Annotated in this window: 46 protein-coding genes, 1 other RNA gene and 1 pseudogene (2 of these 48 cut by a window edge); 29 read left to right on the top strand and 19 right to left on the bottom strand. The window is 67.3% G+C overall.

Annotated elements, in window-relative coordinates:
• The 3 genes from C9F13_RS02765 to C9F13_RS02755 all read left to right on the top strand — a co-directional run.
• Positions 1-997 carry the 3' portion of a BaiN/RdsA family NAD(P)/FAD-dependent oxidoreductase gene (locus C9F13_RS02765; protein ID WP_108444702.1) on the top strand. The gene continues 179 nt to the left of window position 1, outside the view, so the window shows 997 of its 1176 coding nt (coding positions 180-1176); its start codon lies off the left edge, out of view; it ends in the stop codon at positions 995-997.
• Between the two features lie 230 nt (positions 998-1227).
• Positions 1228-3219, top strand: a complete 1992-nt coding sequence (locus C9F13_RS02760) for a hypothetical protein (RefSeq protein ID WP_108444701.1) — start codon at positions 1228-1230, stop codon at positions 3217-3219.
• A gap of 334 nt (positions 3220-3553) precedes the next feature.
• Positions 3554-4801 carry an ATP-grasp domain-containing protein gene (locus tag C9F13_RS02755; protein ID WP_108444700.1) on the top strand — a complete coding sequence of 416 codons (1248 nt, stop codon included), beginning with the start codon at positions 3554-3556 and terminating at the stop codon, positions 4799-4801.
• 133 nt (positions 4802-4934) lie between these two features.
• Here C9F13_RS02755 and C9F13_RS02750 read toward each other — a convergent pair whose 3' ends face one another.
• The 5 genes from C9F13_RS02750 to C9F13_RS02730 all read right to left on the bottom strand — a co-directional run bounded on the left by C9F13_RS02750 (position 4935) and on the right by C9F13_RS02730 (position 7609).
• Positions 4935-5390, bottom strand: coding sequence for a CopD family protein (locus C9F13_RS02750; RefSeq protein WP_108444699.1), 456 nt, complete (start codon positions 5388-5390; stop codon positions 4935-4937).
• A 108-nt stretch (positions 5391-5498) separates the two neighbouring features.
• Positions 5499-5777, bottom strand: coding sequence for a YqjK family protein (locus C9F13_RS02745; RefSeq protein ID WP_245888687.1), 279 nt, complete (start codon positions 5775-5777; stop codon positions 5499-5501).
• Positions 5764-6159 carry a phage holin family protein gene (locus C9F13_RS02740; RefSeq protein ID WP_108444697.1) on the bottom strand — a complete coding sequence of 132 codons (396 nt, stop codon included), beginning with the start codon at positions 6157-6159 and terminating at the stop codon, positions 5764-5766. Before C9F13_RS02740 ends, C9F13_RS02745 begins: the two co-directional genes overlap by 14 nt.
• Positions 6159-6491 carry an ElaB/YgaM/YqjD family protein gene (locus tag C9F13_RS02735; protein ID WP_108444696.1) on the bottom strand — a complete coding sequence of 111 codons (333 nt, stop codon included), beginning with the start codon at positions 6489-6491 and terminating at the stop codon, positions 6159-6161. The genes C9F13_RS02740 and C9F13_RS02735 overlap by 1 nt, the downstream gene beginning before the upstream one ends.
• Positions 6492-6568: 77 nt before the next feature.
• Complete coding sequence (locus C9F13_RS02730) at positions 6569-7609, bottom strand: phospholipase A (RefSeq protein WP_245888686.1); 1041 nt, start codon at positions 7607-7609, stop codon at positions 6569-6571.
• Between the two features lie 242 nt (positions 7610-7851).
• Between C9F13_RS02730 and mscK the strand changes: the two genes are divergently transcribed.
• Positions 7852-11226 (top strand): mechanosensitive channel MscK, encoded by a 3375-nt coding sequence (gene mscK, locus C9F13_RS02725; protein WP_108445325.1) that lies wholly within the window; start codon positions 7852-7854, stop codon positions 11224-11226.
• A gap of 8 nt (positions 11227-11234) precedes the next feature.
• Here mscK and C9F13_RS02720 read toward each other — a convergent pair whose 3' ends face one another.
• Both C9F13_RS02720 and C9F13_RS02715 read right to left on the bottom strand, forming a co-directional pair.
• A complete protein-coding gene (locus C9F13_RS02720) occupies positions 11235-11999 on the bottom strand; it encodes a TlyA family RNA methyltransferase (protein ID WP_108444695.1) in 765 nt (254 codons plus the stop codon).
• A 170-nt stretch (positions 12000-12169) separates the two neighbouring features.
• Positions 12170-14212, bottom strand: coding sequence for a hypothetical protein (locus C9F13_RS02715; protein WP_425432854.1), 2043 nt, complete (start codon positions 14210-14212; stop codon positions 12170-12172).
• A 183-nt stretch (positions 14213-14395) separates the two neighbouring features.
• Between C9F13_RS02715 and ffs the strand changes: the two genes are divergently transcribed.
• The 6 genes and pseudogenes from ffs to C9F13_RS02700 all read left to right on the top strand — a co-directional run bounded on the left by ffs (position 14396) and on the right by C9F13_RS02700 (position 21605).
• Positions 14396-14492: signal recognition particle sRNA small type (gene ffs, locus C9F13_RS02710), an RNA gene on the top strand.
• Positions 14493-14575: 83 nt separating this feature from the next.
• Positions 14576-14764 (top strand): annotated as a pseudogene (locus tag C9F13_RS17855) (DUF6538 domain-containing protein); the annotation flags it as partial.
• Positions 14765-14821: 57 nt separating this feature from the next.
• On the top strand, positions 14822-15889 hold the full coding sequence (locus C9F13_RS02705) for a site-specific integrase (protein ID WP_170121121.1): 1068 nt from the start codon (positions 14822-14824) through the stop codon (positions 15887-15889).
• 1177 nt (positions 15890-17066) lie between these two features.
• Positions 17067-18563: a DEAD/DEAH box helicase family protein gene (locus C9F13_RS17405; protein WP_157955153.1), complete on the top strand. Its 1497-nt coding sequence runs from the start codon at positions 17067-17069 to the stop codon at positions 18561-18563.
• Between the two features lie 489 nt (positions 18564-19052).
• Positions 19053-20048, top strand: a complete 996-nt coding sequence (locus C9F13_RS17400) for a hypothetical protein (protein WP_157955152.1) — start codon at positions 19053-19055, stop codon at positions 20046-20048.
• A gap of 816 nt (positions 20049-20864) precedes the next feature.
• Positions 20865-21605: a tellurite resistance TerB family protein gene (locus tag C9F13_RS02700; RefSeq protein ID WP_108444692.1), complete on the top strand. Its 741-nt coding sequence runs from the start codon at positions 20865-20867 to the stop codon at positions 21603-21605.
• 132 nt (positions 21606-21737) lie between these two features.
• On the opposite strand, the gene nhaC is transcribed toward C9F13_RS02700, so the two are convergent.
• From nhaC to C9F13_RS02650, 10 genes are all read right to left on the bottom strand, one after another.
• The gene (gene nhaC, locus C9F13_RS02695) at positions 21738-23186 is read right to left on the bottom strand and encodes a Na+/H+ antiporter NhaC (protein WP_108444691.1); all 1449 of its coding nucleotides are present in this window, start codon (positions 23184-23186) and stop codon (positions 21738-21740) included.
• A gap of 89 nt (positions 23187-23275) precedes the next feature.
• Positions 23276-24055 carry an amino acid ABC transporter ATP-binding protein gene (locus C9F13_RS02690; RefSeq protein ID WP_425432853.1) on the bottom strand — a complete coding sequence of 260 codons (780 nt, stop codon included), beginning with the start codon at positions 24053-24055 and terminating at the stop codon, positions 23276-23278.
• Positions 24056-24067: 12 nt separating this feature from the next.
• Positions 24068-24721, bottom strand: a complete 654-nt coding sequence (locus C9F13_RS02685) for an amino acid ABC transporter permease (RefSeq protein WP_108444689.1) — start codon at positions 24719-24721, stop codon at positions 24068-24070.
• A gap of 46 nt (positions 24722-24767) precedes the next feature.
• Positions 24768-25424 carry an amino acid ABC transporter permease gene (locus tag C9F13_RS02680; protein ID WP_108444688.1) on the bottom strand — a complete coding sequence of 219 codons (657 nt, stop codon included), beginning with the start codon at positions 25422-25424 and terminating at the stop codon, positions 24768-24770.
• A 77-nt stretch (positions 25425-25501) separates the two neighbouring features.
• A complete protein-coding gene (locus C9F13_RS02675) occupies positions 25502-26305 on the bottom strand; it encodes a transporter substrate-binding domain-containing protein (RefSeq protein WP_108444687.1) in 804 nt (267 codons plus the stop codon).
• Between the two features lie 148 nt (positions 26306-26453).
• Positions 26454-27632 (bottom strand): acetyl-CoA C-acyltransferase, encoded by a 1179-nt coding sequence (locus tag C9F13_RS02670; protein WP_108444686.1) that lies wholly within the window; start codon positions 27630-27632, stop codon positions 26454-26456.
• Positions 27629-28912, bottom strand: coding sequence for an ArgE/DapE family deacylase (locus C9F13_RS02665; protein WP_108444685.1), 1284 nt, complete (start codon positions 28910-28912; stop codon positions 27629-27631). Before C9F13_RS02665 ends, C9F13_RS02670 begins: the two co-directional genes overlap by 4 nt.
• Positions 28912-29565: a 3-oxoacid CoA-transferase subunit B gene (locus C9F13_RS02660; RefSeq protein ID WP_108444684.1), complete on the bottom strand. Its 654-nt coding sequence runs from the start codon at positions 29563-29565 to the stop codon at positions 28912-28914. Before C9F13_RS02660 ends, C9F13_RS02665 begins: the two co-directional genes overlap by 1 nt.
• Positions 29555-30256, bottom strand: coding sequence for a CoA transferase subunit A (locus C9F13_RS02655; RefSeq protein ID WP_108444683.1), 702 nt, complete (start codon positions 30254-30256; stop codon positions 29555-29557). The genes C9F13_RS02660 and C9F13_RS02655 overlap by 11 nt, the downstream gene beginning before the upstream one ends.
• A 5-nt stretch (positions 30257-30261) precedes the next feature.
• On the bottom strand, positions 30262-31635 hold the full coding sequence (locus tag C9F13_RS02650) for an aminotransferase family protein (RefSeq protein ID WP_108444682.1): 1374 nt from the start codon (positions 31633-31635) through the stop codon (positions 30262-30264).
• Positions 31636-31742: 107 nt separating this feature from the next.
• On the opposite strand from C9F13_RS02650, the gene C9F13_RS02645 reads away from it, so the two are divergent.
• Both C9F13_RS02645 and C9F13_RS02640 read left to right on the top strand, forming a co-directional pair.
• A complete protein-coding gene (locus tag C9F13_RS02645) occupies positions 31743-32654 on the top strand; it encodes a LysR family transcriptional regulator (RefSeq protein ID WP_108444681.1) in 912 nt (303 codons plus the stop codon).
• Positions 32655-32717: 63 nt separating this feature from the next.
• Complete coding sequence (locus C9F13_RS02640; RefSeq protein ID WP_108444680.1) at positions 32718-33749, top strand: histone deacetylase family protein; 1032 nt, start codon at positions 32718-32720, stop codon at positions 33747-33749.
• Between the two features lie 74 nt (positions 33750-33823).
• On the opposite strand, the gene C9F13_RS02635 is transcribed toward C9F13_RS02640, so the two are convergent.
• Positions 33824-34027 (bottom strand): hypothetical protein, encoded by a 204-nt coding sequence (locus tag C9F13_RS02635; RefSeq protein ID WP_108444679.1) that lies wholly within the window; start codon positions 34025-34027, stop codon positions 33824-33826.
• A 333-nt stretch (positions 34028-34360) separates the two neighbouring features.
• Between C9F13_RS02635 and C9F13_RS02630 the strand changes: the two genes are divergently transcribed.
• The 8 genes from C9F13_RS02630 to C9F13_RS02595 all read left to right on the top strand — a co-directional run bounded on the left by C9F13_RS02630 (position 34361) and on the right by C9F13_RS02595 (position 42871).
• Complete coding sequence (locus C9F13_RS02630) at positions 34361-36649, top strand: putative bifunctional diguanylate cyclase/phosphodiesterase (RefSeq protein ID WP_108444678.1); 2289 nt, start codon at positions 34361-34363, stop codon at positions 36647-36649.
• Positions 36650-36794: 145 nt separating this feature from the next.
• A complete protein-coding gene (gene dnaX, locus C9F13_RS02625; RefSeq protein WP_108444677.1) occupies positions 36795-38828 on the top strand; it encodes a DNA polymerase III subunit gamma/tau in 2034 nt (677 codons plus the stop codon).
• Positions 38829-38873: 45 nt separating this feature from the next.
• Positions 38874-39200 carry a YbaB/EbfC family nucleoid-associated protein gene (locus C9F13_RS02620; protein ID WP_108444676.1) on the top strand — a complete coding sequence of 109 codons (327 nt, stop codon included), beginning with the start codon at positions 38874-38876 and terminating at the stop codon, positions 39198-39200.
• 22 nt (positions 39201-39222) lie between these two features.
• The gene (gene recR / locus C9F13_RS02615; RefSeq protein WP_108444675.1) at positions 39223-39828 is read left to right on the top strand and encodes a recombination mediator RecR; all 606 of its coding nucleotides are present in this window, start codon (positions 39223-39225) and stop codon (positions 39826-39828) included.
• A gap of 28 nt (positions 39829-39856) precedes the next feature.
• The gene (gene rnd, locus C9F13_RS02610) at positions 39857-40984 is read left to right on the top strand and encodes a ribonuclease D (RefSeq protein WP_108444674.1); all 1128 of its coding nucleotides are present in this window, start codon (positions 39857-39859) and stop codon (positions 40982-40984) included.
• Positions 40981-41292, top strand: a complete 312-nt coding sequence (locus C9F13_RS02605) for a YcgL domain-containing protein (protein ID WP_108444673.1) — start codon at positions 40981-40983, stop codon at positions 41290-41292. The genes rnd and C9F13_RS02605 overlap by 4 nt, the downstream gene beginning before the upstream one ends.
• Before the next feature lie 154 nt (positions 41293-41446).
• Complete coding sequence (locus C9F13_RS02600) at positions 41447-41896, top strand: YcgN family cysteine cluster protein (RefSeq protein WP_108444672.1); 450 nt, start codon at positions 41447-41449, stop codon at positions 41894-41896.
• A gap of 222 nt (positions 41897-42118) precedes the next feature.
• Positions 42119-42871 (top strand): hypothetical protein, encoded by a 753-nt coding sequence (locus tag C9F13_RS02595; protein WP_157955151.1) that lies wholly within the window; start codon positions 42119-42121, stop codon positions 42869-42871.
• Positions 42872-42967: 96 nt separating this feature from the next.
• Here the strand turns inward: C9F13_RS02595 and C9F13_RS02590 are convergent, their stop codons facing one another.
• On the bottom strand, positions 42968-45073 hold the full coding sequence (locus C9F13_RS02590) for a S9 family peptidase (protein WP_108444670.1): 2106 nt from the start codon (positions 45071-45073) through the stop codon (positions 42968-42970).
• A 71-nt stretch (positions 45074-45144) separates the two neighbouring features.
• Between C9F13_RS02590 and C9F13_RS02585 the strand changes: the two genes are divergently transcribed.
• Entirely contained in the window at positions 45145-45579 is a 435-nt protein-coding gene (locus C9F13_RS02585) for a hypothetical protein (RefSeq protein ID WP_108444669.1), read from the top strand.
• 55 nt (positions 45580-45634) lie between these two features.
• Positions 45635-47476 (top strand): VWA domain-containing protein, encoded by a 1842-nt coding sequence (locus C9F13_RS02580; protein ID WP_108444668.1) that lies wholly within the window; start codon positions 45635-45637, stop codon positions 47474-47476.
• Positions 47469-48257, top strand: a complete 789-nt coding sequence (locus tag C9F13_RS02575; protein ID WP_108444667.1) for a class II glutamine amidotransferase — start codon at positions 47469-47471, stop codon at positions 48255-48257. The genes C9F13_RS02580 and C9F13_RS02575 overlap by 8 nt, the downstream gene beginning before the upstream one ends.
• A 133-nt stretch (positions 48258-48390) precedes the next feature.
• Positions 48391-50067 (top strand): AMP-binding protein, encoded by a 1677-nt coding sequence (locus C9F13_RS02570; protein ID WP_108444666.1) that lies wholly within the window; start codon positions 48391-48393, stop codon positions 50065-50067.
• 484 nt (positions 50068-50551) lie between these two features.
• Complete coding sequence (gene hrpA, locus C9F13_RS02565) at positions 50552-54493, top strand: ATP-dependent RNA helicase HrpA (protein WP_245888715.1); 3942 nt, start codon at positions 50552-50554, stop codon at positions 54491-54493.
• Positions 54490-55611, top strand: a complete 1122-nt coding sequence (locus tag C9F13_RS02560) for a beta-ketoacyl-ACP synthase III (protein ID WP_108444664.1) — start codon at positions 54490-54492, stop codon at positions 55609-55611. Before hrpA ends, C9F13_RS02560 begins: the two co-directional genes overlap by 4 nt.
• 77 nt (positions 55612-55688) lie before the next feature.
• Positions 55689-56444: an MlaA family lipoprotein gene (locus C9F13_RS02555; protein ID WP_245888684.1), complete on the top strand. Its 756-nt coding sequence runs from the start codon at positions 55689-55691 to the stop codon at positions 56442-56444.
• 12 nt (positions 56445-56456) lie between these two features.
• Positions 56457-57671, top strand: a complete 1215-nt coding sequence (locus tag C9F13_RS02550) for a PP2C family protein-serine/threonine phosphatase (protein ID WP_108444662.1) — start codon at positions 56457-56459, stop codon at positions 57669-57671.
• A protein-coding gene (locus C9F13_RS02545) for an STAS domain-containing protein (protein ID WP_108444661.1) crosses the window boundary here: on the top strand, positions 57658-57671 show its 5' end (the start). The gene runs 496 nt beyond the window's last position; 14 of the gene's 510 nt are visible here — the first part of the coding sequence; its start codon is at positions 57658-57660; the stop codon falls past the right edge of the window. Before C9F13_RS02550 ends, C9F13_RS02545 begins: the two co-directional genes overlap by 14 nt.

The following is a 57671-nucleotide window of genomic DNA, read 5'->3' as shown; positions in this document are numbered from 1 at the left end:
CTTCTATTCGGCCAATCCGGCCTTCTGCATCTCGGCCCTCAAGCGCTACCGCCCCGAGCACTTCGTCGAGCTGGTGGACCGCCACGGGGTGGAGTACGTGGAGAAGGCCCCGGGCCAGCTGTTCTGCGCCGACTCCGCGAAGGAGATCCTGCGGGTGCTGCTGACCGAGTGCGACTGGGCGGGCGTCGAGATCCGCCTCAAGACCTCGATCGAGGCCGTGGAACGTGCCGGCGTGGGCATGCGGCTCGCGACCTCGGCGGGGCGCATCGACGCCGGGGCCGTGGTGGTGGCGAGCGGGGGGCTCTCCATCCCGACCATGGGCGCCACCGGGTTCGGCTACGACCTGGCCCGGCAGTTCGGCCTCGCGGTCACCGAGACCCGGGCCGCCCTGGTGCCCTTCACCCTGACCTCGCAGTGGAAGGCGCGGGCCGAGGCCCTGGCCGGCGTCAGCGTCGAGGTGGCGGTGAGCTGTCGCGGGCGGCGCTACCGCGAGCCGATGCTCTTCACCCACCGCGGCCTGTCGGGGCCCGCCATGCTGCAGATCTCCAGCGTCTGGCAGCCGGGCGACTCCCTCGCCATCGACCTGCTGCCCGGCCTCGATGCCTTCGAGGCCCTGGCCGCGGCGCGCCGCGAGACCCCCAGGCGCCGGCTCTCCACCTGGCTTGGCGAGCGGCTGCCCAAGCGCCTCGCCCAGGCGCTGATCGAGTGGCATGGCGATGACGGGGTGCTGGCCGAGTACTCCAACGACCGACTGGCGGCCTGGGCCGAGCGCCTCGGCGACTGGCGGGTCAAGCCGGCCGGCACCGAGGGCTGGCGCACCGCCGAGGTGACCCTGGGCGGCGTCGATACGCGGGCGATCTCCTCGAAGGACTTCGCGGTCACGGACCTGCCCCAGCTGCGCTTCATCGGCGAGGTGCTGGACGTCACCGGCGAGCTGGGCGGCCACAACTTCCAGTGGGCCTGGGCGTCGGGCGTGGCCTGCGGCATGGCGCTGTAGTGCCTTGCCGAGATAGCCACATCCCCCCATGCCGCCCCTCATGGCGAAGCCCCGCGTCGCCACGCTAGCGGGCATCGCCCACGCCATCCCTGGGCGGCGCTGCCGCGTCTGACGGGCCGGTGAGCCCCGCGGGTTCGCGCCGTCGGGGCAATTTCCTGGTCATCGAACGCCTGGCTCAGGGGCCTCCCCACGCGTTTGACATGTCTCGGGATAGGATTGACAGTGGATGCATGAGCCCCCGCACCCACGATTCCCATCCCCACGACGACCCTGCATCGATCGCCGCAGCCGTTGAGCAACTCGACGCGGCCATCGAGCGGCTGGCCGCCGCCAATAGCGTCGCGGGCGTCTCGCCCGTGTTCGAGGTCCTCGAACCGGCACGCGCCTTGATGCTCGACCCCGAAGGGATCGATCTCGTCTACAAGAGGGTGCCGGCGCTCGAGGCGGCCGGGTTCTTTCGCGGCAGCGACTGGGATTATCCCCAGACGCTGGTGCCTTCTCTCGCCGTGCGCACGGTCCGGCATGGCGATCCGGTCGCCACCCTGGTGGAGAGCCTGAGCCAGGTCCGCCTGCTGGCGGTGGCCAGCGGCGACTTCCATCACCCCTCCATCTCCGCCGAGCATGCCCATCACTTCCTGGCTCAGGTGATGGCGATGAACCTCGACCTCGTGGTCAGCGACCTGCAGGAGGGCGACCGCCTGCGGCCAGAGAGGCTGGGCGTCCTCGTCCAGCAGCTCTATCACTATCTGCTGCACCACCTGGGCTACGAAAACCTGCTGGAACATCTGGTCGCCGAGGTGTGGCGGGTGCTGGCGCAACGTCCGGTCCAGGTCGACGGCGTCAAGCACATGGTGACCCAGATCGCCGCCTGCCTGAACAAGCCGGACGCGACGCTCGGCGAGGTCGGGGACGATGCGCTGCGACTGATCAATGCCGTCTTCAGCCCCACGGCAGGGTGCCGCGAGGATCCCGGTTTCGACGTCTATGCCGAGCGGCTGGCGCTCATGGACGATGAGACGCTGCTGAAGGAGGCCATTGCCTTCGCCCAGGCCATGCATGGCACCGGCCTGGTCTCGCCCTACATGCCGGGGTTCATTCGTTACCTGCGCACCCGCTGGAATGCCTTGATTCCCACGGCGCTGGGGCTCAGCTACACCGGTGCCGACGCCTTTCACTGCTACCCGGCATTGATCCATACGCTGATCGACGAAGCCGTGTTCGCCGAAACCAGTCAGGCGGTCTACGGCCTCGCCATGATGCTTGAGCGGGGCATTCTCTATGCGCCACCGGTGGCTCCGTCGCTGTGGCGGCAGGTGCGATTGACCCTGTGCGAGGCCGCGGCAGAGAAGATCGTCAGCGTCTTCGGGAACCGTCTCGCTCCGGAGCGCTTCCTGCTGGCCGATGTCCTCAACGTCCTCGGCCACCCCCTTGGCGTGGGGCAGGGCAACTATCCTACCTGCCAGTCCACGCGCGCGCTGTCCATGTGGGCCTACGGTGCGCCGGCCGACCTGCTGCGCATCGTCGCCTGGTCCGCGCGCGATGACGAGATCGTGATGCGCTTCGAGGGTGAGAACATTTCCTCGCGGGAACTCGGCGCCGGCCTGGCGAGCGAGCCTCCCGTCGATGTGGATGCTGTCTCACTGCTGACGGTCCCCCACCTCGACCGCATATACTTCGAAATGGGACGTCGCAGTGCCGGTCGAGGAGAGGATCCTCACAAGTGGGTCAATGCCGAGTTCCATGGGGAGCAAGTCGGCCACGGCTTCCGCATTGCCGTCGATGTCTTTACGGGCGGGCTGAAGGATTTCGAGGGGTTCATCCGAGATTTCTATGCGGCTTATCACCCTTACTACAATGGCAATATTCCGGTCATCAATCCGCAGCCTGCGGGCATTGCCGTGACCGACAGCGCCACGCGCTTTCTCGGCTGGCATGCGATCACGATTCAGCGACTTGCTCTCGACCCAGTCGGCGTCATGCGGGTGTATTTCTTCAATCCCAATAACGACAGTGGCCAGAATTGGGGGCAGGGGATCATTACATCAACTCAGGGCCATGGCGAACTTTATGGTGAGGCATCACTGCCCGTGACCGAGTTCGTCTCACGGCTCTACGTCTTTCATTATGACCCCCTGGAGAAGGGCGATCCTGCCTCGGTGCCCGCAGGCGAGGTGCAAGGCGTCATGCGGCTGGCGCAAGCTAGCTGGGCAGCGGGCCGCTAAGCGGGTCGGGACGGACACGACTGGTCGTTCGTCACCTAACTGTTTCAGGGCTATCGCCCCGATTTCCTATTCAATGGCAGAGCCGCTACACTGATTTATACGATTGGAATTAAGGGTTCACGAACGCATTTGTGATTTTTTCTGATTTGCATCGCACACTTTGCTGGATGGCATGAATGTAATAAAACCACGCCTTCCGGCGGCTCTCTTCCCCGAGCCCGCGCTCCAATCCGAGTGCAAGCTTTCCGTACAACCCCAAGGAGAATGTCGAATGACGACGCCAGAAACAGTAACTGAACTGCCCCCGGAGGTTGCAGCCTGGACCGATCCTTCGATGGACTCGGTTCGCGGAACGGAAACGCCCAAGGATCCCAACAAGGGGTATATCGCCCTGCTCGGCTGGAGCGTCAATGCCATCAAGGCGGCCCAGAAGTTCGATCGCCGCTACGTGGTCGTTGCGCCCGAGTGGGCCGAAGATTTCTGCACGGCCAACAAGATTCCCTTCATTCCGTGGGATTTCATCCGCCTGAACGATCGATCCATGGAGATCGCCCAGCGGCTCAAGGATGAGGGTGTCGATGTCGCCATCCCGCTGTTCGAGGAAACCGTGGAGTGGTCTGGCGCGATCAACTCCGTGCTGCTGGATAACCCACGCATGTACGGGCAGTCGATCCTGTTCCGCGACAAGGCGCTGATGAAACGCCGTGCCCAGCTGGGCGGCATCCGCGTGGGGATCTTCGAGGAGGCCCACGAGAAGGAAGACGTCGTTCGCTTCATGAAGCGCGTCAATCAGACGCTTCTCAAGCTCGACGGCGACCCCGACGATCCGATTCACGTCAAGGCCTTCGACAAGGCCGGCTGCCTCGGCCATCGCATGATCCGCACGATGGAAGAGATCGAGCATATCCCGGATGAAGAGTATCCGCTGCTCATGGAGAGCCACCTGGATGGCTGGGAGTTCGCCGTCGAGGCCTGGATCCATGATGGCAAGATCCAGTTCCTCAACATCTCCGAATACGTGACGCTCGGCTATTCGGTCTTCGTTCCCGCGACCAAGGAGCTCGAGAGCTGGCGCAATGCCATTACCAAGCAGATCGAGAAACTGATCAAGACGTTCGACATCCAGTTCGGACTGATCCATCCCGAGTATTTCGTGACCGCCGACGGTGAGATGTACTTCGGCGAGGTCGCGTATCGACCCCCGGGGTTCAAGGCCTTCGAACTCATCGAACGTGCCTACGGCTTCAATGCCTATCAGGCATCGATGCTCGTCTTCGATCCCAAGAGCACCAAGGAGGAGGTCGCCAACTTCTTCCCGCGTGAAGTGGTCGATGCCAAGGGCTATGCGGGCTGCTTCGGCGTCTATCCGCGTCGGCGCGTCGTCAGCAAGCTGGAGATGCCCAAGGAAACCATCGAGCATCCCTATTTCGATTTCCACGAACTGACGCCGCCCGCCGAGGAGACGGTGCCGGATCGCTCGGCCTTCGGCACACACTGGGGGCTGGTGTTCTTCTTCGGTGATGATCCGATCAAGATGCGGGATCTGCTCAAGGCCCAGGAAGACCTGGATTTCTACGTCTAGTGATGCGATCCCGCTTGCCATTCAGGCAGCGGCAGCACGAAGAAAGGCAGGGCGTTGGCCCTGCCTTTTTGCGTTGGTGTCCGCGTCATTTGGCGCCGAGGTTACCTGGCCTTAAAGTCACATCGGGGCCGGATTACAGGTAGCGGCCACCGGCGGCGATGGCGATCGTGGCCAGCCCCAGGAGCAGGTTGAGGCCGATCAGACGACGGATACGGGCCAGCTGCTGCCCGCCGGTGGGCCAGTCCTCATCGGCCACGGCCCGTCCCAGGCGGCGAAAGGGCGCGAACCAGACGTGCAGGAAGATCGCCATCATGGCGAGACCCGAGACCAGCATCAGATGCACGTGCAGGCCGGCGCCCGCCATGCCGCCGAAGTAGCCGAAGAGCATCCACAGCCCCGTCGCCAGCAGCACCGCCACGCTGGCCCACACCCAGGGAAAGAAGCGCTGGAAGACCTGGTACCAGAGCGTCAGCCGCTGGGGCGGCTCGAGCAGCTCCCCGGCGACCCGGCGCAGGATCATCCAGGCGAAGAACATGCCGCCGACCCAGATCACGGCGGCGAGCAGGTGCAGGCTGATGGCAAGGGGCATGACGGGCTCCTTCATGGTTGCGTGGAGCTTGGGGGCTGGGGACGGGGCTCGTCCGGGAGGCGGCCGCTGCAGGGCCGCCCTCGGCACGGTGCAGGGGGACGGCGTGGCTCAGCGCAGCAGGTCGCGGGCCTTCTTGGCGAACAGCAGACCGGTGGTGAGCCGCCGCGCCAGGCGCGCCGCGCCGCCGGGGTGTCGCAGTCCGCGATAGGCGAGCAGCCCGCCGGCCACGAGCAGCGGGGTCTTGTGGCGCGCGAGGAAGCGCCAGCCCTGGTCGAGCGTGCGTTCGGCCGTGCGCCAGCGATGGGCGGCCACCAGCAGGTCGATGCGCTGCTGTTCGATGGCATGCTCGAGTTCGGCCCGGCGGGCCTGGCGTTCAGCGCGGTTCACGGCTCGCCTCCACCAGCTCGCGATCGGTGGCCAGGTGGCTCAGGGTGCCGGCCAGCAGGGTGCGACGCCTGGCCAGGTGCATCACGCGCAGGGCCAGCAGCAGCCCGCCGCCGAGCAGTACCACGGCACTGGCGCCGATGGCGGCCAGGCGGTGGGTCTCCCAGAAGGCGACGATCACCAGGGCGGTGAGCACGCCGATGCCGAGCAGCAGCAGGATCAGACTGAGACCGGCCAGCAGCAGCAGGCCAAACAGGCGCGCGCGCTCCTCCTCCAGCTCGAGCACGGCGAGACGCAGGCGCGTCTCGCCGGTCGCCAGCAGGCTGCCGAGCAGGCGCTTGCCCGCCCCGAACAGCCGATGAGCCGGTCCCTGGCTCGCCGCCATCAGCGCCGCCCGATCAGCATGCCGACCACCACGCCCACGGCGGCGCCGATGCCGATGCTGGTCCAGGGGTTGTCGTGGACATAGCGGTCGCAGGCGTCGGCCTGCTGGGTCACGTTGTCGCGCGCCTCGCCGTAGAGCCGCTCGCCGCGCGCCTCGAGGCGCCCGCGGGTATCCTTCAGCCGCTTCTCTGCGCGCTCGCGCAGTTCCTTGATATTGCTCCGGGAGTCATCGGCGGTGGCGCTGACCAGCTCCTCGATGGTCTGGGAAAGGTGGTGCAGGTCTTCCTTGAGCTGCTGGGTGGACTCGCTGGTGCGGGATTGTTGACTGGCCATCGGGTCTTCCTTGGACGGTGAATGACACGGTCAGCATAGCAGCAGGTTGCACGGCTCTGCATCCGACCCCGGACGGCTCAGCGCTCGCTGCCGGCGGAGAACAGCGGGTTGAGGCTGAAGCCCAGGCTCAGGCGGTTGGTGCGCTGGTCGTAGTCGATCAGGCTCTCGCCATAGCCGTAGTAGTACTGCAGATGGCCGCGGATGCTGCCGAACATCGGCCAGGAGTAGTCCAGCTGGGTGCCCACATGGCCCTCGGCGGCATTGCCCCGCAGCAGCAGGCTCAGCTCGTTGTCGTCGTTGACGCGCCGGGCCACGGTGATGTCGCCATAGCCGAGGTACTCGTCGATGTCGGGGTTGTCGTCCTCGCTCTCGGATTCCGGGATGCGCCAGTGGGGCGCCAGCACCAGGGACCAGTCGTCGTGGATGAAGGTGGTCTCGAGGATCAGTCGGTTCCAGCTGCGCGACAGCGTCTCGGAGCGGCCGTTGGACTGGTGGTTGAGCGACAGCCGGTTATGGATGTTGGTCCAGCCCAGCAGCGAGGTGTCGTTGTCGAAGTCGACGAACACCTCGGGCTCGTAGTTGGTCTCGCGGAAGGGCGAGGAGGCGTCCGCGTTGTAGGCCTGCCACCAGCTGCGCTGGGTGTAGCCGAAATGCAGGTCGCCGCCGGCATCGCCGAAGAGGTCCTCGACCAGGTTGAACTTGACGCTGAACTGGAACTTCATCTCCGCCCGGTCGGCCTCGCTGCCGTCGCTGACGTCGCGAAAGACTCCCTCGTTCGGCGTGGTGTTGTAACTCAGCGGGAACCAGTAGTTGCGCCGATGGGTGGTGATGGCGTAGGGGTTGTTCGCCGAGGCGCGCTCGAGCTGGCGGCGCTCGTCCACGACCTCCTCGAGCTCCTGCCCGCCGTCATCGGCGGCGAGCGCGGCGCTGGCGGACGGCGTGTCCTCGGCGGCCTGCAGGCGCTGGCGCAGCGCGCCCATCTCCGCCTCGAGCTCGGCGATGCGGGACTCGATGGCCTGGCGCTCGCCCTCGCTCAAGGGGGCGGCGGCCTGGGCCGCGCCGCCGAGGCTCGCGAGCAGCAGCGTCACGGCGCACAGGGGTGTTCGGGCAGACATCATGGTCGGGCACCTTGTGGAAGAACACGGCGTTTCTATCACGCCAGTCCGGCAAGTCAACTGTGCTCCCGGAGCGACAGGCGGTGATTGCCTTGCCGCCCCGGGAGGCCGAGAATCACGCGATGCATCATCATAACCGAGGCTGTCCATTGAATGCCCCCTGTCCCCCCGGTCGTCGCCGCGCCGCCGCGTGCCTCGGCCTCGGCCTCGTGCTCCTGCTGTGCCTGCTGGTGGCGTCGACGGCGATGACGCCGGCGCTGGCCCAGGAGATTGCCTCGCCGGCCGGCGTCGACCAGCCGCTACCGACCCGCGAGGAGGTCGAGGCGCGCCTCGAGGAGCGCCAGCCGGCCGAGGGCGAGACTCCCGCCGAGGGCGCCCAGCGTGATATCGAGGCGCTGCGGGCGGCCCTCGAGGGCCTGGAACGACTGGCCGCGGTTAAGGAGCAGCTGGCCGAGCTCGAGGCGCGGGTCGAGCGGGCGCCCCAGGAGCTGCAGCGGATCCAGCAGGCGCTCGACAGGATGGAGCGGGTCGACCGGCAGGCGACCTTCGAGGAGCTGGAGGAGCTCTCCCTCGAGGCGCTGGAGACGCGTCGCAAAAGCGCCGAGGAGGCTCTGTCGTCGTCCCAGGACACGCTCGCCGAGGTCTCGTCGCGGCTGCTCAACGCCCAGACCCTGCCGGAGCGCGCCCAGCAGGCCATCGGCGAGGCGATGCAGCGGGTCGACGAGCGGCGTCGCCAACTGGAGGAACTGGCCGACGCCGAGGTGGCGATGGACGACCCCAGGCGATGGCAACTGCGCATCGAGCGCGCGCTGGCCGAGCAGACCCTGGCGCTGCACCAGCGCCAGCTGGAGACCAACAGCCAATTGCGCGAGCTGGATCAGGCGCACCGTGAGCTGCTCGAGCGCCAGGTGGCCAGCCAGGAGGCCCGACTGACCATGCTTCAGGCGGTCATGGATCGCCGCCGTCGCGAGCAGTCCGAACAGGCCATCGCCAAGGCGGTCAGCGAGGATGGCGAGGGCATCGTCGGCCATCCCCTGGTGCGCAAGGCCCGGGAGATCAATCGCACCATGAGCCTCGAGCTGCTGCGCGCCACCGACCGGGCCAATCGCCTGGTGCGCGAGAGCCAGGAGGTGCGTCGCCAGTTCGATCGGGTCCGCCAGCTGGAGCGCAACCTCAACGAGCAGATCGACGCCGTCCGCGGCAGCATGCTGCTGTCGCGCATTCTCCGCGAGCAGCGGCTGACCCTGCCCCGGGTGGAGGCGCGGCCCGGTCTGCAGGACGAGATCGCCGATCTGCACCTCAAGCAGTTCGAGCTCGGCCGTCACCGCGATCAGCTGCGCGAGGGCAGGCAGCTGGCGCGCCAGAGGATCGAGGAGGCCGATGCCGAGGCCTCGCCGGCGCTGCTCGAGTCGCTGCTCGACCTCTACCAGGCGCGTCGCGAGCTCGTCGACCAGCTGGAGAAGGCCTACGGCGAGATGCTCAGCGCGGCGATCGACCTGCAGCTCAACCAGCAGCAGCTGCTGGACACCAGCCGGTCGCTGCGCGCCACCATCGACGAGCAGCTGTTCTGGATCGCCAACACGCGGCCCCTGAGTCTCTCCTGGTTCGGCCACCTGCCGGAGAACCTGGCCACCGAGTGGCGCGAGGGGGAGTGGCGTGCCCTGCTGCCGGTGAACTGGCGGCTGCCGAGCGCTCGTGCGCTATTTGGCGTGCCGATCCTGCTGGCGGCGCTGGGGCTGATCGCCTGTCGTCGGCGCTTCCGGACGCGGCTCGCGCAGCTGCATCGGGAGGTCGGCCATCTCAGGCGCGACTCCCAGGGGCATACCCCTCAGGCGGTGGCACTCAACGCCCTGCTGGCGCTGCCCGGTCCGCTCTGCCTGCTGGCGGTCGGCGTCGCCCTGCTGGCGGGCACCCAGGGCATCGGTCAGGGCATCGGCGGGGCGCTGCTGCACCTGGCACTGGCCTGGGCTGTGCTCGGCTGCGCGCGCAATCTGCTGGTCGCGGAGGGCGTGGCCACGCGCCATTTCCATTGGCACGCGGGCTACGCCGCCTCCCTGCGCGGCTGGCTCTGGTGGCTGGGCGTGGCGCTGGTGCCGGTGCTGCTGATCGCCCCGCTGGCTCGCGAGGCGGCCGTCGCGCTGAACCAGCGCCCGGTCGGCCTGCTGCTGCTGCTCGGCGGCCTGTTCGCCATGAGCCTGGTGCTGGCCAAGCTGATCCTCGCCCACGTGCCCTTCTTCGGGGTCAAGCTGTTCCGCCTGATGCTGGGGCTCGCCATCGCCCTGGTGCCGGTGGCGCTGGCGGGGCTGATCGCCTATGGCTACGAGTACACGGCCCTGAGCCTGGTGGGCCGCTTCGTCATCACGCTCTACCTGCTGGGGCTCTGGATTCTGGTCGAGGCCGCCGTGATCCGTGGCCTGGCGGTGGCGGCACGGCGACTGGCCTACCGTCGGGCCCTGGCCCGGCGGCATGCCCTGGCCCAGGAGGGGGGCGAGGGCCTGGAAGTCGTCGAGGAGCCGCCGCTGGACATGGAGCAGGTCAACCAGCAGTCGCTGCGCCTCTCCAAGCTGATCCTGCTGATCGGCTTCATCCTGGTGCTCTATCTGGTGTGGTCGGACCTGCTCTCGGTGTTCGGCTATCTCGAGCAGGTCGCCCTGGTGGGGCCCGACGAGGGGGCGTCCGCCGAGGCGCTCGGCAGCATGGTCTCGGTGGCCGATGTCATCACCGCCCTGCTGGTGGTGGGGCTGACCCTGATGATGGCGCGCAACCTGCCGGGCCTGCTCGAGGTGATGGTGCTCTCGCGGCTGTCGCTCAAGCAGGGCAGCGCCTACGCCATCAGCTCGCTGCTCGCCTACGCCATCGTCGGCGGCGGCGTGGTCGCGGCGCTGGGCACCCTCGGGGTCTCCTGGAACAAGCTGCAGTGGCTGGTGGCGGCGCTGAGCGTGGGGCTCGGGTTCGGCCTGCAGGAGATCTTCGCCAACTTCGTCTCGGGGCTGATCATCCTGTTCGAGCGGCCGGTGCGCATCGGCGACACCATCACCCTGGGCAACCTCACCGGCACGGTGAGCAAGATCCGCATCCGCGCGACCACGGTGACCGACTTCGACCGCAAGGAGATCATCATCCCCAACAAGACCTTCATCACCGACCAGCTGATCAACTGGTCGCTCTCCGACACCATCACCCGGGTGGTGCTCACCTACGGGGTCGCCTACGGCTCGGACCATCGCCTGGTGCACCGCCTGCTGCGCGAGGCGGCGGACCAGAACGCGAGGGTCCTGGCCGACCCGGAGCCCCAGGTGTTCTTCATGAACTACGCGGAGAGCACCCTCGACTTCGAGCTGCGCATCTTCGTCAACAGCCTCGGCGATCGACTCTTCGCCACCGACGAGATCAACTGCCGGGTCGGCGAGCTGTTCGCCGAACACGGCATAGACATCGCCTTCAATCAGCTCGACGTCTGGCTCCACCGGGCCGGCGGCCAGGCGAGCCGGGTCCAGAGCGTCTCCTCACGGCGGCTGGCCGAGCCCGAGCCCGAGCGCCCGGCACCGGGCGCAAAGGGCGACCCGGGCGAGCTCGGTGCCGGGGGGGACGGCGACGGGGGCGGCGACGCCGGGCGCTGAGCTGGGCGTCAGCGGCGCACGGCATGGAGCAGGAATTCCCGGTTGCCGTCGCCGCCGAGCAGTGGGCTCGGCTGCCAGTGCAGGATCGCGAAGCCGAGCTCGGCGCAGGTCGCGCGGATGCGCGCCTCCACCTCGGCGAAGCGGCGCTCGTCCACCACTACCCCCCGCGCGTTGACGCCGCCCGGGCCCACCTCGAACTGCGGCTTGACCAGGCTGGCGAGCTCGCTGCCCGGCGGCAGCAGGGCGGCGAGCTCGGGCAGGATCAGCGTCTGCGAGATGAAGGAGACGTCCATCACGGCGAGCTCCGGGCCGCTCGCGCCTTGGGCGGCGAAGGCCGCCGCGAGGCGCGGGTCGCCGGCCATGGCGCGGGCATTGAGCCCCTCCAGGCAGGTCACCCGGGGGTCGTCGCGCAGGGCGGCGTCGAGCTGGTCGTGCCCCACCTCCACGCCGATCACGTGGCGCGCGCCGAAGCGCAGGGCGCAGTCGGTGAAGCCCCCGGTGGACTGGCCCACGTCGAGCACCAGGCGCTCGTTGAGCGACAGCCCAAGCGCCTCGATCAGCGCCTCCAGCTTGAGCCCGGCCCGGGAGGCGTAACGCTCCTCGGGATCCTCTTCCAGGGCGAGCTCGGTCGCCTCCGGAAGCTTCTCGCCGGGCTTGACCAGCGGGGCGCCGCCCGTCGCCAGGCGCACGCGGCCATGGCGGATCAGCCGCTGGGCGCGGGTGCGGGAACGGGCCAGGCCCTGGGTGACGAGCAACTGATCGAGACGTGGCATGGCGGCTCCGGCGGGGCGTGGATGGAGGCGCCATTATGGCATATCGCGTCACGCGCTCGAGGCGCCAGAGGCCGGCGTTGGGCCGTTCTCATGCACGATGCCCCCGCACCAGAGGGCACGAGGGCATCGCGTCGGGCGGGCTATCGCGGTCGGCGACCCGGCGTGCTGGGCTAGGGTCCCTCGTCGGCCTGCAGGCCGACGGCCGGGATCCGGTCACTGCCCCAGCTGCGGTGGATATAGCCCGTCACCCGGTCCAGCTCCTCCTGGGTGATCTTGGCCAGCTCGCCGCGCTCCAGGGGATCGTAGTGGTAGATGTAGAGGCGTGAGGCGAACTGCTCGAAGGGCAGCGAGGACTCGCCGAAGCGCTCGCCCTGGTCTGCCGTGCTCACCTTGATGCCGTCGCCCCAGTCCTGGCCGCTGTCGTTGTTGGGGTTGAAGAAGTACACCCGCATGACGTCGCTGGGGTCGAGGTTGACCCGCAGGATGGTGATGGCGTGCCAGCCGATGAAGCGGGCGGCGCTGTCGGTGACGGCGATGCCCGCCGGCTGAGGGTGGATCAGCGGCTGGTTGCCGTTGTAGTAGGGGTGGTAGCTCGCATAGAAGTGGCGCAGGAAGTCGTCCAGCGCATGGAGCTTGCCGGTCGCCACGTCGACGTTGATGCGAAAGCCGCGGCCCGACCACCAGCCGTGGAACTCCGGATTGACCCAGCGGTGCGGGTCGCCTTCGCGGCCGATGCAGCGCCGGATCATCTCCGCATAGATGCGATCCAGGTGCGGCACCACGATCAGCGATACCGGATCGAGGTCCATGGGCAGTGCCTGGGCGACCCCGGAGAGGCTCGCCATGGAGGAGAGCGGCATGCCCTCGAAATGGATGATGATGTCGTCGTCACGGGCCGCCCAGGTCACCATCTGCAGCAGGTAGTCCGGGTCGTTGTAGGCCCACATGGAGAGGGCGCGCGCCGACTGGCAGGTGGGGTTGTTGCCCTGGCCCACCCCCAGCGGCAGGCCGAGCATGCACAGCACGCCTTCCAGCAGCCGGGCGCGGGGCGACACGGTCTCGCCGAAGGCCAGGTTGAGGCGCGCCTGGGACCACTCCGACAGCGAGAGCCCCAGCTGGCGCCACATCGCCGGGGCCACTGGCGGCTGGTAGAGGATGCCGCGCTCCAGCATCAGCGCCAGGCCATAGGCGGCCTGCGGCGTGGCGGGATAGATGCCCCCGCGGATCAGCGCATGGACCAGCTCGCGATAGCAGAGCAGGCAGTCCCGGCCGGTGGAGGAGAGCCCCAGCGCTTCCGCCAGCAGGTGGTCGCTGTGGTCCAGGAGGTGGCGCAGCAGCACCGGATGGTAGGCGGAGACCAGGCCGGTGTCGTGCATGGCGCGGGCGAAACCGGTAGCCTCGCCCTGAAGCGCGGGAGTGTCCATGCTCGACAGCCGCTCGCGGTAGATCTCGAGCCCCGGGTCTTCGCGGCTGGCCCGGGTCGGGCCGAACAGCGAGCTGACCAGGCGGTCGGCCCCCTGGCCGCTGGCGCCCAGGTCGATGTCGGGGTTGGCCTGGCAGATGGCGATCTGCGTGATCATCTGCTTGACCGGCTCGACCTGGATGGGACGCTGCTCGATGATCCGCCAGATCTCCTCGATCAGGCGGTCGATGATGTGTTCGTAGCCGATGCGCTCGGCCAGATGGCCGAACAGCATTCGCGGCACCATCGCCAGCTGCCCCTGTGACTCGCGCTCCGCTTCGCTGGGCGTACCGAAGAGCAGCCAGAGATTGATGGCCATCACCTGGGTCAGGTAATGGTGCGCCTGTTCCATCGAGATGTGCGGGTGCAGGTAGCCACCCTTGGCCACGGCCAGCAGCCGGAGCTCGCTGAGCGCCTCGATCGCGACGGTATTGGGATCGGCGCTCTTCAGCGCATGCGGGGTAAGGGAGGGCACGAGGTACTGGGGCGTCTCCCAGTCCGACCCGAGGAAGGTCCCGGCCTCCTCGAAGGCGCGGGCGCGTTGCTCGATGGCGTCGCAGCCGCCCTCCTGCAGCATCACTTGTCGGGCGATATCGAGAAGGTCGGGCAGTACGCCCGGCTTGGCGCGGTTGCTTGCGTCGCTGAGCAGGCTGACGGTGTCATCGAACGTCTTGAGCAGGCCGGCGAGCTTGCCGCTGACTCTCGTCACACCACGGCGGGTGCTGTCTGTCGTGTCACGTGGGCTCGTCACACGGACTCCTTGTCGTCAGCTGTCATGATCTCTATGACGCCTGCATTGGACGGAGAAATCAAGCGTCCGATTCCCGCCTCGGCCCTTGTTGCCGGCAAGGCACATTGGTATAGTGCCCGCCGATCGACAAGGGCGTGTCCCGCGTCGGTCGAGGCGTCTTCGAGACGCATGTCGTGGTGGCCTCGTTGGTCCTCCCGCAACGCCAAGTCGCAAACCCCGCCAGGCCCGGAAGGGAGCAACGGTAGTGATGGACGCGTGTGCCGGGATGTGGCTTTCGGGGCCGCCTCTCTTTGTGGCTATGCAATTGATTTTAAAGGCTTTTTCTCCACTGGATCTGTCAAAAACACAATCCGGTGACACAAAATGCCTAGCAGCCTCCCTCCTTACGTGATCCGCACCCCTCAGGGTGTCTACCATTTCCGCATCGTCATCCCTGTACCTCTGCGGCCTATGCTTGGGAAGCGAGAGATACGTCGATCCCTACGCACCCGTAGCAAGCGTGAAGCGATCCTGAGGGCTGGTCCCCTTGTGGTGAACGCTCACAGGCATATAGATGCAGCAAGACTGGGCAGAAGACCCGACCTCACCACCCTGACCCTCGACGCGCCCTTGAGCCATGACGTTCCTGCAAACCAACCTGTAGCCGCGAGACTGCACCTCCCTGCGACCGGGGGACTGTCTGTCAGTGATTGCCCCACCATCTCCAGCCTGTTGGAGAGCTACAGTCATAGCCAGAGAGTCGAAGGGGTCTCCGAAAAGACCCTTGATGACAAAGCGGCTGTTGCCAACCTGCTGATCCGCATCATTGGCGATATCCCTGTTTCAGAAGTCTCGATGACCCATGCTAAAACCTTCAGGGACACAGCCTTGAAGCTCCCGCCCATGGTGACCCGGTTACTCAAGGGAAAAACGCTAGAACAAGTCATAGCTCAATCAGGGAAGACCATCTCCATTACGACGTACAATAACTACGTCAAGAATCTATCGACCCTGTTTGAGCATGCAATCAGGGAAGAGCACATGACCCGAAATCCATTCGCTAAAATGAAGATGAAACAACGCCAGAAGGCGAACAGTTTTCGTTCTGTGTTTACCTCTGTTGACCTTCAAAAGATTTTCAATAGCGTGGACTCGGAGAAGAAAGCCTACAGGCGCTGGCTCCCTTACCTAGGTTTCTACACTGGCGCCAGACTTGGTGAGTTGTGCCAGCTGTACCTGTCAGACTTCAAGACAGTCAACGGGATTTTGTGTGTCCATATTCAGGACACTAAACAAGGACAAAGGCTGAAAACCCCTGAGTCTGAACGATTGTTGCCGATTCATTCTCGTCTTATCGAGTTGGGATTGATGGACTATATCGAGTCAGCAAAGGCACAGGGGAAAGAGATGCTGTTCCCTGAGTTGGTCGCACACCTCAAACATGGATATTCCGCCACACCTAGTAAGTGGTTTGGTAGACTCAGGAAGCAACTAGAACTGAACATAGATGATGGAGAGCGGAAAGACTTCCATAGCTTCCGCCACACGGTAGCCGATAATTTGAAACAGCTTGGAGTGGCTGAGCCCCATATTGGGGGCATTCTTGGTCACTCGACAGGCGGCATAACTAGCACCCGGTACGGGAAAGAATATCGTCCAGAGGTACTACAGCCGTATATTGAGATGATCAAGCCTTGAGTCCCAGACCTTCTGGCTGTCGGAAAATGCTGTTGAAGTGTTGAAGACATGGCACAAACGACGACTTCTTGATATCTCGCCTTGCATGCCTCTGTGAGAGACGATTCGATCATGAACCATGCTACCCCATGGAGAACTGAGGCGGACTCACAGGGGCTTTCCTTGGGACAGTGAATACTCTCTATCGGCTGATCCGTACCAGCTTGGACAAGTCATTCGCACATGAGAAGGTGTACACGCCATCACTGAAGGTGAACCTAGCGAGACCTCCCTTGTCCTCACAGTAATCGAGAGCGAAGCCGTAGGGGGAGTCCGAAGTCTGAAAGGTCACTTCACTAGCGTTTCCTGCCATGGAAGCGGCTACCAGCACACACAACCACAGTCTCGTCATCGTGGTCACTCCACCGAGTGGTGCATGAAGGGTAGCAGGATCACCCTGCACACGCTCCTGTGGCGCGGTCACCATGTGAACCAGTATCAGCCTGCTAGCTTGAGAAATCTAGATTCCGCTGGGCTCTGTGGGTGTGTGAAAAGGTAGGCTCAGTTACGCAATGTAACAAATTTGACTTAGGCTTCCCCACTGTGGTCTAATAGCTCTTGTGAGGCAAATACACAGCCCCACATTACCAGATAGCTATACACCACCTTCACAAGACAAGCCCGTACGTTGCGGTAAAGGCTGCGTACAACAGGGTCACCAGAACCTCTATTTGAGGTGGTCTGGGGTTTTTTGCGTCTGATTGAAGCATCTTCGCACAATTTCCATGCTGTCGCTTGAGTGAAGGGACTCTGGAAGTTAACCCGGAAGGTGGTTGCATGAGTGATGGGTTGGTTGTTTGATCGTCACTCATTTGGTTCCTCTCTACTCGGAAGGTCTTGAGTGTTGTTGTCGATAGACACCGCATTAAAGAGTGTGTGAGTCGGTCGTAACTCGCTCAATGAACCTCGAAAGAGTAAACGATACCCGGCTTCACGGTACCCGAATACTCAATCATGGAAGTGAAAGATTTGATCCTTGTTTTTTCTAAGGGGTTTTTTCACTTTTTGAAGGAAGAGAAGGAGGGCGAGCACCAAGTAGAAACCGAGATTTTACCTGTGAACTAAGAAAACGTTGGTGGGGTGCTGCTGTACGTCCACCTGATATCCCAGTTGGGAACATAAAGAGAAAGGAGAACACATGAAGAACAAGACCTTTTACGTTGTATCAGCACCTATGGGCGCTGGAAAGACCCATTCCTTCATTGAATACGCTAAGGCTACCAACAACGTACTCTTAGCAGTACCCAAGATCGACCTTGCTGATGAAGTGGCTATTCGGATGCATCAAGTCGGTATCGATCCAGAAGTGATTCATAGCAGACAAGGACATCAGAGTTCTACCGTTGATCGCCTAAGCGATGCTCTGAACAAGATTGATGGTTATATAGTCACTACCCATGCAAGTCTGTTGAATGTCAATCCTAGGCAACTCAAGGGTTGGAAGGTTGTAGTGGATGAGGTGCCGACCATAGACAACTGTAAGCGTTCAAAGACAGTGCCGTTTTCTACCTTTCACCGACTGTTCGATGGTCTAGTTCAAGTTCACGATGATGGCACATGTTCAATCGCCGAAGGTGTAGGGGATCACCAGATGGATGAACTATACCGTGACCACCTCGGCAGTGATCTGAAAAGCGTAGAAGTGATGTTGGGTGGTCTGACGTCTAGAAAGGCTGGTGTGTCTTTGGAGAAGCGAGATAAGGGTTACATCATCAAGTCAGCAGACTATAACGATTGGAGGCCTGTCGTGGAGAATGCCAATGAGTTCCATGTGATGGGCAATGCAGTGTGGAACACTCTGTTGTATCAGCATCTTTGCTGGCATGGCTTCAAACCTGAAATGTCTCCGCTTACGCCAATGTTCAAGGGCTACAAGCTTCCGTTGACTCTTGTGCCTCTGGTGAACGGTAATAGCTTCAGTACATTGTTGATGAAGACTTGTGTAGATGGTTCTGATGCCGGTCAGTTTGATGAGACGTGTTTGGGCTGGGTTCTGGCGGAAAAGGCATTCGAGTACCACAAAGGTGAACGGCTGTTGTTCCAGTGCCATGGTTGGATGGTCAAAGAGAAACGTTTCAAGCGGAACATTGAAGCCAATCATAAGAACGTGACTATCACCGAGTTTGATGTTCGTGGCCTAAATACTTATCGAAGCTATAGTCGTACTGTGAACATGATTCATGGAAACCCTGAACCTGTGGAAGGTCGAATTCTGTATGAGATGTTCGATATTATGGGGTTGCCCGCAGAAGTCGGCATGGAAGCGATAAAATTTGAACGTCTCATTGATCCGATGGCACAGCACATTCTACGTACCGGGATGCGAGATGGTGATGCTCAACAGTTTGAAACTGTGACGGTGCTTCCAACTATGGCAATTGCTCAAGAGATCCAAGAAGCTCTTTGCTGTGAAGTAGAGTTCGATAACAGTATCATGATTGACCCTCCTGAGAAGAAATCGAAGGTTGGTAATGGCGATAGGACCAAGGATGAGTTGATCAGTGTGGTGTGCCAGGACTATAAGTCGGGAATGAAAAAGAAGGCGATTGGAGAACAATATGGAATCTCCCAGCCGACTGTCCGTAAGTATATCAACGAGATGAAGAAAGAAGAAAGCGTACAAGATACTGTTTGAAGTGCTGGTCTAATCTGGCCCGGTTGCGTGTAATCGCCTTGATGTTTGAATGATCCGGCTCTAGCGGTGGTGGGTAGTTTCGGGGGTAACTGATGCCTGTTGGCTCATGGCTCATTTGTCGTTGGTTTGAGTCCAACTATGCTGCCATCCTGCCAAACCCCGTCAGCTCCCTTCTTTGTCCCGTGTCGGCAGGCACTTTGCTGAACGCATTGCAAATCCCGGCGGTGGTGGTATGGTCAAGATTCGTCTAATGTTAGGTCTAGAATGATATGCCTGCTAGATCATTCCATCCGCTTCCTGCCTGTCTGGACGACTACGAAGGGCAGACCATCCTGGAGATGGAGGGTGCGAGGAAGAAGGTCAATGTAGACAGGGATGGATGCCGACTAGCCAGCAAAGCAGCGGCAACTGGGGTTAGGTTAGATAAAATGAGAACTAACCATTCTGAACAATGATTTAATCATGTAGTTAGGGTTTGCGGAGGGGCGAGTGTACAAGCTAGCAAGATTCTTAATGTGGGCAAACAATAAGTCAATGTTGTTTTCATGTATATTGGGTGTTGTGGTTATTGTTCTGTCTGTCCTTGTTGGATGGCTTTTTAGTTTTCTGGTTGAAGTTGAAGTGGGAGCTTTTATAGCCTTAACAGGGGGGTTGGTGGTCTTAGTCTTTAGCTATTTGGTGAATGAGACTAACAAGAATAGTGCGACACGAGAAGAGATGGTTAGAAGGTGTAATAAGATTGAGGAAATGTTGCACGAGCAAGTGGATGAAGATGTTGGCTTTCTATTTTCAACAATCACTGGAAATTCCCATTTAGTGCATTTGTCAAATCTTGAAAAGATGCTTGGGGATAGGCGTTATGTGGTGAAAAATGGTAAAGGATCTATCTGTATTAGGGACTTGAACGCAGGTTTTTTCTCTGCGGTTAGTGCCCATGAGAATTTTGATGTGGAAAATACTGATGTTCCTAGGCTAGAAGAGCTTTGGCGAGATTATCAGAAAGTGGCTAGAGAGTTATACAGTTTGAGGCAGGAAGTAAGGTCCTTGCACGTGGATCTGATTAGGAAAATTGAAGCCTTGGATAGTTACGTTGAGGCAACAGCATTAAAGTATGAAGATCTTGAGTCGCCAATGAAAGGAATACGAGATTCATTGGGTAGGATTAAAGATGTCTATTACCAGTGTTTCGAGGATACGAAAGGTAATGGAGGATCTGGTGGGTTTCCAATGCAGAATTTATTTTCAGAAGACAATGATGTTAAAAAGAATGAGGCCATTCATGAAATCGATCGTATTATTAAACAAGAGATAAATCCTGTTTTTGGAAGTTTGGAGGGCGCTTGTAAAATTCACGGTTATTTATCGAATGTTTGTTACTTTTCTATTCTGGTAGTGGTTTTGATGTCTAGCAGTTATGCGGTTTTCTCTTCTTCAGATGAAAAAATGGAGGACGTAACACCAGTTGTCGAGTTGTTGTTTAAGTGAACGAATACGCGCACAGTTTGATAAGTCTACTTAACGTCTACGGGGTGATGCCATGACGAGCCAAATTGTGGCTTCTCAACCGTGTGGCGTGCCTTGAGGGACTGATGCTGTGACTATTCGTTGTGTGTGTCTGGCCAGCTCTAATGGAGCGAATCTCAAAACCATAAAAACTATAGTAAGGTAGTGTTTCCATAGTCTGGCACTATGCTGTTGCCTTCCGTGTGAACTATGCCAAAAGCTCAAAATCTGTCTGTCTGCTCGTCCAGACCCGTATTTGTGTCAATGGGGGGTGCTTGAAATTTCTGAGTCAGTCTGGATTCGTGGCTTAGGTCGTAGCTTTCAGATTCCCTGGGCCGCTTTGCGAAAGGCATGGTGTAGGTCCATCTTGGTAGTACAAAATGGCTCAATTTTGCTATTTTGTGTTTTGAGTGTTTTTTATCTCGCCAATGACCAGTGGGAAAAACTTCTTTGAATTCAATTTGTTGAACGGGCTAGGCGATTCCTGAGCATGTAATGTATGGAATTTTCTGTGCAGTACATTGGCTTTCGGGGCCGCCTCTCTTTGTGGCCGCCGTGGTGGCTCATCCGCGCCCCGCTTGGCCCGCGCCTTCCCCAGGCGATCTGGCTCCCGCTGTCTCTTCTCCCGTTTCCCGTGCTCGCTCGCGTCCTCGACGCCATTCGCCGCTCCCGGCATGTGGTCGCCTGGCCGCCGTCGCCGCGCGATGCCCCGCCTGATGCCCTGGCAGAAGAGCCGGCCGCGAAACCTATTGCGTCTCTGCCTATCGAAGCCCTTGCCGATTTCACAAGGAGCGCGACATGAACGCCAAGAGCATTCTCGAACAGGTCATGAAACAGGCCGCCAGCGGCCAGAAGGGCACGGGCGGCCTGGACGTCCAGGACATGGTGAATCGCGTGACCTCTTCCCTCGGCGGCAGCGCCGGTGGAGGGGCGCGACGTGGCGGTGGCGACTCCTCGGGAGGCGGCGTCGACATGAAGAGCCTGCTCGGCGGCGGGGCCCTCGGGATGCTGATCGGCTCGAAGCGCGGTCGCAAGATGGGCGGCAAGGCGCTGAAATACGGCGCCATCGCCGGCGTCGGCGTGCTGGCCTGGAGGGCCTGGCAGAATTCGCGCGGCGATAGCGGTGCAGAGAGTGGCGGCGAGGCCAAGGAGGGGCGCCCCATGGAGCGCCTCGAGGGGGCCTCCCGGGAGCAGCGTAGCCTGGAGCTCCTGCAGGCCGTGATCATGGCGGCGCGGGCCGACGGCCACATCGACGATCGTGAGCGCGCCCTGCTGACCGAGCAGATCGACGCCATGGGGGCCGACGCCGAACTCCACGACTGGGTGGAGCGGCAGCTCTCGGCGCCGCTGGATGCCGAGGCGCTGGCCCGCCAGGCCGATTCGCCCCAGGCGGCACGGGAGATGTACCTGGTCAGCGTGGCGGTGATCGACGACCAGAACCCCATGGAGCGCGCCTGGCTCGATCAGCTGGGCCACGCCCTGGGGCTGGACGACGGCATGCGGCAGGAACTCGAGCGCCAGGCGCTCTCGGCGGGCTAGGCGCCGCTGCCGCGTTCTCCGTCGGCAGTGAGGAGCGCGGCTCGTCACCGCAGCAGTGGCCATGGAAGGTAGAAGGGGGCGCCGTGTCGAACACGGCGCCCCCTTGTCGTGGCGCGTGGGTTAAGGCTTCGATCAGCCGGCCTGCACCTCGGGCTCGCGATAGGTGTTGACGTCGTTGCGCTCGCCCTCGCGCCAGATGAAGACGTTGAACAGGGCGTAGATCACGGCGATGACCGGGGTGATCAGGGCCAGGAAGGTCCAGCCCATGTAGTCCCAGGCCGACACGTCCAGCACGCCCATGTAGTAGGCCCCGCCCAGGCCCCAGGGCACCAGGGGCGAGGTCACGGTGGCGGAGTCCTCGCAGGTGCGCGAGCACACCGACGGCAGGATCCTGAGCTTGCGATAGGCCGGCACCAGCATGCGCCCGGGGATGATGATGGCGATGTACTGGCTCGCGGAGAACAGGTTGGTGGCCAGCGAGGCGACCACGTGGGTCACGATCAGGCCGCGCGAGTGGCTGACCATCCGGCCCATCTTCTCGAGCAGCACCTCGAGCATGCGCGTCTTCTCCAGCAGCCCGCCGAGGCTGAGGCCGATGAAGCCCAGCGAGATGGTCCACATCATCTCCTGCAGGCCGCCGCGGCTGAGCAGGCTGTCCACCGACTCGATGCCGGTCTGGGACACGTAGCCGTAGTTCATGAAGTTCATCATGTCGCCGATCGCCACGCCCTGCAGGGCGACCGCCATGGCCGCGCCCACCAGGCTGCCGATCACCATGACGGACAGCGCGCTGACGCGGCGATAGGCGAGCACGAGCACCACCAGCGGCGGCACGAAGGCGAGCAGGCCGACCGAGTAGTTCTCCCGGATGCCGGCCAGCAGCCGGTCGGTGCGCGAGGTATCGACGCCGCTGCCGTCGAAGCCCAGGCCGATGACGAAGAACAGCGCCGCGGAGATGAGCAGGGCGGGGCCGGTGGTGTAGAGCATCGAGCGGATGTGGTCGAAGAGGTCCGCCTCGGCGACCCCGGCCGCCAGGTTGGTGGAGTCGGAGACCGGCGAGATCTTGTCGCCGAAGATGGCCCCCGAGATCACGGCGCCGGCGGTCATGGCCGCGGGCACGTCGAGGCCGCTGCCGATGCCCATGAAGGCGACGCCGAAGGTCGCGGCGGTGGTCCAGGAGCTGCCCGTGACCAGCGAGGCGATGGAGCAGACGATCACGGCGGTGAACAGGAAGTAGGTCGGGTTGATCAGCTGCAGGCCGAAGTAGACCAGCGAGGGAATGGTCCCCGAGGCGATCCAGCTGGCGACCAGGACCCCGACCATCATCAGGATCAGCATCGGCAGCATCGCGATCTCGCAGCCGTAGAGGATGCCGCGCTGGATGTCGTGCCAGCTGAAGCCCGACAGCATGGCGATGATGGCGGTGACCACGATGGCGAAGATCAGCGAGATATGGGTGACCCAGTCCTCTCCGAGCAGGAAGATCTGGGCGAACATCATGAAGCAGAGAAAGCCGATGCAGACGGCGGCCCCCAGGAAGGAGGGGCGAATGGACGCATCGTGAGCGGTTGTACCGTGCAAGGTGTGGCTCCTGTGAGGGATTGTTATTGGTCAAAACGTGGCCGCCACGAACGATTCGCGGGTGATATGCGGCCGGGTCGAGCGTCGTCTCAGGCGTGGGCGCCCAGGTGCTTGCGCAGGAAGTGCTGGGTGCGTTCCTGGTCGGGGTGGCTGAAGAGGTGGTCGGGCGTATTGGCCTCGACCACCACGCCGCCATCCATGAACATTGCCCAGTCGGAGACGTCGCGGGCGAAGGCCATCTCGTGGGTGACGATCAGCATGGTCATGTGCTCCTCGGCCAGGCCCTTCATGACCCGGTTCACCTCCTCGACCAGTTCGGGGTCGAGCGCCGAGGTGGCCTCGTCGAAGAGCATCACCTTGGGCCGCATGGCCAGCGCCCGGGCGATGGCCACGCGCTGCTTCTGTCCCCCGGAGAGGGCACTGGGGTAGACCTGGGCCTTGTCCGCCAGGCCCACGCGCTCGAGCAATTCCATGCCCAGTGCGCGGGCGTCACCGGCGGTCATGCCCTTGAGCTTGCGGGGCGCCAGGGTCACGTTTTCCAGCGTCGAGAGATGGGGAAACAGATTGAAGTGCTGAAACACCATGCCCATGTTCTGGCGGATATGGTTGATGTGCCGCTCGAAGGCCAGGCCCTTGAGGTCGGGCCGGTTGACCTGAACCCCGTCCAGCAGGATGGTGCCCTCGTCGATCGCCTCCAGGTTGTTGATGGAGCGCAGCAGGGTACTCTTGCCCGAGCCCGACGGGCCGATGATGGAGATGATCTGGCCGCGATCGACGCGCAGGTCGATGCCCTTGAGCACCTCCAGGTCACCGAAGCGTTTCTTGACCCCCTTGAGCTCGACCATCGGGGTCTCTGTCGACTGTGTCATGTCAGGTCCTCGTTAACGGCGGTAGGCGGCGCGACGCTCGATCCACGTCTGGCCGGCTTCCATCATCAGGTTGATCAGGTAGTAGATGACGGCGATGGTGATGTAGAACTCGAAGGGGCGGAACGTCACGCTGATGGCGTACTGCGAGACGTACACCATTTCGCCGATGCCGATGGCGGAGAGCACCGAGATGTCCTTGACCATGATGATCATGTTGTTGCTCAGCTGGGGCAGGGCGCGATAGAACGCCTGGGGCAGGATCACGTAGAACAACGTCCTCAGATGCCCGAAGCCCAGCGATCGCGAGGCCTCGTACTGGCCGCTCGAGACCGAGCGGATGGTGGCGATGAAGATGTCGGCGTTGTAGGCCATGTAGTGAAAGCCCAGTCCCAGGATCCCCACCACGATCGCCGGAATCAGGATCAGCTCGCCGAGGCCGAAATAGAGGAAGTAGAGCTGCAGCAGCAGCGGCGTGGTCATGAACAGCCAGATGAAGAAGCGCAGCGGCCAGTTCACGACCTTGCGGGTATAGAGGGTGATGACCGCCACGATCTGGCCCCCCAGCACCGATATCACGGCGACGGCCAGGCCGATCAGCAGGGTGACGCCGACGCCCTGGAGCAGGGTGGGCAGGTACTCGATGACGGGGCTGAAGTCGAATTCCATGGGGCTGTCCTGTGTTGTTGTGGCCCGGTAGGAGGCTCGGTCGGCGCTACAGGAAGGCGTAGCGGGTCGCCCGGCGATAGCAGAACTCCACGATGCCCATCACCGCGTAGATGATGACGATGTACATCAGGGCGCTGAGCGTGAAGACCTCCAGCGGCTTGTAGGTGGAGCCGATCAGCCGCTGGGCCTGATAGGTCAGCTCGATGACCGAGATGATCGAGACCAGCGAGGAGTTCTTGACCAGGATGATGGCCAGCACGCCGACCGAGCGGATCATCAGGCCGGCGGCCTGGGGCAGCACGATGTAGCGCAGGGTCTCCAGGCGGCCGAAGCCCAGGGAGCGCGACGCCTCGTTCTGGCCGCTGTCCACCGACTCGATGGCGCCCCGGATGGCCTCGCTCATGTAGGCCCCGATGTTGAAGGCGCCGACCACCACGCCGCAGGTGAAGGGGTCCAGGCGCAGGCCGATGGCCGGCCCGCCGTAGAAGACCAGCAGCAGCTGCACGAAATAGGGCGTGCCGCGCACCACGCTGATATAGGCGCGGGCGAACCAGCGCACGGGCGGGATGCGCGAGGTGCGCAGCGTCACCAGCACCGAGGCGATGATGAAGCCGAAGAGCAGGGCGCGCGCGGAGATGTCCACGGTGACCCACGCCGCCTTCACCAGCAGCGGCGTGATCTCGATCATCAGATTGAAGTCCATGAGCCCTTCTGTCCTGTTGTCGTGTTGTCAGGAAGGGTGGGGGGCGGCAGGGCGTAAGCCCTGCCGTGTCGCTGCTATCAGTTGAAGTCGACGCCGGGGCCGATCCACTCGTCGACGATCTCCTGGTAGGTGCCATCCGCGCGGATCTCCGCCAGCGCCTCGTTGAGCGCCGCCTTGAGCTCGGGGGAGCCCTTCTGGACGGCGATGGCGGCCGGGAAGCGGGGCAGCTCGCCCACGTCGACCTGCTTGATGGGGATATCGTCCTCGTTGAGCGCGACATAGACGGGGATGTCGTCGGCGACCATGACGTCGATGCGACCGGTGGTCAGGGCATTGAGCATGTCGGGTAGCCCCTGGAAGGTCTGGTTGCGCCAGCGGCCCTCGGCCTTCTCGGTGGCCCACTGGTTGCCAGTCTCGCCGAGGGTGGAGCCCACCCGCTTGCCCTCGAAGTCGGCGATGCTCGAGACGTCGTCGGTCCCTTCCTGCACCCAGATGGAGAGCCCCGAGCTGTAGTAGGGATCGGTGAAGTCGACGGCCTTACGGCGCTCCTCGGTGGCGCTCATGCTGCAGATGCAGGCGTCGAAGCGGCCCCCTGCCAGGGCGGCGACGATGCCGTTCCAGGGCGAGGTCTGGATGTTGACCTCGACCCCCATCCGGTCCGCCAGGGCCCTGGCGATGTCCACGTCGAAGCCGACCACGTTGCCCTGCGTATCGACGAAGCTGAAGGGCGGGTAGGCGCCGGAATTGGCGACCTGGAAGACGTCCTCCCGGATCTCGGGAAGGTCACGGGCCTGGGCCTGGGCGCTGGCCAGGGAGAGGGCGCCGAGCAGCGTCAGGGCGCCAACGAGGGAACGGGAGAAAGGCTTGTTGTGTTTTGTCATGTCGATGCCTGTCTGTGGTGGGTTGCCGTTATCAGTCTATAAGGTGATTCAGATTAGGCGATGCGCGATCGCCGTGGTCGATGCCTGTGCCGCCTTGACCTCCTGTGGGTGGTGGGGGAAATCCGGCGCCGGACGCCGTGCCTTGAGCTCATGCGCGCTCGAGGATCATCGCGATGCCCTGGCCGCCGCCGATGCAGGCGGCGGCGCAGCCGTAGCGCCCCCGGCGGTGCCGGAGCGTGCGGGCCAGGGTGCCGGCCAGCCGGATGCCGGTGGCGCCCAGCGGATGGCCCAGTGCCAGGGCGCCGCCGAAGACGTTGACGCGCTCGGGATCGAGGCCGAGGGAGTCCATGGCATAGAGCGGCACGGCGCTGAAGGCCTCGTTGATCTCCCAGGCGTCGATGTCGTCGACGTGCAGGCCGGTGGCGGTCAGCGCCCGGGCGATCGCCTTGGCCGCCCCGGCGCCCATGCGCTCCGGCGTCACGCCGACGTCGGCCACCGCGACCACCCGCGCCAGGGGCGACAGGCCGTGACGCGCCACGGCGGCCTCGGACATCACCAGCGCCGCGCCGGCCCCGGAGGTCAGCGGCGAGCTGTTGCCGGCGGTGATCCGCCCGCCCTCGACGAAGGCCGGGTCGAGGCCGGCCAGGCGCTCGAGGCTGGTGTCGGGGCGGATGTTGGCGTCGATGGCGACCGGTTCGCCGGCCGGGTTGGAAAGCGTCAGGCGCTCGCCGTCGAACCAGCCGTCCCGCTCGGCCCGGGCGGCCCGCTGGTGGGAGCGCAGGGCGAAGGCGTCCATCGCCTCCCGGGTGATGCCGCTCTCCCGGGCCAGGCGCTCGGCGGTCAGGCCCATGTTCATGGCGACGCCGAGGTCCAGGTCGTCGCGCCCCTCCAGGGCCTCGGGAAGCGTCAGCACGCCCTCCTTGAAGAGGCTCGGCCCCATCGGCACTCGCGACATGTTTTCATAGCCGCCGGCCATGCCGGCCTCGATCGCCCCGACCTGGACCTCGCGCACCGTGGCGCGCAGCGCGGCCAGACTCGAGCCGCACTGCTGGTCGATCTGGCGCGAGGCGCAGCCCGTGCCCAGCGCGGAGAGCCACTGGGGATAGCGGCCGCCGAAGCTCCACTGCTCCTTGACCGGCAGCGCGCAGCCGACGCTCAGGTCCTCGATGCGCTCGCCCGCGACGCGGTTGCGCTCGAGCAGCGCATCGATCACCCGGCCGAGCAGGGCGTCGCCGCGCTGGCCGGACCAGGCGTCGACCTCGGGCTTGCGGGGGTGGGCGCGGGTGAAGGCGCTGCGCGCGAAGTCGACGAGATAGGCGTCGTTCATGAGGCGCTCCTTGCGCTGGCGTCGCCGCTGGCCCAGCGGTGGATGAACAGGGCGTAGGTGGTCAGCACCCGGCGGATGGAGGCGATCTCGACGCACTCGTCGACCCCGTGGATGCGCTGGGCGACCGGGCCGTAGCAGGTGCCGTTGATGCCGCCGGACACGTGGAAGGCGCGCAGGTCGGTGGTGCAGGTCGAGAGGTAATGGGCCGGCGGCTCGCCGGCGAGGTCCTCGTGGCAGCGCGAGAGCAGGCGGATGCCGGGCGTCTCCAGGTCGACCAGGTGGCCCTCGGAGCGAAAGCCGTGGAATTCGACCCGGGGCGCGGGGGAGCCGTCGCCGAGCGCGCGGTGGTGATCGGCGATGACCTCGCGGACCCGCGCCATCACGTCATCGGGGCGCATGCCCGGCGGGAAGCCGACGCGCCCCTCGAGCTGGGCGTGGGCCGGCACGCTGGAGGCCCAGTTGCCGCCCTCGATCTTGCCGATGCTGAGGTTGAAGGGGTGCTCCAGGGCGTCGTAGGGCGCCGGGCGGGGCAGGGCGTTGATCTCCTCCTCCAGCGCCTTGAAGGCCGGCAGGTAGCCCTGCAGGGTCTCGATGGCGTTGCGGCCGGCGCGGGTGTCGAGCACGTGGGCCGGTACGCCGTCGAGGCGCATGCGAAACCACAGCACGCCCACCTGGCCGCTGTAGATCTGCGCGCCGAAGGGCTCGGGGATCAGCACGAAGTCGCCGTGGTAGCCCTGGTGCAGGCAGGCCAGGGCGCCGTTGCCGGTGCACTCCTCCTCGATCACGGTCTGCAGGGTCAGCGGGAAGTCGAGGGTCCCGCCGGCCTCGCGCACCGCCTGCACGGCCATCACCATGGCGGCGATGCCCGCCTTCATGTCGCCGGCGCCGCGGCCGTAGAGCCAGCCGTCCCGCTCCCAGGGCTCCCAGGGGGGACGCGTCCACATGTCGGTGGGCTCGGCGGGCACCACGTCCAGGTGGCCGTTGAGCACCAGGTGGGGCTTGTCGCTCTGCGGATTGAGCCGGCTGACCAGGTTGTAGCGCCCCTCGCTCGGCCACTCGGCCGGTGCCCGGTGGGGATGGTCGGCGAAGCCCGGGGCGTCGAGGCCGACGCGCTCCACCGGCAGGTCCAGGCGTTCGAGCCAGCGCTCCATGGTGTCGAGCGCCCCGCGCTCCTGGCCCAGCACGCTGTAGCCGCGGACCAGGTCCCGGGTGAGGTCGAGGGTGGTGTCGAGCAGCGCCTCGCAGCGCGCGAGGATGCGTTGTTCGGTGGCGTCGAGCATCAGAATCTCCCCAGCCGTGTCTCATCGATGATCAGGTCGGCCTCGGTGGCCGCGCGCAGCGTGGCCACGTCGAGCCCCTCGGCGATGTCCACCACCTCGAGGCCCGCCTCGGTCACCTCCATCACCGCCTTCTCGGTGATGATGCGGGTGACGCAGCGCGGTGCCGTCAGCGGCAGGCGGCACTGCCGGAGGATCTTGGGGTTGCCGTGCTTGTCGTTGTGCGAGCAGAGCACCACGAGGGTCTCGACCTTCTGGGCGAGCTCCATGGCGCCGCCGATGCCCGGCGAGAACTTGCCGGGGATCTTCCAGTTGGCGAGGTTGCCCTGCTGGTCGACCTCGAAGGCGCCCATGAAGGTGACGTCCACCCGGCGCCGGCGGATCATCGCAAAGGAGAGCGCGCTGTCGAAGACGCTGGCGCCGTCGCGGGTGGCGATGTAGGCGCCGCCGGAGTCGATCATCTCGGGGTCGGGGGCGGTGCCCTCCTCGAGGGGGTGGCAGCCCAGCACGCCGTTCTCTGAGTGCACCAGCACCTCCATCTCCGGCGGCAGGTAGTGGAAGAGCCGGGTGGGCAGGCCGATGCCGAGGTTGACGATCTGGCCGGCGCTGACCTCCCGGGCCGCCCGGGCGAGAATGCGTTGTTGATCAGACGGCATGGGCGCGCCTCCCCTGGTCGCTGGTGGCGGGATCGACCTCGACGATGCGGCTGACGAAGGCGCAGGGCGTATGGATGCGCTCCGGCACCAGTTGGCCGGGGGCCTCGACCCGGTAGGCCTGGGCGATGACGTGATCGGCGGCCATGGCCATCAGCGGATTGAAGTTGATGGCGGTGCCGCGGTAGATGAGGTTGCCGTAGGCGTCGGCCAGGTCGGCGTGCACCAGGGCAAAGTCGGCGCGGATGGCGGGCTCGATCGCCCAGGTCCGGCCGTCGCACTCGATCTCGCGACGCCCCTCGGCGACCTCGGTGCCGAGGCCGATGTCGGTCAGAAAGCCGTAGTGGCCGGCCCCGGCGCAGCGGATCTTCTCGGCCAAAAGCCCCTGGGGATGCATCTCCACGGCGAGGCGGCCGGCGTTCATCTCCTCGATGGCGATCCGGTTGAGGCCGATGTGCGAGGTGATCAGCTTGTCGACGCGGCCGGCGCGGATCAGCCGGCCGATGCCGATGTCCGGCTCGTTGGCGTCGTTCTTGATCAGCGTCAGGCGCCTCTGGCCCTGGGCCAGCAGCTCGTCGAGCAGCGCGAAGGGGGTGCCCGGCGAGCCGAAGCCGCCGACCATGATCGAGGCGCCGTCGGGGATCTCGGCGATGGCCGCCTCGAGGGTCGCGGGTTTCTGGTTGAGCAGTGTCATGGGTCTCAGCCTGTGATGCCGTGGGCGGAGGTCGCGGTGGCCTCGTCGAGCAGCGGGGCCACCACCTCGCGGTCGAGGCGGTCAAGCGCCCGGCCGAGCCGCTCGAGCAGCAGCTCGGTCTCGCTTTCATTGATGGTGAAGGGCGGGCTGACCAGGAAGTGATCGCCGGCCAGGCCGTTCAGGGTGCGGCGGGGATAGATCAGGAGCCCCTCCTCCTTGGCCAGTGCCGTCACCCGGGCGAAGAGGTTGGCCTCGGCGGGGAAGGGCGTCTTCTCCACGGGATCCATGACCAGCTCCACGCCCCACAACAGCCCCATGCCGCGCACGTCGCCGAGCCAGGCGTGGCGCGCCTTGAGCACCTCGAGGCCGCGCTGGAGCTGCTCGCCCCGGGCGCGGACGTTGTCGAGCAGCCCCTCGCGGCGCACCGCCTCGACGGCGGCGAGGCCGGTGGCACAGGCCAGCGGGTTGCCGGCGTAGGTGTGGCCGTGCTGGAAGCCGCCGCTGGCCATCACCGTCTCGACGATCGCTTCGCGGGCCAGCAGCGCCCCGATCGGGTAGTAGCCGGCCCCCAGCCCCTTGGCGGTGGTGAGCAGGTCGGGGGTCACCCCGAAGTGCTGATAGGCGAACCAGGTGCCGGTGCGACCCACGCCGCAGAGCACCTCGTCGAAGATCAGCAGGCAGCCGAACTCGTCGCACAGCGCGCGCAGGCCCTCGAGGTAGGCCCGGTCGACCAGCCGCGCCCCGGTGCTGGCGCCGCCGACGGGCTCGACCACGATGGCGATGACGCTCTCGCCGCCGGCCGCCTCGATGGTCGCGCGGGTCTCGGCGAGCACGCGGCGGACGTGGGCGTCGCGGTCGCCGTCGCGCTGGCGGTAGAAGTCCGGGCCGGGCACCTTCAGCGAGCCCGGAGTGATGTCGGCGAAGGGCGCCTCCAGGGGCTGGTAGCCGGTGACGCCCAGCGCCCCCAGGGTGCTGCCGTGGTAGGAGGGGCGCAGCGAGACGAAGTGGCGACGCTGCGATTCCCCGCGGGCCACGAAATACTGCCGCGCCAGCTTGAGGGCGGACTCCACCGCCTCGGAGCCGCTGGAGACGAAGAACACCTTGTCGAGCGCGCCCTCGGTCATCTCGACCAGCGCGTGAGCCAGCGCCACGGCCGGGGTGTTCTCGAACTGGGTGCGATAGGTGAAGGCGACGCGGTCGAGCTGGGCCAGCATGGCGTCGCGCAGGTCCTGGCGGCCGTGGCCGAGGTTGCAGGAGATGGCGCCGGCGCAGCCGTCGAGGTACTCCTTGCCGTCGGTGTCCCACAGGAAGACGCCATCGCCGTGGCTGACTTCCGGCATCGCGGGGCCGGCCTGGTAGAAGAGGGGGGAGGACGTCATCGTGTCGATCCGTTGTGAGGGTGTTGTTCGGATGTCGCTCAGTCTAGGTAGCCGCGATAAACTATTTCAAGATATGATGTTTTTACCGACTTCGATGACTTTCACTCATGCCTGACGTCAACATCCACTCGCTCAAGGCGCTGGCCATCTTCAAGACGCTGTTCGAGGCGGGCAGCGCCTCCCAGGCGGCGCGGACGCTCGGCATCACCCAGTCGGGCGTCAGCCGCTCGCTCTCCCAGCTCGAGCAGAACCTCGGGCTCGCGCTCTTCCTGCGCGAGAAGAACCGCCTGGTCGCCACGCCCGAGGCGCGGGAGCTCTACGAGGAGATCCTGCGGCTGATGGGCAACATCGAGGAGCTGCGCCACAGCGTGCTGGCGCTCAAGGAGTTCGGCACCTCGCGGCTGCGCATCGCGGCGATCCCGGGGCTCGCCTTCGGCTTCGTGCCGCGCCTGATCGCCGCACTGCTGGAGGACAATCGCGGCTTCAGCATCAGCTTCGACATGATGTCGAGCCACGAGGTGCTGCGCGAGGTGGAGTCCGGCCATGCCGATATCGGCTTCGTGACGCTGCCGGCGAGCTCCCGGGTGCTGCGGGTCGAGGAGTGGCTGACCACCCAGGCGCGCTGCCTGGTGCCGAGGGGACATCCGCTGAGCGGCCGGGACGAGGTCACCGTCAGCGACCTCAAGGACCAGTTCCTGGTGATCGGCAACCAGCCCAACGTCGGGGCCGACCCGCTGCTCCACCTGGCCACCGCCCACGGCATCCACATCGCCGGCAAGACCGAGGCCAACATCGGGGCCATCACCTCGCTGGTCGCCAACGGTGTCGGGATCAGCGTGATGAACCCGATCACCGCCACCGACCAGCTGGTCGGCCGCGACGAGGTGGCGGTGCTGCCCTTCACCCCCTCGATCGATTTCAGCTTCGGGCTGGTGTATCGCGAGGACTGGAAGCATGCTCGTGCGCTGGAGTTCATCCGCGCCTGCGGCCGCGACCTGCTGCGCGAGTACCCCGCCTGATGGTGCCCGGCCCGCCGCGGCGCCTGTTGTTCCTTATCCGACTGACGAGGATGCCAGACCGAGATGCTGACCTTTCACAGTGAACGGACCAAGCTGCGCCGCGCCCGCACCGAGCTGGACGGCGGGCAGCTGGTGACGCCCTACGAATGCCCCGAGCGGGTCGACCTGGTGCTCAAGCGCGTACTCGAGAGCGGCCTGGGCGAGGTGCGCGCCCCGGCCGAGCACGGCCTCGCCCCGGTGCTGGCGATTCACGATGCCGACTATGTCGCCTTCCTCGAGAGCTGCTGGGCGGAGTGGGTCGCCGCCGGCCGTGCGGGCGAGGCGATCGCCTGGATCTGGCCCACCCGTACCATGCCGGGGCGCGTCATCCCCGACCACATCGACGGCCGGCTCGGCCACTACGCCCTGGGCGCCGACACCTCGATCTGCGAGGGCACCTTCGAGGCGGCCATGGCCAGCAAGGACGTGGCGCTCTCGGCGGTGGATCACGTGCTGGCCAGCGGCGAGCCGGCCTTCGGGCTGTGCCGCCCGCCCGGCCATCACGCCGCCACCGACCAGTTCGGCGGCTACTGCTTCTTCAACAACGCCGCCATCGCCGCCCAGCGCGCCCTGGAAGCCGGCCGCTCGCGGGTCGCGGTTCTCGACATCGACTTCCACCACGGCAACGGCACCCAGCAGATCTTCTACGATCGCGACGACGTGCTCTTCCTCTCGATTCACGGCGATCCGCGCCACTGCTTCCCGCACTTCCTCGGCCACGCCGACGAGACCGGCGAAGGGGCGGGCGAGGGTTTCACCGTCAACTACCCCCTGGCGCCGGGCACCGGCTACGCCGCCTGGGCCGAGGCGCTGGAGGCGTCCAAGGCGCGCATCCTCGCGGCCGGCTGCGAGCTGCTGGTGGTCTCGCTCGGCGTCGACGCCTTCGAGCACGACCCGATCAGCGCCTTCAAGCTCTCGAGCGACGACTTCACCGACGTGGGGCGACGGCTGGGGCGTCTCGGCCTGCCCACGGTCTTCCTGCTCGAGGGCGGCTATGCGGTGGAGGAGATCGGCATCAACGCGGTCAACGTGCTGAGCGGCTTCGAGCGGCCCTGAGCCGCGCGCGCTGGCACTTCCGCTCGACCGGCAACGCGCCAGTGAGGTGGCGTAACCGAAGCCATCGGCGAGGCTCAGCCGCCCGACGACTCGAGCTGTTGCTGCCTCTCCTCCAGTGACTGGTTGATCCGCTCTGCTGCCTGCTCGGCCCGTTCGATGGTCCCCTGCGGTTGCGACAGCGTATCGCTGCTATCTCCAGCGGTAATGGCCGAATCCAGGTAGGTCTTCATCACGTAGCCGAGAAGGATCAGGGCCAACAGCAGGCCGATGATGCGCATGACGTCTCTCCTTGGTGGCGTGGCGACCACAGGGGGCATGGGAACCGCGTCAGTATAGGTTGCGCCCGGCCAAGGCAGGGGAACGGTAGCGGGGCGGGGTGTCGTCGTCGCAGGCAGGACGCGGGTGGGAGGAAGTCGCGGATTGCCGCGATGGCCGTGGCCAGTGCACGAGGCTTGGCGTTTACCGGCCTCCGGGCCACACTGGAATGGCGAGAGCGCCGGCCACCGAGGATGCAGCATGTGGGATGATCCGGCGGGGCCCGACGGCGTCGGGGCCCGGTCCGCCCCGGTGCGCGGGGGGCTCGAGGCGTGCCGTGACGGGGGGAGCCCCGGGTGAAGCGCGCCCAGCGCCGCATCGTCTCGCTGGCGACGCTCGGCATCCTCGTCACGGGCGCGCTGGTCGGGCTGGCCACGGCCTGGCCGCTCTACCAGGCCCACCGCCAGGGGCTCGAGACGGTCACCCTGATGAGCGCCTCGGCCCAGGCGGAGAGCCTCGACCACCTGCTGGCGCGCTATCGGGACGTGGCCCGCCAGATCGCCAGCCGCTCCGAGCTGCGGTGCCGCCTGGAGACGTACCTGGAGGACCCGGCCGCGACCGGCGAGGAGCGTGAGGCCCTGGCGGCCTTCATGGCGCCGCGGCTGGTGGACGCCATGCTGCCGTCCCCGGACCTGGTGGGCCTGGAGCGGCGGGACCCCGCGGGCCGGCCGCTGGTGACCATCGGTCGCGTGCCGGACAGCCGTCCGCCGGTCGATGGGGCCGAGGCGGCCGGCCAGACGCGGCTGGTGCCGGCGGAAGAGGGGCTGCTCGTGGAGGTGACGGCGCCGGTGCTCTCCCGGGAGGGCCGGCCCCTCGGCAGCGACCGGCTCTATTTCGGCCCGCGGGGCATCGCTGAGATGCTCGACGACCCCGAGCGCTTCGGTGAGGGAGCCCGCCAGTGGCTGCTGGCGCCGTCCGGCCCGGTGCTGCTGGCGGCGGGACCTGGCGGCGCGCTGGTGCCGGCCGAGGCCGAGGCCGAGGCCGACGGGCGGCGCACCGAGCGCCTGGGCGAGGCGCTGGCGAGCGGTCGGGCCGAGCTTACCCACGCGACCCTCGACGAGGAGGGGGACGACGCGGCGGTGCTGGTGCGGGTCCCGCTGGCCACGCCCGGCTGGGGGTTGCTGGTGCAGATTCCCGCCCGCGGCTTCTACGGCGTGGTCTACCACGAGCTGCTCTGGGCGGCCATGGTGGTGCTGGTGCTGATGGCGCTCGGGGCGCTGGCCACGGCCCGGGTGATCAGTCCGCTGCTGACCCGCATCACCGATCAGGCCGGACGCCTGAGGCACTCGGCCCACTTCGACGCGCTGACCGGCCTGCCCAATCGCGCCTATCTCAACCGGCGCCTCGCCCTGGCGCTGGAGCGGGCCGAGGAGGACGATAGCGCCCTGGCGGTGCTGTTCCTCGACCTGGACCATTTCAAGGACATCAACGACAGCCTCGGCCACCCGCTGGGCGACCGGCTGCTGCAGGCGGTGGGGCGGCGGCTGCGCCGCGCCGTGCGCGACGAGGACGCCCTGGGCCGCCTGGGCGGCGACGAGTTCGTGCTGGTGCTGGAGCATCTCCACGAGCCCGCCGACGCCGGCCGGGTGGCGCAGAAGCTGATCGATGCCCTGCTGCAGCCGTTCATCGTCGACCAGCACGAGATCTTCATCGGCGCCTCGATCGGGATCAGCGTCTCGCCCCGCGACGGGCGCGACGCCGGCGAGCTGATCCAGCGCGCCGATACCGCCATGTACGGGGCCAAGGCGCTCAAGCGCAACACCTGGATGTTCTATACGCCGGCGCTGGCCGAGGCCAGCCGCGAGCGCTTCACCATGGACACCGGCCTGCGCCGCGCCCTGGAGCGCCAGGAGCTGGTGCTGCACTACCAGCCCCAGGCGCGGGTGGAGGGCAGCCGGGTGTTCGGGGCCGAGGCGCTGGTGCGCTGGACGACCCCGGAGGGCGAGGTGATCGGGCCGGGACGCTTCATCGCCCTGGCGGAGGAGGCCGGGCTGATCCACCACATCGGCCGCTGGGTACTGGGCGAGGCCTGTCGCCAGGCCCGGGAGTGGGAGCTGGCCGGACTGCCCCTGCGCGTCGCGGTCAACCTTTCGGGACTGCAGGTGGTGCAGGGAGACATCGTCGGCGATGTGCGCGACGCGCTTGAGCAGAGCGGGCTCTCGCCCGCGAGGCTGGAGCTGGAGATCACGGAGGGCTTCGTGATCGGCCATGCCGACGAGGGGCTGGAGCGGCTGAACGGCCTGCGTCGCCTCGGCGTCGAGCTGGCCGTGGACGACTTCGGCACCGGCTACTCCTCGCTCTCCTACCTCAAGCGCCTGCCGGTGCAGTGCCTGAAGATCGACCGCTCCTTCATCAGCGACGTGCCCGGCGACCCCGACGACGAGACGATCGTCGCCGCCATCCTCTCGATCGCCGAGCGGCTGGGGCTCGACGTCATCGCCGAGGGCGTGGAGGACGCCACCCAGCTCGACTTCCTGCGCTCGCTGGGCTGTCCCGCCTATCAGGGCGACTACCTGAGCCCGCCGCTGACGGCCGCGGAGTTCGCAAAGCGCTGGGGGACGGAGGGGCTGGCGCGGGAAGCCTGAGGCCGCGCCGCTTTCCGCCGGGCGCCCCGGTCGATAGAATGACCGTTTGCCGTCGAGCGACGGGCCCGCACGAGCGAGCCGTCCGATCGCCCGGCCTCCTCATCACCCAGCTGCTGTTCGCTTTACCGCAAGGATCCCGCGCTGCATGAGCTATCAGGTTCTGGCCCGCAAGTGGCGACCGCGTACCTTCCATGAACTGGTCGGCCAGGAGCATGTCCAGCGCGCGCTGGTCAATGCCCTGGACCAGGGCCGGCTGCACCACGCCTACCTGTTCACCGGCACCCGCGGCGTCGGCAAGACCACCCTGGCGCGGATCCTGGCCAAGTGCCTGAACTGCACGGCGAACGGCCGCGGCGACGAGGGGGTGACCTCCACTCCCTGCGGCGAGTGTGACAGCTGCCGTTCCATCGACGAGGGGCGCTTCGTCGACCTGATCGAGGTCGACGCCGCCTCCCGCACCAAGGTCGAGGACACCCGCGAGCTGCTCGACAACGTGCAGTACGCGCCGACCCAGGGGCGCTACAAGGTGTACCTCATCGACGAGGTGCACATGCTCTCCACCAGCAGCTTCAACGCGCTGCTCAAGACCCTGGAAGAGCCGCCGCCCCACGTGAAGTTCCTGCTGGCGACCACCGACCCGCAGAAGCTGCCGCCGACGGTGCTGTCGCGCTGCCTGCAGTTCACCCTCAAGCACATGGCGCCGGAGCGCATCGTCGGGCACCTGGCCGCGGTCCTCGAGGCCGAGCGGGTGAGCTTCGAGGAGAGCGCCCTGTGGCTGCTCGGCAAGGCCGCCGAGGGCTCCATGCGCGACGCCATGAGCCTCACCGACCAGGCCATCGCCTTCGGCCAGGGCGAGGTGCGCCACGCCGACGTGGCGGCCATGCTCGGCACCCTCGACCATCGCCACGTGCTGGCGCTGGTGGAGGCGCTGGCCGAGGTGGATGCCGCCCGGCTGCTCGGTGAGGTGGCCGCCCTGGCCGAGCAGGGCCCCGACTTCGCCGCGGTGCTCGACGACATCACCGGCGTGCTGCACCGCCTGGCCATCGCCCAGATGGTGCCCGACGCCGTGGACAACGGCCACGGCGACCGCGACGCCCTGCTTGAGCTGGCCGCGCGCTTCACCGCCGAGGACATCCAGCTCTTCTACCAGATCGGCATCCAGGGCCGCGGCGACATGGAGCATGCCCCGGACCTGCGCTCCGCGCTGGAGATGACCCTGCTGCGCATGCTGGCGTTTCGTCCCCAGGGCGTGCCGCGACCGGCGCAGACGCCGCTGCCCCTGCGCGGAAAGCCGGGTGGCGGCGAGGCGGGGCCCGCCGGCGATACGGGCAGCGAGCCGGCGCCCGGGCCCGCGACGGCCCCTGCCACGGCTGCCGAGAGGCCCCCGGCTGCGGCGCCCGCGGCGACGCCTCCCCAGGCCGAGCCTCCCCAGGCCGAGCCTCCCCAGGCCGAGCCGCCCCAGGCCGAGCCGCCCCAGGCGACGCGACCCGAGGCGGCGCCTGCCCCGGCCCCCGAGCCGGCAGCGGCCCCGGAGGCCACGCCGCCGGCCGCGGCCGCGTCTTCCGGGGAAGCGCCGGCCCGCCCGCCGGCAGGCGAGGAGACTCGCGCCGCGGCACCCGCCCCGGCGATGGCGTCTGAGGCGGCGGCCGTGACGCCAGTGGCAGAGGCCGCGACGATGTCGCCCGAGCCTGAGCCTGAGCCTGAGCCTGAGCCCGAGCCCGAGCCCGAAGCGACCGACGCCCCCGCGCCCGCCGAGGCGGCCGCGCCGGCGGGGCGCTTCGACCACGCCGCCTGGCTCGCCCGCTTCGAGGGGCTGGGGCTCGGCGGGCTGACCCGCAACCTGGCGGCCCACTGCGTGGTCGAGGCCGACGACGGGGAGCAGCTGCGGCTGCGCCTCGACCCCTCCCAGGAGGCGATGAACGCCGAGGTCCACGTGACCCGCATCCGCCAGGCGCTGGCGGCCATCGGCGTCGAGCGGCGGCTCACGATCGAGCCCGGGGAGCTGCCCCCGGCGATCGAGACGCCCCGCCAGCAGGCCGACCGCCTGGCCGCCCAGCGGCATGCCGAGGCGATTGAAGCCTTGAACCGCGACCCCCATGTACAGAAGCTGCAGCAGGCCTTCGGCGCGCGCCTGATCGAATCCACGGTCAAGCCCGCCGACGCCGAGGCGCGCGGCTGAACCGCGCGCTGTGACCGATCACATCAACCACGAGAGGATTTCGCCATGATGAAGGGTGGCATGGGCAACATCATGAAGCAGGCCCAGGAGATGCAGGAGAAGATGCAGAAGGCCCAGGAGGAGGTCGCCAAGGCCGAGGTCCAGGGCGAGGCGGGCGCCGGCATGGTCAAGGTGACCATGAACGGTCGCCACGACGTCAGCAAGGTCGAGCTCGACCCGAGCCTGATGGAGGAGGACAAGGAGCTCCTCGAGGACCTGCTGGCGGCCGCCGTGAACGACGCGGTGCGCAAGGTCGAGGCGGACTCCAAGGCGCGCATGGAAGAGGCCACCGCCGGTCTCAACCTGCCGCCGGGCTTCAAGATGCCGTTCTGATCCAGGCCGAGACGGACCGACCATGAGCTTTTCCCCGCTGATCGAGAGACTGATGGAGTCGCTGCGGGTGCTGCCCGGCGTCGGCCCCAAGACCGCCCAGCGCATGGCCATGCACCTGCTCGAGCGCGACCGCGACGGCGGCCGGCGCCTGGTGGAGGCGCTGGACGTGGCGCTCGAGCGGGTCGGCTACTGCCGGCGCTGCCGGACCCTCACCGAGGAGGAGGTCTGCGGCATCTGCCAGAGCGCGCGGCGCGACGAGGCCCTGCTCTGCGTGGTGGAGTCCCCCGCCGACCAGCTGGCCATCGAGGAGGCCGGCGGCTTTCGCGGCCGCTACTTCGTGCTGCACGGCCACCTCTCGCCGCTGGACGGCATCGGCCCCGAGGACATCGGGCTCGACCAGCTCGAGGCGCGGGTCGCCGAGGGGGGCGTGGAGGAGATCGTGCTGGCCACCAACCCCACGGTGGAGGGGGAGGCCACCGCCCACTACATCGCCGCCCAGCTCGCGCCCCGGGGCGTCTCGCTGTCGCGGCTGGCCTATGGCGTGCCCATGGGCGGCGAGCTCGAGTACGTCGACGGTGGTACCCTGAGCCGCGCCTTCAACGGTCGCCTGCCCTTCCGGGGCGAGTGAGCCCTTTTCCCTGCTGTCGGAACCCTGCATGACCCTGAACCCCGAGATTCGCTGGATCGATACCCCCGCCGCCCTGGACGCCGCCTGTGCCGAGGTGGCCCAGGCCGACGTCATCGCCCTGGACACCGAGTTCTTTCGCGAGAACACCTTCCATCCGGTGCCGGCGCTGATCCAGTTTGCCGCCGGCGGCCCGGCCTTTTTGGTCGATCCCCAGGAGGTGGCGTGCACCGAGGCCTTTCGTCGCCTGCTCGCCGAGGGGCCGTTGAAGCTGCTGCACGCCTCGAGCGAGGACCTCGAGGTCTTCGCCCACTGGGCCGGGGTGCCCGTGGCGCCGCTGGTGGACACCCAGGTCGCCCAGTCGCTGCTCGGCGAGGTGCCCTCGATGGGCTACCAGAAGCTGGTGGAGCACTGGACCGGCGAGACCCTGCCCAAGGACGAGACCCGTTCCAACTGGCTGCTGCGGCCGCTCTCCGAGTCCCAGCAGCGCTACGCGGCCCTGGACGTGGTCTTCCTGCTTGAGGTGTGGGAGCGCCAGCGCGCCTCCCTTGAGCGCCAGGGGCGCATGGCCTGGGTCGAGGAAGACTGTGCCGCACTGGTCGACCAGGCGGCGCGCAGCGAGGCCGCCGACGGCCAGTGGTACCTGCGCCACCGCCAGCTCTGGCGCCTCTCGCCGCGCCAGGTGGAGGCCTATCGGCGCCTCACCGTCTGGCGCGAGGGCGAGGCCCGGCGTCGCGACGTGCCGCGGGGCTGGCTGGTCAACGACCGGCTGCTCTACGCCATCGCCGAGCAGCTGCCGGAGAACCGCTTCGAGCTGTCGCGGATCGAGGAGCTCAAGCCCGCGCTGATCAAGCGCGAGGGCGACGACCTGCTGAGGCTGGTGCGCGAGGCGATGAAGGTCGACGAGGAGGCGCTGCCGGCGGCCCCGCTCTCGCCGATGGCCCCCGAGTTCAAGCAGCGCCTCAAGGCCCTGAAGAAGGTGGTCAATGCCGAGGCCGAGACGCTGGGCGTGGCGCCCGAGGTGCTGCTCAAGCGGCGCGAGCTCGAGGCCCTGGTGAGCGCCGACCTGCGGGGCGAGCCGCTGCCCCTGCCCGGCGGCTGGCGCGGGGATCGACTGGCGACGGGCCTGACCGCGGCCCTCGAGGAGGCATCACGATGAGCGACGACCGGATGCGCGGCGACAAGCTGCTCTGCGAGATCTTCAAGAGCGCGCGCAAGGAGGAGATGTACCTCTACGTGGACAAGCGCCAGGGGCTCAGTGACGTTCCCGAGGCGCTGCTTGAGCACTTCGGCCGGCCGATCTCGGCCATGACCCTGATCCTCACCCCGGAGAAGCGCCTGGGCCGTGCCCAGGCCGGCGACGTCATGGCCGCCATCCGCGAGAAGGGCTACTACCTGCAGATGCCGCCCGCCAAGGAGGAGTATCTGCTCGACCTCTATCGCGTCCCGACCGAGGCGCGGTACTAGCCACGCGCGGTACCGGGCGCGATAAACGAGCATCGCGCCCGGTGCCGCGCGAAAGGCGCTTACCCCACTGATGCCCGGCGGAAGCCGCTGAAACGGGCCGACAATGCATCGCATTGATCAAGAGTGTGGCCCCACACGTGGCGCAGGAGAGATCATGAGAGAACGATTCTGGGAGCACTTCGACCTGGCGGAGCTCACCGGCGAGGAGTGGGAGGCGCTCTGCGACGGCTGCGGCCAGTGCTGCCTGCTCAAGTTCCAGGACGAGGAGAGCGGTGACCTGGCGGTGCTCAACGTCGCCTGCGAGCTGCTCGATATCCCCAGCTGTCGCTGCGGCGACTACGACAATCGTTTTGCCAAGGTGCCGGACTGCACGCAGCTGACGCCCGAGCGCATCGACGATTTCCGCTGGCTGCCCAAGTCCTGTGCCTACCGCCGGGTGGCCGAGGGGCGCAAGCTGGCCGCCTGGCATCCGCTGATCGCCGGCGGGCCCGAGCGCATGCACCGCAAGGGCGTCAGCGTGCGCAGCTTCGCCGTCTCCCAGCGCGAGGTGCCCGAAGAGGCGCTCGAGGAGCACATCATCGCCATCCTGCCCATCGACGGCTGATCCCCCCCCGTCGGGGCGCCCTCCGCCTCAAGTCTGAGACGTCTCATCCGCGGTAGGCGTCCAGGGTCATTCCCCTGACAGCGTGCTTTCATGGCTTCGTCCTATGGCGCCGCCCACCGGCGGGGACGATGCTTTGCTGTGTGTAACAGTTTGTTGTCCAACGTGAGCGTGAGGGTGGCGTGTCACGTCCGGGGGCATGGGATAACGACAAGGGGATGCATCATGAAAGCGTTCACGAAGCTAGCACTGGCCATGGCGGTGGGTGCCCTGGCCTCGTCCGGCGTATCGGCGCAGTCCTCCTCGTGGGGCGGGCAGGCGCTCAGCGACGACGAGATGGCGGCGATGTTCAACGACCTCATGAACGAGGGGCGGGTGCTCGACGACCAGGAGATGGCGCAGCTGCAGTCATGGCTGCCGACGCGGCAGAGTCCCGAGGAGCTGCTGCTGCTCTTTCCGCCGGGCGCCGGGGATCGCGACACGGGGCTCGCCAGCGCGCGCGACGGCAGTGATGTCGTCCTGGCCGCCAGCGATGGCGGCACCGGTGGCGGCGATGGGGGCACCGGCGGCGGCACCACTCCCGATAGCCGCAGCGGTGACGGCGGCGATGGTGGAACGGATGACGGGGCCGATGATGGCACCGATAACGGGTCCGACGACGACACGGATGATGGTAGCGGCGATGACGATCTGGTTCGCGACGGGGGCGGAGGCGGCGGTCCCGGTGGCGGTTCGGGCGGCGGTCCCGGGGGCGGCTCGGGCGGCGGTTCCGGTGGCGGTTCCGGTGGCGGTTCGGGTGGCGGTTCGGGCGGCGGTTCCGGTGGCGGCTCGGGCGGCGGTGCCGGTGGCGGTTCGGGCGGCGGTGCCGGTGGCGGCTCGGGCGGCGGTGCCGGTGGCGGTTCGGACGGCGGTGCCGGTGGCGATTCGGGCGGCGGTGCCGGTGGCGGCCCGGGAGGCGGTGCCGGCGGCGGCAGCTGACCCGGCGCTATGCAGGCGAGGCCCACCGCTTCCGGCGGGCCTCAAGGGACCTGGCCTCGGCCGGGTCCCTGTCGTATTGGCGAGCGCCTCGAGGCGTCAGGCCTCCCGGTCTTCCAGGCCCAGCGCCCAGAGGATGAAGGCGTCCTGGCGGGCGTTGTCGTGCCAGGCCTTGAAGCGTCCCGAGGCGCCGCCGTGGCCGGCGGACATGTCCGTCCTCAGCAGGATGGGGTGCTCCTCGAGGCGCGGCGCGGGCGCTAGCTCCTTGAGGCGCGCATAGAGCTTGGCCGGCTCCCAGTAGGGCACCCGGGTGTCGTGCCAGCTGCTCTGCAGGAAGACCGCCGGCCAGGGCTGGGCCGAGAGGTTGTCCAGCGGCGAGTAGTCGCGGATGCGCCGCCGCGCCTCGGGCTCGCGGGGGTCGCCCCACTCGGTGTACTCCGCGGTGGTTAGCGGCAGGTCGGGGTTCTCCATGGTGCGCAGCACGTCGACGAAGGGCACGTCGAGCACCGCCGCGCAGAAGGCGTCGGGGGCCAGGTTGAGGCTGGCGCTGACCAGCAGGCCGCCGGCACTGGCGCCGTAGGCGGCGATGTGCTCGCCGTCGCTGAGCCCCTTCTCGACCAGGGCGTCGCGGGCGGCGAGGAAGTCGTGGAAACTGTTGGCCTTGTGCTCGAGCTTGCCGGCCAGGTACCAGGGCTCGCCGCGATCGCCGCCGCCGCGCACGTGGGCCACGGCGAAGGCCGCCCCGCGTGCCAGCAGCTCCAGGCGGGCCACCGAGAACCAGGGGTCGAGCACCTCGCCGTAGGCGCCGTAGCCGTAGAGCAGGGTGGGCAGGGGGTGGCCGGAGAGGTCGGCCCGCCGGACCACCGAGACCGGCACGCGCTCGCCGTCGTGGGAGGTCGCCCAGATCCGTTCGCAGGCCAGCTCGTCGGGGCTCAGGTCGCCGTGAACCGGCTGCTGCTTGAGCACGCGCCGCTCGCCGCTGTCGAGGTCGAGCTCGATCCAGGTCACCGGCAGGGTGAAGGACTCCTCGCGCAGCCGCAGGCGCCGGTCGGCGAAGTGCGGCGCGTCGCCCAGCGCCAGGCTGCAGGGCAGCTCCGGCAGCGGCAGACGCTCGTCCCGGGTGATGGTGTGGTCACCGTCCAGCTCGAACACCCGCAGGTGCACCTGGGCCTCGTGGTGGTCGCGCTCGGTGAGCACCAGCCCCCAGTCGAAGGCGTCGACCCCCTCCAGGGTGGCCTCGTCGCGGTGATCGACCAGCGGCTGCCAGTGGGGCGCCGGATCGGCCTCGCCGAGGTCTCGTTCTGCCATCCGGTCCAGGCGGAAATGGGTCGCCTGGCGGTTGTGCAGGACGTAGAAGTGGCCGGGGCGATGGTCCACCGCATACTCCACGCCGCGCTCCCGGGAGCGGAAGCAGCGGGGCGGCGTGGCCGGGGCGCGGGCGGGGATCAGGTGGCTCTCGCTGGTGTCCTTGGAGGCGCTCTCCAGGACCAGCCACTCCCGCGATCGGGTCTTGCCCAGGCCCAGCCAGAACTCCGGGTCCTCTTCGAGGAGGATCAGCGTCGGCTCGCCGGCCCGTCCCTCGGCGACCGGCAGGCGCCAGATGCTCTCCGGGCGCTGGGTGGCGTCGAAGCGGGTGAACAGCAGGGTGGCGTTGTCCTCGGCCCAGCCGATCTCGGGGCCGATCTCCTCGAGCAGCACCGCGGGCTCGCCGTCCGGCAGCCGCTTGAGGTAGAGGGTGTAGGTCTCGTTGCCACGGGTGTCCTCGGTCCAGGCCAGCCAAGCCTCGTCCGGAGTGAGCGCCATGTCGCCGAGCTCCAGGAAGTCGTGCTCGCGGGCCCTGGCTTCCAGGTCGAGGAAGGCCTCGGCGGCCTCCGGGCGGCCGTTGGGGTGGCGCCACCAGACCGGGTAGTCGGCGTTGGCCGCCGTCTCGCTCCAGACCGTGAAGTGGTCGAGCGGCGTCCTGAGTCCGCTCACGGCGAGCTCGCGGCGCGCCAGGTGGCCGTGATAGAGCCGCTCCACCAGGTCGTCCAGCGGGGCGAACCAGCGATCCGACTCCCGGTTGGCGGCCTCCAGGAAGGCGGTGACCTCCGGGGCGTCGCGGTTCTCCAGCCAGTGCCAGGCCGGATCGTCGGCGTGGTGGAAGCGGGCGGCGGGATCCTCGGCGGGGAGGGTCGGGGCCTTGTCACGTGGCGGCTGTGCTTTCATGGCGCGGGATGTACCATACTCAGTGTGTTTTCAAGAACGTGCGTCGTCGACGCACAACTCGCGAGGTCGTGATGCTGATGTCGGATTCGATGCCCCTACTATGGCTGGTCTATGTCGTGTTGTCGCTGGTGGTGCTGCTCACCGGCTACCTGGGGCTGGGGTTTCTGCCGCGCTTGCCGCGGCTGGTGATCACCTGGGCGGTGGCCGGCGTGATGTGGACCCCGTCCCATTTCCGTCTGCCCCTGCTCGACGAGGGAGAATTCTACAGCGGGTTCGCGCCGGCGGTGATGGTCGCGGCCGTGGCCTTCCTCGAGAACAACCGCGAGACCTTCCTGCCGGTGGCCCTGCTGGTCGCCGTGGGGGCGGGCGTGGGTGGCCTGCTGGGGCTGCTGATGTGGTGGCGCGGCCGCGCTCGCGGGAACGATGACGCCGTGGACCGGAACGACGACGCGCCCGCCGCCGACGGCCGTGGCAACGGCGAACGCCAGGAGCCGGTGCTCGGCTGACGGACGCCATGATCGGCCGGCGGGCGCGTTGGCACCGACCGGCTAAGGAGCTTCGATGAGTGGGTACGGCAAGGAACGCAGCGGCTGGCTGCCTCGGATGCTGGCCGCGGGCATGGCCCTGTGGCTCGTGGCCGGCCCGCTCTGGGCCCAGCCGCACGAGGAGCGCCCCGACGTCCGGGTGGTGGTCGATGTCTCCGGCAGCATGCGCGACAACGACCCCGAACGGCTCGCCGTCAGCGCCCTGGACCTGCTGGTGGCGCTGCTGCCGAGCGGCGCCCGGGCCGGCGTGTGGACCTTCGGCGAGACGGTCGACAACCCCCTGCCGCTGGGCGAGGTGGATGCGGCCTGGCGGGAGCAGGCCCTGACCCTGCCGCCGGCGCTGCAGGCCTACCAGCAGTACACCGACATCGAAGCCGCGCTCAACGCCGCCTCCCGCGGCGAGGCCGACGGCTGGCGCCACCTGGTGCTGCTCACCGACGGCATGATCGACCTGTCGCCCGGCCGGGGCCCCAAGCCCGAGATCGACCGGGCCTCGCGGCGTCGGCTGGTCGAGGAGCGGGCGGCCGAGCTCGCCGATCAGGGCGTGGCGGTGCATGCCATCGCCTTCTCCAGCGAGGCCGACCTGGCCCTGGTGGAGCGCCTGGCCCAGTCCACCGGCGGGCTGGCGGCGCTGGCCGAGAGCCCCGAGGGCCTGCTGGGCGCCTTCCTGGACATTGTCGAGCGTATCTTCCCCGCCGACCAGGTGCCCCTGGACGAGGGGCGCTTCGTCATCGATGACGGCGTGGAGACCTTCTCGGCGCTGATCTTCCATGAGCCCGACGACGCCCCCCTGACCCTGGTCGCCCCGGATGGCACGCGCTACCGGGCCGACGACGCCCCCGGCGACGTCCGCTGGCAGGAGGAGTCGCGCTTCGACCTGATCCGGGTGCCGGACCCCCAGGCCGGGGAGTGGCGCCTGGAGGGCGACGTGGGGGAGGAGAGCCGCGTCAACGTCGCCTCGCCGCTGCACCTGCGTACCACCGACCTGCCGACCACCCTCTATCGCGGCTTCGACGTCCCCGTGGAGGCGTGGATCACCCACGACGGCGGGCCCTTCGAGGGCGGCGAGGACCTGACGCTCTCGGTGGCGCTGCAGGACGCCGAGGGCGAGGTGCAGTCTCGCGTCGTGCTCGAGCCTGAGGCGGGGCGCTATCGCGGGCGCCTGCCGGCGCCGGCGCTGACCGGCAACGCCCACCTGGTGATCCGTGCCGAGAGCGAGGCGCTCAAGCGACAGCGCTCCCAGGCCGTGAACGTGCTGCCGGCCATCGGGGCCGTGCATCGTCCCCGGGCCGGGCGGGTGGTGCTGGTCGCCGAGCACCCGGGGCTTAATCGCGACAACACCGAGATTGTCGGCGAGCTGCAGGGCGAGCGCCTCGAGGCCGAGGCGGTGGGGGAGCGGCGCTGGCATCTCGCGCTGCCCGTCCTCGACCCCTCGCTCTCCCTGCCGCTGCTGCTGGAGGCCACCATCGAGCTCGACGGCGAGCGCCAGACGCTCTCCCTGCCGCGCCTGGTGCTCTATCCCGACGGCCGCCTCGGCATCGGCGTGGCCGACGTGGCCGGCCCGACGCTTGCCACCGAGTCGTTCGACGAGCAGGCTGACGCCTCCCTGCCGCCGCCCGAGACGTCGGCCGAGCGCGCCGCCGACCGTTTCGTCGAGCTGGTCAACCGGATGCCGGAGGCGGCCCGGGATCTCTGGCAGGCGGGCTGGCCGGGCCTCCAGGACCTCTGGCAGGCGCACCGCCGCGACCCGCGCCTGTGGGGCGCGCTGGCGGCGCTCACCCTGGCGCTGATGGTCCTTGTCCTGATTCGGCGCCGCCAGTCGCGGCGCCCCCCACGCCGGGAGGAACCCCATGTGTGAGCTTCTGGGCATGAGTGCCAATGTGCCCACGGATATCTGCTTCAGCTTCACCGGCTTCCTGCACCGGGGCGGCGGGACCGGGCCGCATCGCGACGGCTGGGGCATCGCCTTCTACGAGGAGGGCGGCTACCGCGACTTTCGCGATCCCCACCCCTCGGTGCACTCGCCCATCGCCCGGCTGATCTGCGACTACCCCATCAAGTCGAACATCGTCATCAGTCATATTCGCCAGGCCAACGTCGGCCAGGTGCGCCTGGCCAACACCCACCCCTTCGTGCGCGAGATGTGGGGGCGTCCCTGGTGCTATGCGCACAACGGCCAGCTGGCCGACTGGCAGGCCCTGCCGCACTCCTTCTACCGCCCGGTGGGCAGCACCGACAGCGAGCACGCCTTCTGCTGGCTGCTCGGCGAGCTGCGCGGCGCCTTCCCCGAGCCGCCCGCCGACGAGGCGCAGCGCGAGGCCCTCTGGTCGATGCTGCACGGGCTCTGCGAACGGCTGCGCGGCCTGGGGGTGTTCAACCTGCTGCTGGCCGACGGGGACTATCTTTACACCTTCTGCTCCACCAAGCTGGCGCACATCACTCGCCGGGCGCCCTTCGGCCGGGCAAGCCTGTCGGATGCCGAGCTGACGGTGAACTTCGCCGAACACACCACCGCCGACGACGTGGTCTCGGTGATCGCCACCGAGCCGCTCACCGACAACGAGGAGTGGGTGCGCATGGTGCCGGGCGAGCTGCTGGTGTGGCAGGGTGGCGTGATCCAGGCGCGCTATAAAACGTAAGTTTCAATCACTCGTTTTACAGCCGTCGAGCCGCTGGTATAAGGTGCCTGCTGACAACACCGCGTGTGGATAACCCTGCGCGCGGAGAACAATAAGGCCGATGCCGACATTGGCCGCCGCATGGAGACAGCCCATGAGCGAGAACGCCACGCCCGCCATCCTGACCGGCCAGCCCCTCGAGAAACTCGACGACTACGCCTCGGTGATGGAAGTCTTTCACGCCTCGGTGGAGCGCTTCGGCGACAAGCCGGCCTTCAGCTGCATGGGGCGGGTGTTGAGCTACGCCGAGCTCGATCGCCTCTCCGGGCACTTCGCGGCCTGGCTGCAGCAGGAGACCGACCTCGAGCCCGGCGATCGCATCGCCATCCAGCTGCCCAACGTGCTGCAGTTCCCGGTGGCGGTGTTCGGCGCCCTGCGGGCCGGCCTCGTGGTGGTCAACACCAACCCGCTCTACACCGAGCGCGAGATGGCGCACCAGTTCAAGGATGCCGAGGTGCGCGCCATCGTCATCCTGGCCAACATGGCCGCCAAGCTTGAGCACATTATCGAGCAGACCAAGATCGAGCAGGTGGTGGTCACCGAGCTCGGCGACCTGCACCCCTTCCCCAAGCGCCCGCTGATCAACAGCGTGGTCAAGTACGTCAAGAAGCTGGTGCCGGCCTTCTCGCTGCCCGGCGCCACGCCCTTCCGTCGGGCGCTGGCGATGGGCAGCCGCCAGTCGCACCGCGAGGTGAGCCGCGCGCCCGACGACATCGCCGCCCTGCAGTACACCGGCGGCACCACGGGGCTCGCCAAGGGCGCCATGCTGACCCACCGCAACCTGGTGGCCAACATGCTGCAGGCCCGCCAGGCGATCGGCCCGGCCCTGGGCGAGGGGGTGGAGACCATCATCGCGCCGCTGCCCGTCTATCACATCTACACCTTCACGGTGAACTGCCTGTTCATGATGGAGACCGGCAACCACTCGGTGCTGATCCCCAATCCCCGCGACCTCGACGGTTTCGTCAAGACGCTCAAGCAGGTGCCCTTCACCGGCTTCATTGGCCTCAATACCCTGTTCAACGCGCTGTGCAACCGCGAGGACTTTCGTGGGCTCGACTTCTCGCGGCTGCACCTGACCATCTCCGGCGGCATGGCCCTGACCCGCGCCTCGGCGAGTCGCTGGGAGGAGGTCACCGGCTGCCAGGTGGCCGAGGGCTACGGACTGACCGAGACCTCGCCGATCGTCAGCTTCAACCCCGTTGACGCCATCCAGCTGGGCACCATCGGCAAGCCGGTGGCCGGTACCGAGGTGAAGGTGCTGGACGCCGACGGCCGGGACGCCTCCTTCGATACCGCCGGGGAGCTCTGCGTGCGCGGTCCCCAGGTGATGAAGGGCTACTGGCGCCGCGACGACGAGACCGCGCGGTCGATCGACGACCAGGGCTGGTTCCACACCGGCGACATCGCCGTGCTGCAGCCGGACGGCTACATCCGCATCGTCGATCGCAAGAAGGACATGATCCTGGTGTCGGGCTTCAACGTGTACCCCAACGAGATCGAGGACGTCGTGGCCGCCCATCCCGGGGTGGTGGAGTCGGCGGCGGTGGGGGTGCCGGACGAGACCAGCGGCGAGGCCATCAAGCTGTTCGTGGTGGCCCGCGACGAGAGCCTCGATGCCGAGACCCTGCGCACCTGGTGCCGCAAGGAGCTCGCCGGCTACAAGGTGCCGAGATTCGTGGAGTTCCGCGACGAGCTGCCCAAGACGAACGTGGGCAAGGTGCTGCGTCGCCAGCTGCGTGACGAGGAGCAGGAGAGCGCGGGGGCGTGATGCCGGCAGCCCGCGCTGCCCAAGACGCTGTCACGTGCAGCAAGGTAGTGCGCCGCCAGCTGCGCGACGAGGAGCAGGAGAGTGCAGGGGCGTGATGCCGCCAGCTCGCGCTGCCCAAGACGCTGTCACGTGCAGCAAGGTAGTGCGCCGCCAGCTGCGCGACGAGGAGCAGGAGAGTGCGGGGGCGTGATGCCGCCAGTCCGCCCTGCCCAAGACGCTGTCACGTGCAGCAAGGTGCAGCGTCGCCAGCTGCACGACGAGGAGGGCCGTGTGCCTGCCGAAACGGGCCCCGATTAGGCGCGGTCGAGGCCGCGACGTTATAATGCGGGCCCGCCTGGGATGCCCGGGCGGGCCCCTTTTTTTCGCTGACCGTGACCCGGAGCCGACCGTCGATACCGTGACCACCGAGACCCGCCAGCCCCCCGCCGCGAAGGCCGAGGACGCCGCCGAGCTAGACGCCCTGACCCGTGACCTCGATGACGTCATGCGCCGCGACGTCGTCGGCCTCGAGAGACGCCTGCGCGGCCTGCGCCGCCGCCTGAAGGAAGGCAAGCCCGTCGATCGCGGCCTCGCCGAGGTGCGCCGCGCCGTGGAACGCTCGCGCGGCCTCGTCGAGCGGCGCAGGGCGCGCCCGGTCACCCTCGACTACCCGGCCGAGCTGCCGGTGGCGGAGCGCCGCGAGGACATCCTCGCCGCGCTCGAGGAGCACCAGGTGGTGGTGGTCGCCGGCGAGACCGGCTCGGGCAAGACCACCCAGCTGCCCAAGCTTTGTCTGGAACTGGGACTGGGGCGCCGCGGGCTGATCGGCCACACCCAGCCGCGGCGCCTGGCGGCGCGTTCGGTGGCCACGCGCCTGGCCGAGGAGCTGTCGGTGCCGCTGGGCGAGCAGGTCGGCTACCAGGTGCGCTTCACCGACCAGAGCAGCGACGAGACCCTGGTCAAGCTGATGACCGACGGCATCCTGCTCGCCGAGACCCGCCACGATCCCGACCTCAGCCGCTACGAGGCGATCATCATCGACGAGGCCCACGAGCGCAGCCTCAACATCGACTTCCTGCTCGGCTACCTCAAGCGCCTCACCGCCCGCCGTCCCGACCTCAAGGTGATCATCACCTCGGCGACCATCGACGTCGAGCGCTTCGCCGCGCACTTCGGCCGCCGCGACGCCGAGGGCCACGACGTGCCGGCGCCGGTGGTCGAGGTCTCCGGGCGCACCTACCCGGTGGAGGTGCGCTACCGTCCCCTGGTGCGCGATGACGACGACGAGGAGGATCGCACCCTGCAGGAGGGGATCCTCCACGCCGTGGAGGAGATCGAACGGGTCGAACGCGAGAAGGGCTGGTTCCACGGGCCGCGGGACATCCTGGTGTTCCTGCCCGGCGAGCGCGAGATCCGCGAGACGGCCGACACCCTGCGCCGGGCCGACCTGCGCGGCACCGAGATCCTGCCGCTCTATGCGCGGCTCTCCAACGCCGAGCAGAACCGCGTCTTCGCCTCCCACGCGGGGCGGCGCATCGTGCTCTCCACCAACGTCGCCGAGACCTCGCTGACGGTGCCGGGCATCCGCTACGTCATCGACCCGGGCCTGGTGCGCATCAGCCGCTACAGCTACAAGGCCAAGATCCAGCGCCTGCCGGTGGAGCCGGTCAGCCAGGCCAGCGCCAACCAGCGCAAGGGGCGCTGCGGCCGGGTGGCCGAGGGCCTGTGCATCCGCCTCTATGACGAGGAGGACTTCCTCGCCCGTCCCGAATTCACCGACCCCGAGATCCGCCGCACCAACCTGGCCTCGGTGATCCTCTCGATGCTCTCGCTGAAGCTCGGCGACATCGCGGCCTTCCCCTTCGTCGACCCGCCGGATTCGCGCTTCATCACCGACGGCTTCCGGCTGCTCTTCGAGCTGGGCGCGGTCGACGCGGGCAATCACCTGACTCCGCTGGGGCGCAAGCTGGCGCGGCTGCCCATCGATCCGCGCCTGGCGCGCATGGTGCTGGCCGGTGCCGAGCAGGGGGGGCTGCGCGAGGTGCTGATCGTGGTCGCCGGCCTGGCGGTCCAGGATCCCCGCGACCGCCCGGCCGACAAGCGCCAGGCCGCCGACCAGGCCCATCGCCGCTGGCACGACCCGGACTCCGACTTCGTCGCGCTGCTCAACCTCTGGCACGGCTTCGAGGCCGCCCGGGAGGAGCTCTCCGGCAACCGGCTGCGTCGCTGGTGCAAGGATCACTACCTCAACTACCTGCGCCTGCGCGAGTGGCACGACACCTTCCGCCAGCTGCGCCAGCTGCTGCGCGACATGGAGATCGAGGTGCCGCCGCCTCCGGCGCCGGTCGAGGCGCCGGAGCAGGACGACGAGAAGGCGCGACGGGAGGCCGGTCGCAAGCGCGCGGCGGCCCTGCACCAGGCGCTGCTCACCGGGCTGCTCTCCAATATCGGCCTGCTCACCGAGAACCGCGAGTACCTGGGGGCGCGCAACCGCAAGTTCGTCGTCCATCCGGGCTCGGGGCTCGCCAAGAAGTCGCCCAAGTGGCTGATGGCCTTCGAGCTGGTGGAAACGACCAAGCTCTTCGCCCGCACCGCGGCGCGGATCGAGCCCCAGTGGATCGAGCCGCTGGCCGGCCACCTGGTGAAGCGCTCCTACGCCGAGCCCCACTGGGAGATGAAGCGCGCCCAGGTGGTGGCCACCGAGCAGGTCACGCTGTTCGGCCTGCCCATCGTCACCGGGCGCCGGGTCCACTTCGGGCCGATCGACCCTGTGGCGTCCCGGGAGCTCTTCATCCGCCGCGCGCTGGTCGAGGGGGAGTTCAAGACCCGCGGCGACTTCTTCGCCCACAACCGGGCGCTGGTCGAGGAGGTCGAGGACCTCGAGGACCGTGCCCGCAAGCGCGACATCCTGGTCGACGAGGAGACCCTCTTCGCCTTCTACGACGAGCGGATTCCCGCCGAGATCGTCAACGGCAAGGGCTTCGAGGCCTGGCGCAAGAAGGCCGAGGCCGAGGACCCCGACATCCTCAAGTTCGACCGCGCGGCCCTGCTGGCCCGCGAGGCCGGCGAGGTCACCCAGGCCGACTACCCCGACGAGCTCACCCTCAACGGCGTGCGCTACCCGCTCTCCTACCACTTCGAGCCCGGCGCCCCGGACGACGGCGTGACGCTCACCGTGCCGGCCGCCATGCTGCCCCAGCTGCCCCTGGCGCGGCTGGAGTGGCTGGTGCCGGGGCTGTTGCGCGAGAAGTGCATCGCCCTGATGAAGTCGCTGCCCAAGGCGATCCGCCGCCAGGTGGTGCCGATCCCCGACTGGGTGGACGCGGCCCTGGAGGCGATGACCCCGGACGACATCCCGCTCACCGAGGCGCTGGGCGAGTTCTTGCGCCGCAAGACCGGCGTGCGCCTGCACCCCGACGACTGGAACCTCGAGGCCCTCGAGCCCCATCTGGTGATGAACCTGCGGGTGGTCGACCATCAGGGCGAGACCCTGGGCCAGGGGCGCGACGCCCGCGCGCTGGAGCGTCGCTTCGAGGCGGCCGCGGGGGAGGGCGCTCGGGCCCTGGCCGAGCAGGCGAGCGACGCGGGCGAGCTTTCCGCCCTGCCCGAGACGCCGCTGCCCGAGTCGAGGGTCACCACCCAGGCCGGCATCCGGGTGGAGGCCTATCCCGCCCTGGTGCCCGCCAAGGAGGCCTTCCGGGTCGAGCTGTTCGACCATCCCGACAAGGCCCGCGAGGCCCATCGCGACGGCGTGGTGCGGGCCGCCATGGAACAGCGGCCCGACCAGGCCCGCGCCATCGAGCGGCTGAAGGGGCTGTCCACCTGTGCGCTGCTGTTCGCCAAGGTGGGCAGCAAGCGCGTGCTGATCGATGACGTGGTGGCGGCGGTCTTTCGCCAGGTGGTGGCCGTCGACCCGCTGCCGCGCTCCCAAGGCGAGCTTCAGGCGCGGCTGGAGGCCACCGGCGACGCTCTGCTGCCCCGCGCCGAGGCCCTGGTGGCGACCCTCGAGCAGGCGCTCCAGGGTCACCTGGCGGTGACCAAGGCGCTCAAGGGCAACCTGAACCTGGCCCTGGCGCTGGTGTACAGTGACCTCAAGGCGCAGATGCAGCGCCTGGTGCACCCCGGCTTCGTCAGCGAGGCCGGCGAGTGGCTCGAGGAGTATCCCCGCTACATGGAGGCGGCGCTGATCCGCCTGGAGAAGGCGCCCCGGGAGCGCATGCGCGACCAGATGCACATGCAGGAGGTCCAGGACTTCGAGGCCCGCCTGGCGGCCCGCCGCGAGAGCGAGCGGCGCGGCGGGGTGGAGGACCCGGCGCTGGTGGCGTTCGCCTGGTGGATCGAGGAGCTGCGCGTCTCGCTCTTCGCCCAGCAGCTGGGTACGAAGCTCCCGGTCTCCACCAAGCGCCTCGAGAAACGCTGGGCCGAACTCACAGGGAGAAGCGCATGACCCAGGCAGTGATCACCGGCACGGGGCTCTATACCCCGGAGCACGCCATCGACAACGCGGCCCTGGTGGCCGCCTTCAATGCCTGGGTGGACGCCGAGAACGCGCGCCATGCCGAGGCCATCGCCGCCGGGGAGCGGGAGGCGCTGCTGCACTCCAGCACCGAGTTCATCGTCAAGGCGTCGGGCATCCACAGCCGCTACGTGATGGACGCCGAGGGCATCCTCGACCCCGAGCGCATGCGCCCGCGGCTCGCCCCGCGCGGCAACGACGAGCCTTCCCACCAGTGCGAGATGGGCCTGGCCGCGGCCCGCCAGGCGCTGGACGCGGCGGGCGTGGCGGCCGGGGAGATCGACCTGGTGATCGTCGCCTGCTCCAACCTGGAGCGCCCCTACCCGGCGGTGGCCGTGGAGCTGCAGGCGGCGCTGGGCGCCGGCGGCTACGCCTTCGACATGAACGTCGCCTGCAGCTCGGCGACCTTCGCCATCGAGACCGCTGCCAACGCCATCCGCGCCGGCAGCGTGCGGCGCGCCCTGATCGTCGATCCCGAGATCTGCTCGGCCCACCTCAACTTCCGCGACCGCGACAGCCACTTCATCTTCGGCGATGCCTGCACCGCCCTGGTGCTGGAGAGCGACGAGGTGGCGACGGCCGAGGAGCGCTTCGAGATCCTTGGCACCCGGCTCGTCACGCGCTTCTCCAACGCCATCCGCAACAACGCCGGCTTCCTCGATCGCGTCACCGACAGCGACCCGCTCGCCACCGACCGGCTCTTCGTGCAGGAGGGACGCCGCGTCTTCAAGGAGGTCTGCCCGCTGGTGGCGGCGCTGATCACCGATCACCTGGCGAGCCTGGAACTCGCCGGCGAGGACCTGGCCCGGCTGTGGCTCCACCAGGCCAACCGCCACATGAACGACCTCATCGCCCGGCGCGTGCTGGGCCACGCCCCGGAGCCGGATCAGGCGCCGATCATCCTCGATCGCTACGCCAACACCAGCTCGGCCGGTTCGATCATCGCCTTCCACCTGCACCGTCACGACCTCGCGCCGGACGCGCTCGGGGTGGTCTGTTCCTTCGGCGCGGGCTACAGTGCCGGCAGCGTGGTGGTGCGTCGCCAGTGAGCGTCAAGACAGTAACCGCAGGGAGGCGATAGTGCCCGATGAACGGACCTGAGATGAGAGGGAAGATGAGAGGCGTGATGACTCGGTGGGCGGGGCGCGGTGCCCTGCTGGTGTCGCTGGCGCTGCTGGCCGGCTGCGCCAGCAGCGGCGATATGCGCGAGCGCCATCCCGACGACCCCTGGGAAGGCTTCAACCGCAAGGTCTTCGCCTTCAACGACGTGGTCGACCGCTACGCGCTGAAGCCGGTTGCCCGGGGCTATCGCTTCATCACCCCGGATCCGGTGGAGACGGGCGTGGGCAACTTCTTCTCCAACCTCGGCGAGATCCGCACCACCCTGAACAGCCTGCTGCAGGGCAAGGGCACCAACGCCGGCGTCGCCACCGGGCGCTTCCTGATCAACACCACCGTCGGCATCGGCGGGCTGTTCGACGTCGCCACGCGGATGGACATCACCGGCCGCGAGGAGGACTTCGGCCAGACCCTGGGCGCCTGGGGATGGGAAGAGTCTCGCTATCTGGTGCTGCCGCTGCTGGGGCCGAGCACCCTGCGCGACACCGCAGGGCTCCCGGCGGACGCGTACACCTACCCGCTCACCTACGTGGAAGACGACACGGTCCGCTACGGATTGCGCGCCCTCCAGATCATCGATACCCGGGCCGGGCTGCTCGACCAGGAGGCGCTGATCAGCGGCGATCGCTACAGCTTCATCCGCGATGCCTATCTGCAGCAGCGTCGCTTCGAGGTCAACGATGGGCAGCTGGAGGAGGATCCCTTCGCCAGCGACGAGTTCGACTTCGATGGGGCGGATTTCGACGACGCCTTCGCCGAATGAGGCCATGACCGCATGCCACCAGCCAAGCAACTGATCGGAGTGATCGACGTCCCGGGGCCGGAGCGCGACGCCCTGGCGCGGACCATCGCCCGTGACGACCTGGCGGTGTACGCCGCCTCCGGCATCGAGGAGCTGCCGCCGGAGACGGCGCTGATCGTCGCCCATGCGCGGGCGGTGTCCCGCGCCGACTGGGAGCGCCTGGCCGAGCGGCTGCCGACCCTGGTGGTCAGCGACGATCGCCAGGACGCCGACCTGCTGAAGGCGGTGGAGGCGGGGCTGGTGGACTACATCATCGATCCGCTGCGCCACGGCTCGCTCCTGCGGCGCATGATCGTCAAGGCCATCGAGGTGCACCGGCTGGCCGCCGAGCGGGAGCGCGACCGGGCGCGGCTGGCCCACCTCAACGAGAACCTCGAGGAGCTCAACGAGAGCCTGGAGACCCACCTGGCGATGCTGCGCCTCGACCAGCAGGCCGGCGGCCAGATCCAGCGCAAGCTGCTGCCGCCCCGGCCCCAGACCCTGCAGGGCGTGACCTTCGACTACTGGCTGGCGCCCTCGCTCTACCTCTCCGGCGACTTCCTCGATTTCCAGGCCTTCGACGAGCGCTACAGCCTGTTCTACTTCGCCGACGTCTCCGGTCACGGGGCCTCCTCGGCCTTCGTCACCGTGCTGCTGAAATATCTCTCCAATCGCTGGCAGCAGGAGTGGGACGGCGAGCATCCCGAGCGGCTGGCGCCGCGCTGGCTGGCGGCGCTCAATCGCGAGCTGCTGGATGCCGGCATCGGCAAGCACGCGACCCTGTTCGTCGGGGTGATTGACCACCGGCGCCGTTATCTCCACTATTCCCTCGGCGCACAGCTCCCCATGCCGCTGCTGGTGGCCGAGGGCGAGGTGCAGGCGCTGCCCGGCGAGGGGATGCCGGTCGGCCTCTTCCCCGGGGTCGACTACCCGAGCCTGGGCTGTCCGCTGCCGGAGAACTTTCGGCTGTGGCTCTGTTCGGATGGGATACTGGAGTGCCTGCCCGGGGAGACCCTGGAGGGGCGGCTCAGGGAGCTCGAGCGGCGGGTCCTCGCCAGTGCGACGCTGGAAGACCTGCGCGGCAGCCTTGCACTGGAGCATCTGGCCGACGATGATGAAATTGTGGCCCAGAGCGCTCCCGGTCATGAGGAGCTGCCGGACGACCTGACGATCATGGTGTTGAGCGGATTTGGCAATGATAAATCATGA

This window comes from Halomonas denitrificans, from assembly GCF_003056305.1.
GTDB classification, from domain to species: Bacteria; Pseudomonadota; Gammaproteobacteria; order Pseudomonadales; family Halomonadaceae; genus Halomonas; species Halomonas denitrificans.
The sequence above is the reverse complement of the archived record's forward strand: the minus strand, read 5'-3'. Positions and strand labels throughout refer to the sequence as shown.

Excerpts from the sequence above, each read along its gene's own strand:
- C9F13_RS02760 (WP_108444701.1), top strand. The coding sequence starts at position 1,228 with ATGAGCCCCCGCACCCACGATTCCCATCCCCACGACGACCCTGCATCG.
- C9F13_RS02755 (WP_108444700.1), top strand. The coding sequence starts at position 3,554 with ATGGACTCGGTTCGCGGAACGGAAACGCCCAAGGATCCCAACAAGGGG.
- C9F13_RS02750 (WP_108444699.1), bottom strand. The coding sequence starts at position 5,390 with ATGCCCCTTGCCATCAGCCTGCACCTGCTCGCCGCCGTGATCTGGGTC.
- C9F13_RS02740 (WP_108444697.1), bottom strand. The coding sequence starts at position 6,159 with ATGGCGGCGAGCCAGGGACCGGCTCATCGGCTGTTCGGGGCGGGCAAG.
- C9F13_RS02735 (WP_108444696.1), bottom strand. The coding sequence starts at position 6,491 with ATGGCCAGTCAACAATCCCGCACCAGCGAGTCCACCCAGCAGCTCAAG.
- C9F13_RS02730 (WP_245888686.1), bottom strand. The coding sequence starts at position 7,609 with ATGATGTCTGCCCGAACACCCCTGTGCGCCGTGACGCTGCTGCTCGCG.
- mscK (WP_108445325.1), top strand. The coding sequence starts at position 7,852 with ATGACGCCGGCGCTGGCCCAGGAGATTGCCTCGCCGGCCGGCGTCGAC.
- C9F13_RS02720 (WP_108444695.1), bottom strand. The coding sequence starts at position 11,999 with ATGCCACGTCTCGATCAGTTGCTCGTCACCCAGGGCCTGGCCCGTTCC.
- C9F13_RS17405 (WP_157955153.1), top strand. The coding sequence starts at position 17,067 with ATGAAGAACAAGACCTTTTACGTTGTATCAGCACCTATGGGCGCTGGA.
- C9F13_RS02700 (WP_108444692.1), top strand. The coding sequence starts at position 20,865 with ATGAACGCCAAGAGCATTCTCGAACAGGTCATGAAACAGGCCGCCAGC.
- C9F13_RS02690 (WP_425432853.1), bottom strand. The coding sequence starts at position 24,055 with ATGACACAGTCGACAGAGACCCCGATGGTCGAGCTCAAGGGGGTCAAG.
- C9F13_RS02685 (WP_108444689.1), bottom strand. The coding sequence starts at position 24,721 with ATGGAATTCGACTTCAGCCCCGTCATCGAGTACCTGCCCACCCTGCTC.
- C9F13_RS02680 (WP_108444688.1), bottom strand. The coding sequence starts at position 25,424 with ATGGACTTCAATCTGATGATCGAGATCACGCCGCTGCTGGTGAAGGCG.
- C9F13_RS02675 (WP_108444687.1), bottom strand. The coding sequence starts at position 26,305 with ATGACAAAACACAACAAGCCTTTCTCCCGTTCCCTCGTTGGCGCCCTG.
- C9F13_RS02670 (WP_108444686.1), bottom strand. The coding sequence starts at position 27,632 with ATGAACGACGCCTATCTCGTCGACTTCGCGCGCAGCGCCTTCACCCGC.
- C9F13_RS02665 (WP_108444685.1), bottom strand. The coding sequence starts at position 28,912 with ATGCTCGACGCCACCGAACAACGCATCCTCGCGCGCTGCGAGGCGCTG.
- C9F13_RS02660 (WP_108444684.1), bottom strand. The coding sequence starts at position 29,565 with ATGCCGTCTGATCAACAACGCATTCTCGCCCGGGCGGCCCGGGAGGTC.
- C9F13_RS02655 (WP_108444683.1), bottom strand. The coding sequence starts at position 30,256 with ATGACACTGCTCAACCAGAAACCCGCGACCCTCGAGGCGGCCATCGCC.
- C9F13_RS02650 (WP_108444682.1), bottom strand. The coding sequence starts at position 31,635 with ATGACGTCCTCCCCCCTCTTCTACCAGGCCGGCCCCGCGATGCCGGAA.
- C9F13_RS02645 (WP_108444681.1), top strand. The coding sequence starts at position 31,743 with ATGCCTGACGTCAACATCCACTCGCTCAAGGCGCTGGCCATCTTCAAG.
- C9F13_RS02640 (WP_108444680.1), top strand. The coding sequence starts at position 32,718 with ATGCTGACCTTTCACAGTGAACGGACCAAGCTGCGCCGCGCCCGCACC.
- C9F13_RS02635 (WP_108444679.1), bottom strand. The coding sequence starts at position 34,027 with ATGCGCATCATCGGCCTGCTGTTGGCCCTGATCCTTCTCGGCTACGTG.
- dnaX (WP_108444677.1), top strand. The coding sequence starts at position 36,795 with ATGAGCTATCAGGTTCTGGCCCGCAAGTGGCGACCGCGTACCTTCCAT.
- C9F13_RS02620 (WP_108444676.1), top strand. The coding sequence starts at position 38,874 with ATGATGAAGGGTGGCATGGGCAACATCATGAAGCAGGCCCAGGAGATG.
- recR (WP_108444675.1), top strand. The coding sequence starts at position 39,223 with ATGAGCTTTTCCCCGCTGATCGAGAGACTGATGGAGTCGCTGCGGGTG.
- rnd (WP_108444674.1), top strand. The coding sequence starts at position 39,857 with ATGACCCTGAACCCCGAGATTCGCTGGATCGATACCCCCGCCGCCCTG.
- C9F13_RS02605 (WP_108444673.1), top strand. The coding sequence starts at position 40,981 with ATGAGCGACGACCGGATGCGCGGCGACAAGCTGCTCTGCGAGATCTTC.
- C9F13_RS02600 (WP_108444672.1), top strand. The coding sequence starts at position 41,447 with ATGAGAGAACGATTCTGGGAGCACTTCGACCTGGCGGAGCTCACCGGC.
- C9F13_RS02595 (WP_157955151.1), top strand. The coding sequence starts at position 42,119 with ATGAAAGCGTTCACGAAGCTAGCACTGGCCATGGCGGTGGGTGCCCTG.
- C9F13_RS02590 (WP_108444670.1), bottom strand. The coding sequence starts at position 45,073 with ATGAAAGCACAGCCGCCACGTGACAAGGCCCCGACCCTCCCCGCCGAG.
- C9F13_RS02585 (WP_108444669.1), top strand. The coding sequence starts at position 45,145 with ATGCTGATGTCGGATTCGATGCCCCTACTATGGCTGGTCTATGTCGTG.
- C9F13_RS02580 (WP_108444668.1), top strand. The coding sequence starts at position 45,635 with ATGAGTGGGTACGGCAAGGAACGCAGCGGCTGGCTGCCTCGGATGCTG.
- C9F13_RS02575 (WP_108444667.1), top strand. The coding sequence starts at position 47,469 with ATGTGTGAGCTTCTGGGCATGAGTGCCAATGTGCCCACGGATATCTGC.
- C9F13_RS02570 (WP_108444666.1), top strand. The coding sequence starts at position 48,391 with ATGAGCGAGAACGCCACGCCCGCCATCCTGACCGGCCAGCCCCTCGAG.
- hrpA (WP_245888715.1), top strand. The coding sequence starts at position 50,552 with ATGCGCCGCGACGTCGTCGGCCTCGAGAGACGCCTGCGCGGCCTGCGC.
- C9F13_RS02560 (WP_108444664.1), top strand. The coding sequence starts at position 54,490 with ATGACCCAGGCAGTGATCACCGGCACGGGGCTCTATACCCCGGAGCAC.
- C9F13_RS02555 (WP_245888684.1), top strand. The coding sequence starts at position 55,689 with ATGACTCGGTGGGCGGGGCGCGGTGCCCTGCTGGTGTCGCTGGCGCTG.
- C9F13_RS02550 (WP_108444662.1), top strand. The coding sequence starts at position 56,457 with ATGCCACCAGCCAAGCAACTGATCGGAGTGATCGACGTCCCGGGGCCG.